The organism is Streptomyces sp. NPDC126499 (genome assembly GCF_040302485.1).
Taxonomy (GTDB): domain Bacteria; phylum Actinomycetota; class Actinomycetes; order Streptomycetales; family Streptomycetaceae; genus Streptomyces.
Genome location: NZ_JBEOUO010000021.1, coordinates 54,547 through 112,217 on the forward strand (window position 1 = coordinate 54,547; position 57,671 = coordinate 112,217).

Genomic DNA, 57,671 nt, shown 5'->3' on the forward strand with positions numbered 1-57,671 from the left:
CGGACTCCAGGAAGGTCGCGTTGCCGTAGCGGTGCGCGGTCTGGACGCCGACCATGCCGGCGGCGAGCTCGTGGTCGTCCGGGATGGTGCCCCAGCCCATGAGGGTGGAGATGACCGGGATGCTGGTCAGCTCGGCGAACTCGACCAGCAGGTCGGAGGCGTCGGCGTTGATGATGCCGCCGCCGGCGACGATCAGCGGGCGCTCGGACTCCAGGAGGAACTTCAGCGCCTTCTCGGCCTGGGCGCGGGTGGCCTGCGGCTTGTAGACCGGCAGCGGCTCGTACGTCTCCGGGTCGAACTCGATCTCGGTCAGCTGGACGTCGATCGGCAGGTCGATGAGGACCGGGCCGGGACGGCCGGAGCGCATCAGGTGGAAGGCCTGCTGGAAGACGCCGGGGACCTGCGCGGCCTCCAGGACGGTCGTCGCGGCCTTGGTGACCGGCTTGGCGATCGTGGCGATGTCGACGGCCTGGAAGTCCTCCTTGTGGAGCTTCGAGACCGGGGCCTGGCCCGTGATGCAGAGGATCGGGATCGAGTCGGCGATCGCGGAGTACAGGCCGGTGATCATGTCGGTGCCGGCGGGGCCGGAGGTGCCGATGCAGACACCGATGTTGCCCGCCTTGGCCCGGGTGTAGCCCTCGGCCATGTGGGACGCGCCCTCGACGTGGCGGGCGAGGGTGTGGCTGATGCCGCCGACGTTCTTGAGCTCACGGTAGAAGGGGTTGATCGCCGCGCCGGGCACACCGAACGCGTTGGTGACGCCTTCGCGCTTGAGGATCTCAACGGCCGCTGCGGCGGCGGTCATACGAGGCATGGGAGTGCTCCTGCTTCGGGGCCTTGACGGCTTGTTTCCATAATGCGGAAGTACTGTTCTGCTATACGGAAGCAATGTAGGTGGGGTGAGGGAGAGGCGTCAAGAGACGCTTTGGCCGAAGTCGCCCCCTCGCGCGCCCGGATTGGTGGACGATGGGGACGCACGACGCAGAGGGGGTTCGGTGTGGGTGAGTCGGTACAGGTGCGCTGCCCGGAGTGCTTCCGCTCGCTGCGGTACGCGGCGCCCGCCTTCCCCTGTTCCTGCGGCACCCCGGTCGCGCCCCCGGTGATCGCGGGCGCCACCGCCGCTCCCATCACCCACCGCAACTGGTCGGACGAATGGGTCACCGTCCACTGCCCCGCCTGCTCCCGCGCCTCCGACTGGCCCCACCCGGAGGTGGGCTGCCCGTGCGGAGCGGTGCTGCGGGTGCCGGTACGGGAGGCGGGCGGGACGGCGCCCGAGGCAGCGCAACGGGCGGGCGGCGGATCCGGGGGCGGTACGGGGCCAGGGCCCGGGCCGACGGCTGACGTGGGTACGGGACCGGCGGGGCGGGAATCGGCCGGGGCGGGGCCCGCGGGGGCGGGCACGGTCGTCGGGCTCGACTCCGGCGCGGAGCGGGACGACCGGGCACCGGGCCAGGCCGGGGCCCGGGCGGACGGCCGCCCGCCGCACGGACCGGACGGCCCGGTCGGCCCGGAGAACGCCGAGCGCCGGGAGAGCGGGGAAGCCGCCGCGGCCACCGGCGGCGACAGGGACAGGGGCAGGGACAGGGACAGGGACAGGGACAGGGACGAGGAGGCGGCCACGGTCCCCGCGCCCGCGCCCGACGCGCTCTCCTCCTTCACGCGCCGGCACCCCTCGCCCGTGCCGCCGCCCCGCCCCACGGCCGCCCGTCCCGGGCCCGAGGCCGCCCGGTCCGCGTTCCGGCCGGTCACGATCCGCACCACCCGGGACGCCGTCGCCGCGTCCGCCGGATATCTGCGGTGGCTGGGATTCCGGGACGTCATCCAGCCCGAGGAGCGGTCGGCCTCGACCGTGGACCTGCGCGGGCCGGGACTGGTCGCACAGGTGGACCCCAGCACCCGGCCCACCGGACTGCGGGCGGTGGAGTGCCTGTGGCTCAACGGGCTCAGCAACGCGGCGGTGAGCGTCTACTTCTCGCTCGCCGGATACACCCCCGACGCCCACGAGCGCGCCGAGCGCCTCGGCATCCCGCTCTTCGTCCTCGACCTCACCGGCACCCCGCAGCCGGTCAACGCGCCGGCGCACGACCTCCTCGCCACCGGAGCGCCGTGACCGCGGCGGCATGACCGGAGCGCGAGGACCGGACCTCGCGCGCGACCGGCGGAAGGAATTCGGCCAACCGGCACGTGACGATCGCCCCTCCCCCGGGCACAACACCTTCGGGGGGGTGAACACCATGACGATGGGGATGTGGTGGTTCCTGGGGGTGGCGCTCGGTCAACTGGCCCTGGCAGGGCTGCTGTTGCATACCCGCAGCCAGGAGGGGCCCGAGCCGCCGCCGGAGGCGCTCGCGCTGCTGCGGGGCGGCCCGCGGGCCGCCGTCACCGTGGCCGTGGTCGCGCTGCACCAGCGCGGCGCCGTGGCGGCGGGCCGCCGGGGCACGATTCGCGCCAACGGAGGGGCCGGCCGGACCCGTGACCCGCTCCAGCTCGGCGTCCACCGCTCGCTCCAGCGGGCCCTGGCCCTGCGGGTCCTGGCCTCGCGGCCGAAGGCCCGCCAGGCCCTCGCCGCGCTGGCCGCGGAGCTCGGCAGCCGGGGTCTGCTGCGCCCGCCGGGGCGGCTCCTCGCGGCCAGGGTGCTCCTGCTCGGCGTGCCCGTCACGGTCGGTACGGGCCTCTGGACCACCGGCGCGTCCGCCCCTGCGCTCGCCGCCGGCGCCGTGCCGGTGCTCGCCGCCGCGGCCCTGCTCTGCGTCCCGCCCACCACCCGCGCGGCCCACCGCCTCCTCGCGGACCTCCGCGCCCGCCACCCGCTGCCCGCCCACCGGCGCGCGGTGACCGACGGCCGGGAGGTGCTGCTGTACGTCGCGCTCTACGGCGACCCGGCCCTCTCCCTCTTCCTGCCGCACTTCTCCCGCGACGGCGGCCTCCTCGGCCACCGCCGCACCGCCGACGACGGCTTCCCCACCGGCCGCGGCTGGACCCCGGACGGCCCGGCCTGCCCGGGCGGCATGCCGGAGTGAGGGCGCGGGTTTCGCGGAGGGCGGGGGACGCGGGTCGGCGAGGGCGCGGGTACGGGGAGGGAGCGGGTCGGGGAGGGCGGGGGTGCCGCCCCTCCGACTCCCTCCCCACCCCCGCGCCGCGCCATACTGGCGTATGCGCATCCGAGTGGCCGCCCGGGCCGAACTCCCCCTGCTCCAGGACATCGAACGCGCCGCCGGCGAGGCCTTCCGGCTCCTCGGCATGGGAGAGATCGCCGACGACGAACCCCTTCCGCTGGACGTCCTCGACTCCTACCGCCGCGCGGGCCGGGCCTGGGTGGCGGTGGACGCGGCGGACCGTCCGGTGGCGTACCTGCTGATGGACGCCGTCGACGGCGCCGCCCACATCGAGCAGGTCTCGGTGCACCCGGACGCCGCCCGCCGGGGCGTCGGCCGGGCGCTGATCGAGCACCTCGCGGCGACGGCCCGGGAGCGGGGACTGACGGCGCTGACCCTGACGACCTTCGCCGAGGTCCCGTGGAACGCGCCGTACTACGCCCGGCTCGGGTTCCGGCACGTCGGCGAGGGCGACCCCGCGCTCACCGAGGGACTGCGGGCGATCAGCCGGGCGGAGGCGGCGCACGGCCTGGCAGCCTGGCCCCGCGTCTGCATGCGCCGCGAGGTGCCCGCACCGGCCCCGGCCGCCGACCCGGCCCGGGCCGCCGACCCGGCCCCGGCCGTCGCCCCGGTCCCGGCCGCCGATCCGACCCCGGCCGCCGACCCCGTCGCGTGACGGCACGGCGAAGGCCCCTCACCCCGCGGCGAAGGCCCGTCACGCCGCGGCAGTCCCGGGCGCGCCGAGGGCCCGCCCTCGCTACCGCGCCCCCGCCGCCCCGTACCGCTCCCGCAGCTCCACCTTCCGCACCTTCCCGCTCACCGTCATCGGGAACTCGGCCAGGATCTCCATCCGCCGCGGGATCTTGTAGTGCGCGAGGCGGTCGCGGCAGAAGGCCGTGAGCTCCTCCAGGGTCGGCGGGTCGGCCGGGTCGCGGGGGATGACGCAGGCCAGGATCTCCTCGCCGTACCGCTCGTCGGGCACGCCGACGACCTGCACGTCGGCGATCTTGGCGTGCCCGTACAGGAACTCCTCGATCTCGCGCGGGTACACGTTCTCCCCGCCGCGGATGATCATGTCCTTGATGCGGCCGACGATCTGGACGTACCCGTCCTCGCGCATCACGGCCAGGTCCCCGGTGTGCATCCAGCGGCCCGCGTCGATCGACTCGGCGGTCTTGTCGGGCTGGTCCCAGTAGCCGAGCATCACGCCGTAGCCTCGGGTGCACAGTTCACCGGCCGTGCCGCGCGGGACGGTGAGGCCGGTCGCCGGGTCGACGATCTTCACCTCGACGTGCGGCATGACCCGGCCGACGGTGCCGGTGCGCCGCTCCAGGTCGTCGTCGCGCCGGGTCTGCGTGGAGACCGGCGAGGTCTCCGTCATGCCGTAACAGATGGACACCTCGGCCATGTTCATCTCGGCGACCACCCGCTTCATCACCTCCACCGGGCACGGCGAGCCCGCCATGATGCCGGTGCGCAGGCTGGACAGGTCGTACGAGGCGAAGTCGGGCAGGTTCAGCTCGGCGATGAACATCGTCGGCACCCCGTAGAGGGAGGTGCAGCGTTCCTCCTGCACGGCCCTGAGGGTGGCGGCCGGGTCGAAGGACGGGGCCGGGATCACGATGCAGGCGCCGTGCGAGGTGGCGGCGAGATTGCCCATCACCATGCCGAAGCAGTGGTAGAAGGGAACGGGGACGCAGATCCGGTCCTGCTCGGTGTAGGCGATCATCTCCCCGACGAAATAACCGTTGTTGAGGATGTTGTGGTGGGAGAGGGTGGCACCCTTCGGGAAGCCGGTGGTCCCTGAGGTGTACTGGATGTTGACCGGCTCGTCGCAGGACAGCGGAGCGGGCCGTACCCCCTCCGGCGCGCGGCGCGCGAGGAGTTCGTCCCAGCTCGGGTCGCCGAAGTAGACGGTCTCGCGCAGCCGGGGACAGTCGGCGCGCACCTGGTCGACCATCGCCCGGTAGTCGCTGGTCTTGTGCGTGCGGGAGGCGAAGAGCAGCGAGACCCCGGCCTGGTTCAGGACGTACTTCAACTCGTGGGCGCGATAGGCCGGGTTGATGTTGACCATGATCGCGCCGATGCGTGCGGTGGCGTACTGGACGAGCACCCACTCGGCGCGGTTGACCGCCCAGATGCCGACCCGGTCGCCCTTGGCGACGCCGCTGCCGAGCAGCGCGTCCGCGAGCCGGTCGACGTCGGCGCCGAACCGCGCGTACGTCCAGCGGCGGCCGGTGGGGACGTCGACGAGGGCCTCGCGGTCCGGCCAGGTGGCCACGGCCCGGTCGAGGTTGGCGCCGATGGTGTCGCCGAGGAGCGGGACGTCGGACACCCCGTGCGCGTACGAGAGGACGGCGAGGTCGCTCATGCGAGGTCCCCCTCGGTGTACTCGGTGCCGGTGTCGCCTTCCGCCGTGAGCTTGCGCAACTCGACGCGGCGGATCTTGCCGGAGACCGTCTTCGGCAGCTCGGCGAACTCGATCCGGCGGATCCGCTTGTACGGGGCGAGGACCGCGCGCGAGTGCGCGAAGAGCGCCTTCGCGGTGTCGGCGTCCGGCTCCCAGCCGGCCGCCAGGACGACGTACGCCTTCGGGACGGCGAGCCGCAGCGGGTCGGGGGCGGGGACGACGGCGGCCTCGGCGACGGCCTCGTGTTCGAGCAGGGCGCTTTCCAGCTCGAAGGGGCTGATCTTGTAGTCACTGGCCTTGAAGACGTCGTCGGCGCGCCCGACGTAGGTGATGTAGCCGTCGGCGTCGCGGGCGCCGATGTCGCCGGTGCGGTAGTAGCCGCCGGCCATCGCCTCGGCCGTACGCTCCGGGTCGCCGTGGTAGCCGGCCATCAGGCCCACCGGGCGGGCGGAGAGGTCGAGGCAGATCTCGCCCTCCTCGACGTCCGGGGTGCCGCTGACCGGGTCGACGAGGGTGACCCGGAAGCCGGGGCTCGGGCGGCCCATGGAGCCCTCCTTGAGCCGCTGGCCGGGGCTGTTGGAGACCTGCACGGCGGTCTCGGTCTGGCCGAAGCCGTCCCGGATGGTGACGCCCCAGGCGCGCCGGACGGTCTCGATGACCTCGGGGTTGAGGGGTTCGCCGGCGGCGACGACCTCGCGGGGCGGGGTGGTCAGCTGCCCGAGGTCGGCCTGGATCAGCATGCGCCAGACCGTGGGCGGGGCGCAGAAGCTGGTGACGCCGTGCTTGGCCATCTCGGTCATCAGCCGGGCCGGGTCGAAGCGGGTGTAGTTGTGGATGAAGACGGTCGCCTCGGCGTTCCACGGGGCGAAGAGGTTGGACCAGGCGTGCTTGGCCCAGCCGGGCGAGGAGATGTTGAGGTGGACGTCGCCCGGCTGGAGGCCGATCCAGTACATCGTCGCGAGGTGGCCGATCGGGTACGAGGTGTGGGTGTGCTCGACGAGCTTGGGCCGGGCGGTGGTGCCGGAGGTGAAGTAGAGCATGAGGGTGTCGTCGGCGAGGGTGACACCGTCCGGCTCGAAGGCGGTGGACTCGGCGTACGCGTCCGCGTAGCGGAGCCAGCTTCTCCCGGCGCCGCCCACCCGGTCACCGCCTGCCCCGTCGCCGGCCGCTCCTTCGCCGCCCGGCCCGTCACCGCCCTGCCCGTCACCGCCGCCCCCGTCGCCGCCGACCGCGATCCGGGTGTAGTCGCCGGGCACGTCGCCGAACTTGGCGCGGTCCTCGGCGCGTACGAGGACGTGGCGGGCCCGGCCGCGGTCCACCCGGTCGCGCAGGTCGGCGGGGCCGAGGAGGGGCGTGGCGGGGATGACGACGGCACGCAGCTTCATCGCGGCGAGCATGGTCTCCCACAGCTCGACCTGGTTGCCGAGCATGACGATCATCCGGTCGCCGGCGCGGACGCCCTGGGCGCGCAGCCAGTTGGCGACCTGGTGGGAGCGGGCGGACATCTCCGCGAAGCTGAACCTCGCCTCGGTGCCGTCCTCCTCGACGATGTGCAGGGCGGTGCGGTCGTTGCCGGCGGCGATGACGTCGAACCATTCGAGCGCCCAGTTGAACCGCTCGGGCCGGGGCCAGGTAAAGCCCTCGTACGCCGTCTCGTAGTCCTCCCGGTGCCGGAGCAGGAAGTCGCGGGCGGTCCGGAACCGCTCCGTCGCCTCCGTCGGCCGCGCCGCGCTGGTTGCCGTCATGTGTCCTCCTCGTTGCGGGACCCGTCCCGCACATCGTGTAATCAGTGACCCAGGTCTCACTACCCCCGTTCGGGGGGTGGGGAGGGGCGAAGGTGGAGGAGCGCGGGGTGTCCGAGCACGAGGATGCGGTGGAGCTGCGCGGCGCGCTGCTGGGGCTGCGGCGGGCCACCGGTCTCCCGGTGGTGTTCGGCGGGTTGCTCCACGACGGCCGCGACGACCGAGAAGGCCCCCGGAGCCGGGACCACCGGGACCTCCGCGACGGCCGGGACCCGCGTGGTGGCCGTGACCGCTCCGACGGCCGCGACGTGGTGCGGATCGCGGAGCTGGACGGGGCGGTCACGCCCGCGCTGCGCGGGCTGTCGGTCTCGGCCGGCTCGGGCCTCGGCGGCAAGTGCCTGGCCCTGTCGCGGCCGTGCGCGGTGACGGACTACGCGTCGGCCCGGCACATCACGCACGAGTACGACGGCGCGGTGTCGGCGGAGGGGCTGCGCTCGGTGATCGCGGTGCCGGTCGTCGTGGGCCGCCGGGTGCGCGGGGTGCTGTACGGGGCGCTGCGCGACGCCCTGCCGATCGGCGAGCGGGTCTTCGACGCGGCGGTCGCGGCGGCCCGGGAGGTCGAGCAGGCCCTGGCCGTACGGGAGGAGGTCCGGCGGCTCGCGGCGGAGCGGGAGGAGATGCGGCTGGCGTACGGGGAGCTGCGCGAGCTCGTCCCGAAGGTGACCGATCCGGAGCTGCGGGAACGGCTGCGCGCGGTGTGCGGCCGCTTCGAGACGACGCCGGCCACCGGCGGCGGGGAGGGCGGGCGGCGCCCCGGTGTGCTGCTCACCCCGCGCGAGACGGACGTCCTCGCGGCGGTGGGGTCGGGGGCGACGAACGCGGCGGTGGCCCGGCGGCTCGGGCTGCGGCCCGAGACCGTGAAGGGCTATCTGCGGTCGGCGATGCGGAAGTTGGGGGCGCACACGCGCCTGGAGGCGGTGGTGGCGGCACGGCGGGCGGGAGCGCTGCCGTAGACGGCGCGGCGGGCGCGAGCGCTGCCGTGGGCGGCGCGGCGCGCGCATGCGCGGGTGGCACGGCGGGCGGGATCGCTTCCGTGGACAGCGCGGCGGGGCGCATGCGCGGGCGGCGGGTGCGCATGCGTGGGCGGCCCGGCGGGCGGGAGCCCTCCCGGGGGCGGCGCGGGCGGGAGCGCTTCCGTAACGCCTGCGTTCCGGATCCGGCCGGGGGCACCGTACGCGCCCTGCGCTCAGGAGCTCGCGTACGTGATCTCGTACGGGATGTCCCGTGGGCCCAGGAGGCGCAGGGTGCGCTCGGCCTCGGCGGTGAGGTCGGCGCGCTGGGCGCGGGTGAGCCGCGTGAACGGGTCGATGGTCATGGTCGTCCGCTGCCTGGTCTCCTCCAGGTGCCAGATCCCGGCGAGGAAGCCGTCGACGAGGAAGACCCGGTGGGCCTGGTTTCCGGTCCAGGTGCGGGTGCGGTGCTCGGCGGGGACGACGCGGGTGCGGTCGGCGTGGGAGAGCAGCAGGTTGTCGAACTCGGGGAGGAAGCGGGGCGGCGCCGGGGTGTCCTCGTCGGGCCGGGGCGCGTCGGGCAGGTCGAACAGCTCGGTGCCGTGCTCGTCGCGGAAGGCGAGCAGCCGGGGCCGCAGGCGCTCGAAGGCGGGCCGCAGCCGGGTGAGGCCGCACCAGGTCTGCATGTCCTTGACGGAGGCGGGGCCGAAGGCGCCGAGGTAGCGCAGGACGGTCTCGTCGAGGTCGGCGGGGTCCTGCGGGGGCTGGTCGAACCACTTCTCGGCGCGGAAGAGCGCCACCTGCCCGCTCCTCCCCCACAGGCCGCGCGGGGTGACCTGGACCATGGGCAGCAGGCAGCGGGCGGCGACGGTCAGCGCCTGCGGGTCGGCGGCGGGCCACTCCTGGAGCAGGTGCGCGCGCAACTCCTTGGGGGTGCGGGGCCGTTCGTCGACGCAGGCGGCGGTGAGGGCGACGAGCCGGTCGAGGTCGACGCCGTCGAGCCCCTTGCGGAACATCGTGAGCTCCCGGTCGATCGCCCCGGACTGGACGAGGCGGCGCAGGGGGACGGCGTCGGCGGCGGTGTGGGTGTGCACGGTGGAGCGCAGGGAGACGATGCGGGCGACCCGGCGTGACTCCATGAGGGCGGACAGGTCCTCGGGCCGGAAGCCTTCGAGGCGGGCGGCGAGCGCGTAGTACGGCGGCTTGGTGTTCTGCGCCTGGAGGCCGACGAGGTGGTGGACCGCCTGCTCGGCGGTGAGCGGGGCGGGGCGCAGCAGGAGCTGCCGGTCGAGGGTGGCGCGGTTGAGGGCGCGGGTGCTGAGGACCATGGTGTGCACGCTAGCGGCCATCGCGGACAGGTCGGGTCCGCGATCCCCTGGTCGTCGGTGGGATGCGCGCGGGACTCCGGCGGTGTCGCGGCTCCCCCGCCCGACGAGGTCTTCCGGCAGGCCGGCGGCGGGCCGGTGCCTGACGGAACTCGTCCGGGTGCCCGGCCGTTGCCCCCGGGGAGGTGTGTACATGACCAGCAGAGGCCGTTTGCTCTTCCTGTCACTGACCGTGCCGCTCGCCGTCGTCGCCACCGTCCTTCTGGCGAAGGCGTTCCAGTACCGGGCGCTCGGTACGTCCGTCGTCCTGGTCATCCTGGTGCTCGGCCTGGTCACGGCCATCACGAACCGCCTCAAGGGCGAGGCACCGCAGCGGTCCGCGCCGCTGGACGCGAAGAACACCGGCTGCCTGGTCCTGGTCTGCCTGTCGTTCGCCCTGGTGGTCGTCCTGCCCGCCGACCGGCCGTGGAACTCGCCGTGGTGGCCCGGCCGCCACGAGAGCACCTCACTGCCCGACCCCTGCGCGGTCGGCCGCACGGCCGCCACCACGCTGGTGCCGGCCGGCACCGCCACGGCCGAGGACGACGACGACGGACCGTACGGACCGACCCGCGACTGCACCTGGCGGGACCCGGAAGGAGCGTCGCTGCGGCTCTCCTACCACCTCGTGCGCTGGCAGGGCTCCTTCGGCGGCACGGCGACCGAGACGGCACGCGACGCCTTCGCGAACGACCTCTTCCTCGGCACCCCCACGGCCCTGCCCGGCATCGGCGACGAGGCGCGGCGCGCCGCGTCCAGCTCCTTCGAGAACCTGGGAGCCCGCAAGGCCAACGTGCTCGTCGAGGTGACCCTCATCAGCGCACACCACGACGCCGCCCGCGCGGCGGCGGCGGAGCGGCTGCTGCGCACCGCGGTGGACCACGTCCGCACCGGCTGAACGGCAGGCCGCCTTCGTCTCGCCGGCTCGCCAGGTGCGCTCCCGGTCAGCGGTAGTCGTCGGGGTGGCCCTGCATCCAGGTGTTGATCCGGTCGCGGGTCCCGACGAGGAGTGTCTGGTGCCGCTTCAGGTTCTCGAAGGACCGGTCGCCGCCGAGTTCGGCGTCGAGCTTCGCGATCAGCTCGATCGGCCGGTCGAAGTGCGCGGCGCCCTTGGGATCCGCCTTCATCGCCCGGTCCAGGCGGTGCAGTTCGTCGTGGACCCGGCCGAGGAAGTAGGCGCAGTTGCCCGGGGTGCAGGCGTCGTCCAGGGTGGCCTGGAGGCCCGCGAACGCGTCGCGGACGCGCTCGGGCGGCACCACGTCCGGGGTGGTGGGTGCCGGGGTGACGCCGGCCGACGCTTCGTCCTCGGCGGCGGCCTCGGCGGCGTCCGCGGCGGAGGTGGGCACCGTGGCGACGCCGCCGGTGGCGGCCTGCTGCCGGTCGACCGGCGGAGCGGCGTCCGGGTCCGTCCCGCAGGAGACCGACAGCGCGGCCAGGGCGACGACGGCGACGACGGTGCTCCGCACCGAGGATGTGAACATGGCTTCCCCCCGTGATCGTGAAATCAGGGGAGCCTACCGCGACGGGCGGGGCCAGGTGAGGGGCGGGGGCCGCACGCCAGGAGAGGGGCCGTGCCGGACCGGGAGCGGGAGTCCGCGCCCCCGGCCCGGGACGGGAGTCCCCGCGTCACCGGGCCGGGTGGATGCTCAGAGTGTGCGCAGCTTCGTGGTGAAGACGTGGTGGGCGATCTTGTCGCCGAGCGTCAGGCCGTCCTCGGCGTCCCACGGGAAGTGGACGCCGAGCCAGACCCTGCTGTAGGCGTCCTCCCGCGCGGCGGCGCTGAAGCTGGTGAAGTGGCGGGACTTCACCGGGGACCGCGGCTCGTCGGTGGTGATGTCGAAGGCGATGGCGTCCGAGCCGAAGTACCTCTTCATGGTCCCCGCCCACGCCGCGCCGAAGGTGGCGTGCCCGGACGTCCACGCCGGGAAGCAGGGGGTGACGTTGACCCCGGCGGGGTTCTTCAGCAGGGGCTTCCACTCGGGGTCGAGACCGCCCTCGCGGATCGCGGAGACCGGGCGCCACAGGTCGATGGGGGTCAGGAACTTCACGTCCCGGACGGCGATCCCGGCGTCGGCCATCGCGATCGACACGAGCGCGAACAGCCGTGCGTTCTGGTAGGTGGTGAGGCCGCGTGCCGTCGCGATCTCGCGGGTGGCCTGGAGCAGCTGGCCCGGCGGCTTGTACGTGCCGTCGTTGTCGTTGGCCCAGAACCAGGCGGCGGCCTCCTGGTCGGCGGTGCGCTCGATCACGGGCGTCTTCGCGGTCGGCCGGTCGGCGCCGGCCCTGCGGACCGCCTCCACCTGCGCCTTGTAGGCGTCGCTCGCCAGGAGCTTGTCGTACGTGCCGTAGAGGCCGGGCGTCGGCGGCCGGAACTGCGAGCCGGAGGTGAGCGCGAACGGCTTGACCAGCCCCCAGTACGGGGTGACGGCCTGGCTGTGCCGGGCGCAGCCGGGGTCCTGCATGTCGGGGTAGCTGGTGGGCCGCCAGGCGCCGGGGGCGGGGTCACCGGCGTACACCCGGTCGTCGTCCGACCCGTCGCCGTTCCGGGCGGCCGTCATCTGCGTCACCATCTTGTCGACGACGGTGGCGTCGAGGAGGTCGAAGTCGGTCGGCTCGGTGCCGAACCGCTCCCGGAAGCGCGCGTCGAGGAACGCGGTCTGGTTCTTCCCGTACAGCCTCAGCAGGATGTTGTACGCGGTGCGCCCGACGACCCGCTCCTCCTCGTCGGGGCCCTCGAACCAGCCGGCGTACTTCTCGGCGTGGAGGTACGGCTCCGAGGTGATCCGGCCCTTCCACTTGAGCTGGTACGAGCTCTCGGCGTCGTACATCGCGGCGTTGAGCATCGCCGCGGCGCGCGCCATCGGGCCGGGGCCGCCTCCCTCGCGCCGGACGATCTGGAGCAGCACGTCGTTCCAGTAGTGGACCGGGTCCTTGATGGTCTGCGGCGGCAGGGCCGCCGGGGCGGCCTGGGCGGCCTGCGGCGCCCCGGTGAGCAGCGTCCCGGCGGTCGCCAGGACGGCGCCCGCCGCGAGGACGGCCCTGAGGCGGCGCGGGATCCGCCGCCGTGCGGAGGGGGAGGTGGGGGTCATGGTGCTGCTCCTCGTGGTCGCGGACTGCCGTTCGCCACGCGTCCGGTGGCGGGCCAGATGCTGTCCGCTCGCCGCGGCCGGAGGGGAGCGGGTGAAGAAGGCCCCGGGCGGAATGGCGGGCCCCGGGCGGGCACATGACCGAAAAGGTTCGGACCAGAGGATCCGTGCGCGCGGGAGCGGGGGTCTGGGAGGGACAGCCGGGCCCGGCCGCGTCCGCGACGAGCCCGTCCGCGGGGACGTCTGGCGTTTACCTCGCTCGCCCGCGGGTGCGCACTTCGCTTACCCGGCCGGGGCGCGGCCCGTGCCAGTCTTGGCGGCGGTGTTCGAACGGCTGACTGGCGCCGCGTCGGCGGCGCCCGGCATGGGAGGGACAACCCGATGAGCCTGGTGGATGTGTACACCGAGTGGGATCCGCTCGAAGAGATCGTCGTGGGGACCATCGCAGGGGCGCGGGTGCCGATGACCGACCGGAGTCTGCTCGCCGCGGAGTACGGGGACATCGACGACCCGCAGGAGATCGTCCCCGGCCCGTACCCCGCCCACGTGGTCGAGGAGACCGAGGCCGAGCTCGAAGAGCTGGTGGACATCCTCACCGGTCTCGGCGTGAAGGTGCGGCGGCCCGGCGGGCGCGACCACAAGGCGGTCGTGTCCACCCCGGACTGGAGCACGGACGGCTTCCACGACTACTGCCCCCGAGACGGCTTCCTCGCGGTCGGCAACACGCTCATCGAGTCGCCGATGGTGCTGCGGTCGCGGTGGCTCGAAGGCTTCGCGTACAAGGACCTGTTCGTGGAGTACCTGGAGAGCGGGACGCGGTGGATCTCCGCGCCCAAGCCCCAGCTGACCGACGACATGTACGAGCCGTCGGCGCCGCCCGGGGAGCGGCTGAAGAACCTGGAGCCGGTCTTCGACGCGGCCAATGTGCTCAAGTTCGGTACGGACGTGCTCTACCAGGTCTCGGACAGCGGCAACATGCTCGGTGCGCGCTGGCTGCAGGCGGCGCTCGGCAGCGAGTACACCGTGCACGCCTGCCCGGGCATCTACACCTCCACGCACATCGACTCCACCATCGCGCCGCTGCGGCCCGGCCTGGTCCTGGTGAACCCGTCCCGGGTCAACGACTCCAACATGCCCGACTTCCTGCGCGGCTGGGACCGGATCGAGTGCCCGGAGCTGGTGGACCAGGGCTTCGTCGGCCCGCACCCGCGCGGCTCGGTCTGGATCGGGATGAACTTCCTGACCGTCGGCCCCAGCAAGGTCATCGTGGACAAGCGGCAGGTCGACCTCATCCGGGTGCTGGAGAGCCATGGCGTCGAGTGCATCCCGGCGCAGCTCACCCACGCCCGCTCGCTCGGCGGCGGTTTCCACTGCGTGACGCTCGACGTGCGCCGCACCGGCGAGCTCGCCACCTACCGGTAGCGCCGAGCGCCCCCTCCCGGCCTCTCCGCCGGTGCCCCGCGCATCGGCGGACGGCCGGCCGCCCGTGCCCGCGCCGCGCGCCGGCGGACGCCCGGCCGTCCGTGTCCGCGCCGCGCGGCGGCGGCGGTGTTTCCGACTCAGATCCGACTCACAAGGGAAGTGGCTGACGATGGTGACCGGCTCCCGCGCGGGTACGACACGAGTGGCGATCGTGGACTGCCGCTCGACAGGGCGCTTCCTGCCGGCCGCGCTGCTCCGGCACGGCATCGAGTGCGTCCACGTCCACTCGCAGCACCCCGACGTGCACATGCCCTTCGAGGCCGACGGCTTCGTGGACGACATCCGGCACGACGGCGACCTCGCGGCCACCGCGTCGGTGCTGCGCAAGCACGGCGTCGGCCATGTGATCCCCGGTACGGAGTCGGGCGTGGAGCTGGCCGACCGGCTCTCCGCCGAACTGGGCACGCCCGGCAACGGGATGAGCCGGCCGGCGGCCCGCCGCAACAAGCACGACATGGTGCTCGCCCTGCGTGACGCCGGGCTCGCGCACGCGGCCACCATCGTCTCGTCCGACGCGGACGAGATCGTCGCGTGGGCCGAGTCGGCCACGGGCTATCCGGTGGTCGTGAAGCCGGTGTCCAGCTCCAGCACGGACAACGTGACGGCCTGCGCGTCCCCGGAGCAGATCCGGGCCGCGCACGCGAAGATCATGGCGAGCACCGACCGGCACGGCATGGCCAACACCGTCGTCCTCGCGCAGGAGTTCCTCGCCGGCGACGAGTACTACGTCAACACGGTCAGCCGCGCAGGCCGGCACCACACGGTCGAGATCTGGCGCTACCACAAACGCCGGGTCCCCGGCGGCGACTTCATCTACGACTACGACGAGCCGCTGGCGCCGGACGACCCGGTCGCCCGGCGCCTCGAGGCCTACGCCCACCAGGTGCTCGACGCCCTGGAGATCCACAACGGGGCCGCCCACACGGAGATCATGCTCACGGCCAGGGGGCCGGTGCTCGTCGAGTGCGGGGCCCGCACCGGCGGCGGCCAGATCCCGGAGATCGTCACCGACTGCTTCGGCGTCAACCAGGTGGACCTCCTCGCCCTGTCCGTGGCGCGACCCGAGGTATTCGACCGCCTGCCCACCACGGCGTACCGGCTGCTGCGGCACCCCCGTTTCGTGGCGCTCATCAACCCGAGGGACGACGGCGTGGTCCCGTCCCACGAGGCGATGGCCCCGGTGCGGGCGCTGCCGTCCTACGCGCACACCGTGCTGGCGCATCCGGCGGGGCAGCCGATGCCGCGGACGGTCGATGTCGCGACCTGGCCGGGCTATGTGTATCTGATCTCCGACGATCCGGATCAGGTCCGCGCCGACTACGAGCGGCTGCGCGCGTTCGAACGTGACTTTCTCTACGACAACGGCTCCCGCTGAGGGACCCCGCCCAAGGAGTGTCGCTATGACTACGGACGTCACCTCCACCGCGTCCACCGCGTCCACCAGCTCCACCGAGGACTACATCGCCCTCGCCGAGCGCTGGGGCGCCGACGACTACGTCCCGCTGCCCGTGGTGCTCAGCCACGGGGAGGGCGCCTGGGTGACCGACCTGAACGGCCGGCGCTACCTCGACTTCCTCGCCGGGTACTCCGCGCTCAACTTCGGCCACCGGCACCCCGACATCGTCGCCGCGGCCAAGGCGCAGCTCGACCGGCTGACGCTGACCAGCCGGATGTTCCACCACGACCAGTTCGCGCTGTTCTGCCGCGAACTGGCCGAGCTGACCGGCACCGAGCGGGTGCTGCCCTCCAACTCCGGCGGCGAGGCGGTCGATTCGGCCGTGAAGATCGCCCGGAAGTGGGCCTACCGGGTCAAGGGCGTGCCGGACGGTGCCGCCGAGATCGTGGTCGCCGGATCGAACTTCCACGGACGGACGACGACGATCGTCTCGTTCTCCACCGACGCGACCGTCCACGACGGCTTCGGCCCGTACACCCCGGGCTTCCGCGTGGTGCCGTACGGCGACATCGACGCGCTGCGCGAGGCGGTCGGCCCGAACACGGCGGCGGTCCTGCTCGAACCGATCCAGGCCGAGGCCGGCGTGGTCGTCCCGCCGAAGGGCTACTTCGCGGAGGTCCGCCGGCTCTGCGACGACACGGGCACCTTGCTGGTCGCCGACGAGGTCCAGTCCGGCCTGGCCCGTACCGGCGCGACCCTCGCGCTGGACCACGAGGGCGTCCGCGCGGACCTGTACACCCTCGGCAAGGCGCTGAGCGGCGGTCTGATGCCGGTGTCCGCGGTGGCCGGGCGGGCCGACGTCATCGGGGTGCTGAAGCCCGGCGAGCACGGCTCGACCTTCGGCGGCAACCCGCTGGCCTGCGCCGTGGGCAGGGCGGCGGTGCGGCTGCTCGCGACCGGTGAGTTCCAGGAGCGGTCGCGCGAGCTCGGCGCGTATCTGCACGCCCGGCTGGACGAGCTGGACAGCGTCGCGGAGGTCCGCGGCCGCGGTCTGTGGGCCAACGTGCGGATCGCCGAGGGCCGGCCGAAGGGACGCGCGGTGTCCGAGGCACTGCTGGAGCGCGGGCTGCTGTGCAAGGTGGCCGACGAGAACCTGCGGGTGTCGCCGCCGCTGGTGATCACGCGTGACGAGCTCGACTCCGGCATCGACGCGATCGCCGACGTGCTGGGATGACGGATCTCGCCCGCGTGAGACAAGGAGCCACGGTGACCGACCCCGTCGCACCCTCCGGCCGGCCGCGCGTGCTGGTCGTCGGCGGCCGGCTGAAGCAGGTCCGCAAGGCCCGCGAGCTCGGCCTGGACGTGGTGTACGTCCAGCATCCCGACGCGTACGACCGCGAGCACTGGCCCTACGTCGACCAGGCGCTGCTCGTCGACTACTGCGACATCGACCGGCTGCTGCCGATGGTACGGGCGCTGCACGAGGTGTACCCGTTCGCGAAGGCGGTGACGCTGACCGAGTTCGCGCTGCTGCCGACGGCGCGGATCAACGAGGAGCTCGGCCTGGCCGGCGAGTCCCTCGACACGGTGGAACTGCTGCTCGACAAGGCGCGGATGCGCGGGCACCTGGCCGCGAAGGGCATCAGCCCGGTGGCCTCCGCGGTCGGCCGTTCCACCGAGGACGTACGGGACTTCGTCGCCGCCCACGGGCTCCCGATCATCGTCAAGCCGGTCCGCGAGTCGGGCAGCCTGGCGGTGTTCTGCGTCCGCGACGAGAGCGAGGTGGACGCCGTCGCCGAGCGGTACCGGACCCTGAGCGACAAGGAGTGGGCCCCGGGCGACGTGGCCTTCGCCGACTCCTTCGACGAGTTCCTGATGGAGGAGTATCTGGAGGGCCCGGAGTTCAGCGTGGAGACGCTGAGCTTCGACGGCCGGCACGTGGTCGTCGCGACGACCGACCGCGAACTCGGCGGCACCGGCTTCGCCGACTTCGGCCGCACCGGTTTCGCGGAGATCGGGCTGTGGCAGCCCAGCGCCCACCCGCCGGAGCAGGTGCGCGAGGCCATCGGCCTGGTACGGGAGTTCCTCGACGCGGTCGGACTGCGCGACGGACCGGCCCACACCGAGGTCAAGCTGACCCCGCGCGGCCCGCGGATCATCGAGTCGCACAACCGCGTCGGCGGTTACGCGCTCAACGAGATCGCCGAGCTCGTCTACGGCGTCGACATGGAGCGCCACGCGCTGGCGGCCGGGCTCGGCCTGCTGGAGCCGCTGGCCGAGTCGCCCGAGCCGCGCGGCGCCGCGGCCCTCCAGGCGCTGATCCCCGAGCCCGGCCGGGTGGTGGAGGTGACCGGTGTCGACGCCGTGCGCGCGGACCCGGCGTTCGTGGACCTCCGGCTGATGGTGGAGCCGGGCGACATGGTGTCACCGCTGACCTGGAACGAGGACATCGGCGGTTACGTGGTGGCGCGCGGCGCCGACACCGCCGAGGCGATCGCGCACAGCAAGCGGCTGGCCGCGGCCGTCCGGATCCGCACCGAGCCCGTCGCGTAACCCGGCCTGTCCGCCTCCGTCCTGAGGGACACTCAGGACGGGAGGTGGGCGAGGCTGCGGTTCAGGGCGCTGTCGGGGCGGGCGGTGAGCTCCTCCCAGGTGCCCTCCTCGGCGATGCGCCCGGCTTCGAGGACCGCGATGCGGTCCGCCCGGCGGATGGTGGCGCGGCGGTGGGCGATGACGATCGTGGTGCGGCCTTCCTGCCGGAGTGCGGCGGCGAGCCGGGCGTCGCTCGTGTTGTCCAGGTGCGCGGTGGACTCGTCCAGGATCAGCACCCTCGGCCGGGCGAGCAGCGCGCGGGCGAGGGCGATGCGGGCCCGCTGGCCGCCGGAGAGGGTGGCGCCGCGCTCACCGACCGGGGTGTCCAGCGGCGCGATCCGGTCGACGTCGCACCGGCGGGCCGTCTCGGCGAGGAGGTCGTCGTCGGCGGCGGGGGCGGCGAGCCGCAGGTTCTCGGCGAGGGTGCCGTGGAAGAGGGGCGTCTCCTGCCCCACCAGGGCGACGGCGCCCCGCAGTTCGGCGTCGTCGAGCTCCCGCAGGTCGACGGGGTCCCCGTCGGCGGGCAGCAGCTGGACCCGGCCCCCGGACGGGTCCCAGAAGCGGGCGAGCAGATGGGCACAGGTCGACTTGCCGGCGCCCGAGGCGCCGACCAGGGCGAGCGTCTGCCCGGCGGGGACGGTCAGCTCGACTCCGTCGAGCACGGGCCCTGCGCCGTAGTCGAAGCTCACCCGGTCCAGGCGGACGCCCAGCGGGCCGGGCGGAAGGGAGCGGGGCACGGCGGGCGGCGGGGCGAGTGCGGGCGCGTCGACGGCCGCTTTGACGCGGGAGGCGGCGGCCCGCAGGGACACCGCCTGGCTGAGGGACCGGGCGGACTCCGCGACGGGGCCGAGGACGGCCAGGGCGAGCGCCATCGCCGCGGGAACCCACGCGCCGTGCAGCCGCCCCGCGGTCAGCGACTGGGCCGCCGCGACGACCACGCCGAGCAGCGCCGCCACGATGAGCAGGTCGCGGAGCGCGGCGGCCCCGGCCTCCCAGGTGGCCTCGGCGCGCTGGGCCTCGCCCACCTGCCGGCCGCGCTCCGCGAGGCGGCGCCGGCGCCCGGCGAGGGCGCCGAACGCGAGCAGCTCCCGCAGCCCGTCCACGGTCTCCACGGTGTCGGCCGACAGCGTCGCGACGGCCGCCCGGGTGCGGGCGCCGCGCCCGGCGCGCCCGCGCGCCTCGGCGAAGGGCGCCGCGGCGAGCAGCGCCGCCACCGGCAGGACGGCCGCGAGGAGCCAGGGCTCCACGGCGGCGAGCACCGCCGTCCCGCCGGCCAGGACCGTTCCCGAGGCCAGCAGCTGGGCGGTGGTGTGGGCGTAGAAGAACTCCAGTGCCTCCACGTCGGCCATGGCGGTGGCGGCAAGGTCCCCGCTGCGCCGGCCCGCGACCCGGGCGGGCGCGCTGCGGGCGAGCCCGTCGAAGACCCGTACGCGCAACGCGGCGAGGACCCGGTAGGCCAGGTCGTGCGAGAGGTCCATCTCGCGCCAGGTCGTCAGCGCCCGTACGAGGACCAGGGCGACGAGCGCGGTGACGGTGCCGGCCGAGGGGGCGCCGCCCTCGATGACGGCCGTTCCCACGGTGTGCGCCGCCAGGGTCACGAGGGCGACGAGGGAGCCCTGTTCGAGGAGCGCGGCGACGCAGGTGCGGGCCGTCATGGCGCGGTGCCCGGCGAGTGCGGGAAGCAGGGCGCGCAGGGCACCCCGCTCGGGCGGGAGGGCTTCGGCGGGCGGGGCGTCGGTGGCCCGGGTGGCGGTGGCGCCGGCGGGCGGGGCGTCCGTGGCCCGGGTGGCGGTGGTGCGCGGGGCCTGCGTGCCCCGGGTGGCGTTGGTGTCGCTCATGCGGCGAGTTCTCCTGGGTGGGTGCGGCCGGCCTCGACGAGTCGCGCGTAGACGCCTCCGGCGTCGACCAGGCCGGAGTGGTCGCCGACGGCGTCCACCCGTCCTCCGTCGATGACGACGATGCGGTCGGCGTGCCGGACGGCGGCGAGCCGGTGCGCGATCACCAGGACGGTGCGGTGGCCGGCGGCGTTCAGCAGTTCGCGGACGATGTCCGCCTCGCGGCGTTCGTCGACCGCGCTCGTCGCCTCGTCGAGGACGAGCACCGGGGCGTCCGCGAGGAGGGCACGGGCGAGCGCGAGCCGCTGCCGCTGACCGCCGGACAGGGTGTCGCCGCGCTCGCCGAGGACGGTGGCGTAGCCCTCGGGAAGGGCGGCGATCTCGTCGTGGACGCCGGCGGCGCGGGCCGCCGCCGTCAGCTCGTCGTCCGTGGCGTCCGGCCGGGCCATCCGCAGGTTGTCGGCGACGGTGGCGTGGAAAAGGTAGGTGTCCTGCGAGACCACGGCGACGCCCTGGCGCAGCGCGTCGAGGGAGTGCTCGGTGGTGCCGCGCCCGTCGAGGGTGATCCGGCCGGCCTCCGGGTCGTGGTGGCGCAGCAGCAGGGCGAGGAGGGTGGACTTGCCCGCGCCGGACGGGCCGACGATCGCGGTGGTGCGGCCCGCCGGTGCGGTGAAGGAGACACCACGGAGGGTCGGCTCCGTGGCGCCGTCGTAGGTGAACCGGACGTTCTCGAAGCGGAGTTCGGGCGGGGCCGGCCAGTGCGCGGGGGCGTCGGGGGCCTCTTCGGTCTCGCGGACGGCCGGCTCGGCGGTGCGCAGGGCCGCGATCCCGTCGGCGGCCGACACGCCCAGGTAGCCGGCGTGCCACTCGCGCGCGAGGTCGCGGACCGGCCGGAAGCACTCGGAGGCCAGGAGCAGCACCAGGTAGGTGCCGGTGGCGGTGGTCGATCCGGTCACGGCCGACCAGCAGGCCAGGAGCGCGGCGGCGGCGGTGCCGCCCTGGATGGCGAGGTCGGTGATGCCGGTGTCGACCAGGGAGACGCGCAGTTTCGCCACGGTCGCCCGGTGCAGGGCCGCCGAGCGCTCCTCCAGGCGTTGCCGGGTGCGGCCGACCGCGCCGGCGGCCCGCAGCGCGGCCATGCCCTGCAGGGCTTCCAGGTAGTCCGCGCCCAGTCCTTCGTACGTGTCCCAGTGCTCCTTGCCGCGCGCGGCGAGCAGCCGGTCCCAGGCACGCGGGCCGAACAGGGCGAGCAGCAGGGCGGGGACGAGGCCGAGCAGCGCCGCCGGTTCGACCACGGCCAGGGCGGTGAGTACGAGGGGCGGCACGGTCAGGGTGATGAGGAGCTGGGGCAGATAGCGGGACACGTAGGCGTCGACGCCTTCTACCCCGTCGACGAGGGTGGTACGGACGGCTCCGGCGCGCGCGGTCGTCAGATGCGCGGGCCCCAACCGTCCCAGATGCGCGAGGAGTTCGTCCCGCAGGCCGACCCTGACCTCGGCCCCGGCCCGGGTCGCGGTGCGCCGCTGCCAGGTGCCGAGGCCGGTGCGGGCGGCGACGACGGCGAGCACGGCGGCGAGCAGCCACGGCAGCTGTGCCGTGTGCCCGGCGGCGAGCCGGGCGAGGGCGAGGGCGAGCAGGGCCGCCTGCGTCAGGTGGGTGAGGGTGACGGCGCCTTGCAGGACGGTGGCGGTGAGCAGGGGACGCCGGGCACGGCGGGCGGCGCGGCGGAGCTCGGGGTGGACGATCACGTGGTGTTCTCCTCGTCGGCGTGGAGGGTGCCGGTGCGGCTGCCGGTGGCGGTCCGGGTGCCAGCGCGGCTGCCGGTGCCAATGCCGCTGCGGCTGCCCCTGTTGGCGCGGGTGCCGGTGCCGGTGCGGCTGTCGGTGGCGGTCCGGGTGCCAGTGCCAGTGCCGCTGCGGCTGCCGGCGTCGGCGCGGGTGCCGGTGCCGGACCGGGTGCCAGTGCCAGTGCCGCTGCGGCTGCCGGCGTCGGCGCGGGTGCCGGTGCCGGTCCGGGAGCCGGTGCCAGTGCCGCTGCGGCTGCCCGTGCCCGTGCGGGTGCCGGTGCCCGTGCCGGTGCGGGGGCCAGCGTGGCTGCCGGTGCCGGTGCCGAGGGCCAGTCCGTGGACGATCCACTCCTGGCCCGGTGCGGCGCCGAGCGCGGCGCCGAGGTCCGCCTGCTGCCAGGACCCCACGGGCCGGGCGGCGAGCCCGAGGCGCCGGGCGGTGACGTGGGCGAGGTGCACGGCGAACCCGGCCCGCAGGTGGGCGCGGCGGATGTGCGGGCCGTCGGCGTCGGAGGGACACCCGCGAGCGAGCAGGACGGCGCCCGCGTCCGCGATCCACCCCTGCCCCGCGGCCCAGGCCGCCAGCGCGGGCCGCGCCTCCCCTGCGGCCCAGCGCCGCAGGCCGGCCCCCTCGGCGTCCGCCTCCAGCAGCCCCGGCCGCTCTCCCCCGACGGCGACGCACCAGCGCAGCTCGTCCCCTCCCGCGCGTTCGGCCGCGACGAGGACGGCGTGAAGCACCTCGGGTGCCGGCGCGCCATGGAGCGGCGGCGGGTCACTGCGCCGGGCGAGCAGTTCCTCGGCCGTGGGCGTGAAGGCGAGGAGGGAAGGGGACGCGGAAGAGGGGCCGTCGGCGGACGTCCGAGCGCGGGCGGGGCCGCCGGGCCGGTGGCCGGGCGTGCCCGAGGGGCCGCCGGACCGGCCGCCCGGGCCGGGCGGAAAGCCGTCGTCCCGCCGGTGCAGACCGGGCGAAGCGCCGTCGTGCGGCCGCTCCGGGCCGCCCGGACGGCCCGAGGACCGGGCGTCCGGGCCGGACACCGGACCGCCCCACCGCGGACCCGTGCCCGCCGGAGCACCGGCGGATCGGTGGTCCGGGACCGGCCGAGGCCCGCCCGGCCTGCGGTCCGAGCCGTCCACAGGACCGCCGGACCGCCCGCCCCCGCCCGCCGGCGGGCCACCCCACGGCTCGCTGCCGCCACCGCCCGGCGGCGGGATGTGGACCGTCGCCAGGGGCCGCTCCGTACGGCCGTCGAGGCGGGCCTCGGGCGTCCCCGTGCCCACCGCACCGGCCGCCAGGAAGAGGGCGGCGGCGGCGTGGCCGGTGTCGAGGAGGAGCAGGGGCCAGGCGCGGTGGCCGTAGTGGGAGGTGGTGCGGCGGGGGGTGACGGACAGTTCGGCGGTCAGGCCCGGGGGTGTGCCGGCGGGCTGGGGGCCGAGGTGGTGGACGCGGTGGCGCAGGGGGTCGTAGCCGTAGCGGCCGGGGGGCAGGGAGCAGCCGGCGCCGACGACGAGGGTGGTGTCCACGGGGTGCAGCGCGCCGGCGGACGGGGTGGGCCGCAGGCGGCCGGAGGCGTCCGTGGCGGCCAGGGACAGGCGCAGCAGGGCCCCCAGGTCGAGGTCGGCGGGGCCGGGCCCGGGGAGCGGGCGCGGTGGTCCGGGCCAGGCCGGGACGGGCCGGCCGGCGGGTGTGTCCGGGCCGGGGCGCCGGGCGGAGCGGGCGAGGGCGAGGGCGGCGGTCGGGTCCGCCGGGTGGTCCTCGGCGAGGTGTTCCACGGTCGTCCTCACATGTGCGGCGGGGGCGCCAGGGTGAAGTCCTCCGGCGCGACCGGCAGTTCCGTGCGCCAGCCCCGCCGGACGGCCGCCTCGCCGAGCCGGGGGCAGCCGAAGTAGCCGAAGGCGGCGGGCGCGTTGGGGAGGAGTCCGGAGACGAGGACCCGGGCGACCCGCAGGGAGGTTTCGGCGACGTCCTCGGTGGTGAGGTCGAAGGTCATCACGCGGTGGCCGCCGGCGTGCAGCGCGCGCTCCAGCCGTTCGCGGCTGCCGGGCTCGACCGCGTCGATGGACACCATGCCGTGGGCGGGTTCGGTGAACCTGCGCGCCTCGGCGGCCATCCGTTCGTCCAGCCACACCTGGACGTGCGCGCCCAGGTCCCGTACGTGCTCGAACCGCTCCCCGCACGCGTCGAGGTAGCGGCCGTCGGGGCGGTGGTCCAGGTAGAGCCCGCGGGCGAGCAGACCGGCCTCGACGGCCTGGAAGACCCAGCCGTCGGGGTCGGTCAGGCCCTGGGTGAAGACCCAGGTGTGGACCGCTTCGAGCACGGCCTTGCGGGCGGCCTCGGCCGGGTCGTACTTGCAGGCGAACCCGGCCGCGTACAGGCCGAGCCGCGGGTCGTGGACGAGCGCGGCCATGCAGGGGGCGAACTCCGACGGCATCTCGACGAGGTGGACGTCGAGGGCCGATCCGGCCAGGTCGTCGAGGAGGCCGGGCACGCCGGCCGGGTCGATGCCGCGGGTGGGTCCGTCGAGGTGCCACCACAGTTCCAGGGCGTCGCGCTCGACGATCTCGAGCAGGCCACGTTCGACGGCGTCGTCGAGTCCCTGCCCGGTGGCGATGCCCGCGTAGTTGAGATGGTGGGTGCGGGGCAGCTCCCGCAGCTCGCCCTGGCGCCAGTTGAGGTGGGTGAGGGCGACGGGCGCCCAGACCTCCGCCGTCCCGCCGCCGGGCAGCCGCTCGGTGCCGCGCGTCCACAGGGACGGGGTGTCGGCGGTGAGACGGCGGTAGGGGAACTTCTCCCGCTCGTACTGCCAGGTCGCGTACGCGGGCAGGTCGCCCGGCCCGTACAGCCGCAGGCCCTTCTCGGCGAGTTCGGCGGCGGTGGCGCGCAGGGGGGCGTCGGGGTGGCCGGGCGGCGGCACCCGGTTGCCGCAGTAGCGCTCTATCCCCTCGGCTATGGCGGCGATCCTGGCCTGTTCGGGGTCGCCGAAGGTGGTGCCGAGGGAGACCCGGTCGGCGGGCCACAGACCGAGTCTGCGGGCGTCGGATATCTCGGCGGTGAGCGCGGTGTAGCGGGGCGGGGCGCCCGCGGGGTGCTCGACGGGCTTGACCTTGCGGACGATGCCGCAGACGGGGTCGACGAGTGCTTCCAGCGGCAGCGCCGTCATCGCAGGATCTCCTTGGCGGGATCGGTGGGCGTGGGTCGGGAGGGGAGGACGGGCAGGGTCAGCGTCACGCTCGTCGGGTCGACCTCCCGCCGGGAGGCGAGCAGCCGTCCGGCCGTGACGGGGTCCTCGCCGGTGTGGGGGTTGCGGGCGTGCGCCGGGAAGTGGTGTCCGGCGATCTCGATCCGGAGGCGGGTGCCGGCCCGCAACCGGCGTGCGAGCCGCCCGAGTTCGACGGTGAACCCGCCCTCGGTCTCCTGCGGGTCCGCCGGGCCCGCAGGTGCCCCGCTGCGCCGCAGGACGCCGACGGCGAGCCGTTCGGCGCGCCCCTGCGGGGTGAGGGCGACGAGTCGTACGGCCCAGTCGGCGTACGGGGTGTCGGCGGTGGCCCGCATCCGGACCCGTACGGTCCCGACGACGTCGAGCGGGCGCGGCAGCGGTGCGGTGACGAGCAGACAGCGGTCGGCGGGTTCGCCGGTGGGCACGGTGAGGTCGTCGGAGCGTACGGGACGGTCGGGGTCGGCGGTGAAGACGGCGCCGTGCAGGGGCCGCAGCGGCAGCGGGCGCGGTTCGCCCTCGGTGGCCGCGGGCAGCCACAGGTCGGCGCCGCCCAGCGCCAGCGCGCCGTGGCGGCCGGGCGTGAGGTCGCCGGCCAGGGCGCGGCGCGCCCACCGGGCGTACAGCTCGCCGAGGACGACCCGGTGCGCGGGGCCGGCGTCGGGTCCGGGCGCGGCGGCGAGGCCGTGTCCCCAGGGGCCGAGGAGGAGTCGGGCCGAGGGGCCGCCCCAGGTGTGCCAGAGCGCGAGGGTGTCCTCGGTGAAGTGGTCGTGGTGGCCGCCGACGGCGAGCAGGGGCAGGCCGGCGTGGGCGGCGCGCGCGGGGAGCCGGCCGCGCTCGCGGTGCCGCCACAGCCCGGCCCAGGAGGGCAGGTGCCGGCCGAGCCGCTCGGGCAGGCCGGTGAGCGGGAGGTGGGCGAGCAGGCCGGGGTCGGCGGCGAGGGCCTTCGCGAGGGCGTCCTCGTCGGAGTCGGGGCGGTCGCCGTGGGCGGCCCACCAGCCGGCGCGGGCCAGGAGCCGTTCGGGGCCGGAGGGTTCGCGGGCCGTCTCGGCGGGGCCGAGGGCGGGTACGGCGGCGATGACGGCGTCCGGCCGGGCGTCCGTGTCCGCCTCGGGGCCGAGGGCGAGGACGAGGGCGCAGTGGGCGGCGTAGGAGGCGCCGGCGGCGACGATCCGTCCGTCGCTCCAGGGCTGCCGCCGGATCCAGCGGGCGGTCGCCGCCCCGTCGGCGGTCTCGTTCTCGTACGGGCGCCACTCCCCCGGCGAGGCGTGGCGGCCCCGCACGTCCTGCACGACGGCGGCGAATCCCCGGCGGGCCCAGCCGCGCGCCTCGGCCAGGTGCCGGGTGCGGTCGTAGGGGGTGCGGACGAGGATGGCGGGGTAGGGCCCGGTGCCGTCGGGCAGGCAGACGTCCGTGGCCAGGCCCTCGACCGTCGTGGCGGCGTGCGGGGAGGTCATCCGGTCTTCCTCGGCATCGGCGCGACGTCGGGGACCGGCAGGACGGGGTGTTCGGTGACGGTCAGCGTGCGCAGGTCGACGCGTCGGAGCCGGCGCCGTGCGGGCAGGCCGGCCGGGTCGGGGGCGCCGGTGGCCCACCGGGTGAGGTCGTCGGCGAGGAGGGCCGCGAGGAGCGCGGCGGCGGGCAGGGTGAGCGGGACGGGTGCGCCGGAGGTCCGGGGCCCGCTCCAGTAGGCGGCCAGTTCGCGGTGGGCGGGGGTGGCGGCCAGGCGGCGGGCGCGGACGTGGGCCGAGGTGACGTCGCCGGGGGCGGCGGCGAGGGGTTCGACGTACGCCTGCCAGCCCTCGCGGTGGCAGCGCAGCCAGGCGACGCCGTGGCCGGGCAGCCGGTCGGCGGCGTCCCACAGTCCGTCGGGTACGGGGCCGTCGAGGCACCAGACCACGGCGGCGGGGTCCTCGTCGAGGAGGTCGCGGATGCCGGGGGCGACTCCGGTGGCGGTCACGGCGGGGGTCGTACGCGGCTCGGCGCCCAGGGCCGTCAGGTGGGCGGCCAGCGGCCGGGTCAGGGCCGGGGCGCCGAGGAGCCTGATGTCCCGGCGGGCGGCGGGCCACTGCCGAGTCGGGGGCTCCTCCGCCAGGTAGCCGGCGTCCTCGAAGGCCCGTACGACACGGAGCAGTTCCTCGTCGGGCGGGGCCGGGGCGGCATCGGCGCCGGCACCGGGCTCGCTGTCGGCTCCGGCGCCGGAGAGCAGGGAGAGCAGGGCGCGCTCGTCCGCGTCTCGGGTCCTGACGCCGAGGAACTCCCCTTCGGCGGTGCGGAGGGCGAGGCCTCGCCCGGGCACGGCGACGACTTCGACACCGGGTACGAGCCGGCTGCGGGACACGGCGTTCTCCTGACGAGAGGGCTGATCGGAGGGCTGGCGAGAGAGGGGCGGGATGGGCGTGGGCCCGCCCGGAAGGCAACGGGCGGGCCCACGGTCGAGGGTGTGAGCCCTCGCTTACTCCTCGGTGTCCTCGAAGGGGTTCTCGACGAGGGCGTTGGAGTGGGAGGCCGAGTCGTGGGCCAGCTGGCCGGGGTCGGCGATCGGGGCGAAGACCTGCTCGTTGTCCATGAACTCTCCTTGTTCGTAAGGGAGATGCGGTGCTCGGGTGAGCGCCGCGACCGACACTAATTGAAATGATTTTCATTTTCCAGTGAGGAGAGGGGGTGATCTGGGTAACACACCGGCCATCCGCCCTCGGGATCCCGGCCGACCCGGCCGGCCACCTTCAGGACGTCCGCGAGCAGTCCGGGCGTGACGACCTCCCCCGGCGCCCCGTCGGCGACCACCCGGCCCTCGCGCAGCGCAACGATCCGTTCGGCGAAGCGGGCGGCGTGGGCCAGGTCGTGCAGCACCATCACCACGGTCAGCCCGCGTTCCTCGCGCAGGCGGACCACCGTCCGCAGCACGTCGAGCTGGTGGTGCAGGTCCAGGTACGTGGTCGGCTCGTCGAGCAGCAGGACGCGGGTGTCCTGGGCGAGCGCCATCGCGAGCCGCACCCGCTGCCGCTCGCCCCCGGACAGCGCGTCCACGTCCCGGTCGGCCCACCCCTCCACCCCGACGTCCCGCAGGGCCCGGCGCACGACGGGGTCGTCGCCCTCGCGCAGCATGCCGAGCGGCCCCCTGGCCGCGTACCGCCCCTGCCGCACCAGGTGACGTACCGTCATTCCCGGTACGGCAGGGGCTGATTGCTGCAGGAGTGCCACGCGGGCGGCCGTGGCGCGCCGGGACATCCCGGCGAGGTCGTCGCCGCCGAGCAGCACCCGCCCCCGGTCCGGCCGGAGCAGTCCGGCGGCCAGTCTCAGCAGGGTCGACTTGCCGCAGCCGTTGAGACCGATGAGGGCGGTCAGCTCGCCCGGCCGTACGGTCAGGTCGACACCCCGCAGCACCGGCCGCGCGGGGTAGCCGAAGTGGACCCCCTCGACGTGTATTCCCATGGACGCCCCCAGGGACGTGCCCATGGACTCGGTCATCTCAGTCCTCCGTCGGCTTTCAGAACGTACGGTTCGGGGCGCGGCGCACCACGAGCAGCAACAGGGCGGTGCCCAGGCAGGCGGTCAGCGCCCCGACCGGCAGCGTGAGCCGTCCGGATCCCAGTGCCTCGGCCGCCAGCCGCGAGGACGACTGCGCCGCCGCGTCCGCCCCGCACACCACGACCGCACCCACCAGGGCGGCCCCCGGAAGGCTCACCCGCAGGTCGGCGCCGAAGACGGCCAGGGCCAGGTGCGGCACGAGCAGCCCCACGAAGCCCAGCGCTCCGACGGCCGCCACCGCGCCCGCCGTCAGCGCCACCGCGCACAGCAGGGCGAGGGTGCGGGCCCGCCGGGCCGGGAGGCCGGCGGCAAGCGCGATCTCGTCACCGCAGCGCAGCAGGGTCAGCGGACCGGCCATCAGCCAGGCCGCGGCCCCCCACACCAGCGCCCAGGGCCACAGCAGATGCCAGTGCGCCCACACCCGGCCCTCGGTGGTGCCGACCAGCCACTGCACGACGCTGCCGAGTTCGCCCGGCTTCACGAGCAGCACCATCGCGGTGAGCCCGCCGAGCACCGCCGACACCAGCACCCCGTGCACGGCGGTCCGGGCGGGATCGCCGCCCGAGCGGCCGACGAGCAGCCACAGCAGCAGCGCTCCGGCGCATCCGCCCGCGCACGCGGCGAGGACGACGGCCAGGGGCGAGTCCCATCCGGCGAGGCCCAGCGCCGTCGCGGTGACGGCCCCGAGGACCGCTCCCGGTGTCACGCCCGTCACCTCGGGGCCGGCGAGGGGATTGCGCAGCGCGGACTGCAGGACGAGGCCGGCCACGGCGAGGCAGGCGCCCGCGCCGAGGGCCACCAGCGTTCTGGGCAGCCGCAGTTGGAGGAGGATGTGCCGTTCCGTCGCGTCACCGCCGCCGCCCAGGACCTCCCAGACCGCACTCGGCGACATGCCGCGTCCGGCCACCAGTTCCCACCCGGCGCACACGGCGGCCAGGACCGCGAGCACCGCGAAACGCCGGCTCACCGCGTCTCCTCCTTCTCCGTCGTGGCGCCCCGGGGCCCGGGCACCGGCACGTGCCCTCCACCCGGACCATCCGCACCGCCGGCACCGTACGGACCGGCCGAACCACCCGCACCGCCCGGACCACCCGCACCGCCCGGACCACCCGGGCCGTCCGCACTGCCCGCACCGCCCGAACCGCCCGAACCGTACGGGCTCGCCGGTGCGGCCGAACCGGCCGGGGCGGCGCCCGCGTTCGTACGGCGCTTCCGGCCGCCCGACCGCATCAGGGCGACCCCGGCCGGCACGCCGAGCAGGGCCGTCCAGGCGCCGGCCGGTGTCTCCACCGGCGCGAGGGCCAGCCGGGCCGGGACGTCGGCGACCGTCACGACGACGGCGCCCCACGCGGCGGACCACGGCAGCCAACGCACCGCACCCGCGCCGGGGTTGAACCACCGGGCCAGGTGCGGGGCGAGGAATCCGACCCACGCGACCGGCCCGCACACGGCCGTGACGGGCGCGATCAGCACGACGGCGACGGCCAGCGCGGCAAGCCGTGCGCGCTGGGCCCGGACGCCCAGCGCCTCGGCGTCCTCGTCGCCCAGCCGCATCACCGACAGCACCGGCGCGCACAGCACGAGGGCCGGCAGCGCGACGAGCAGCCACGGCCAGAGGCCGGTCACGTCGTCCCAGGTGCGGGCGGAGAGGGAGCCCAGCAGGTAGCGGTAGATGAGCTGGAGGTCGAGCTGGTCGGCCATCACCATCAGGACGAGCAGTGCGGCCTGGAGCGCGGCCGCGACCGCGGCACCGGTGAGCAGCACGGCGGACGGGCTGCGGCCGAGTCCGGCGGCGAGCAGGGTCAGTCCGCCGCCGAGCACGGCGCCGCCGAGGGCGAGCAGGGGCTGCGCCACGGCCGGCAGCGACAGGGCGAGGACCAGCGGGGCGGCGACGCCGAGCGCCGCCCCCGAGGAGACGCCCAGCATCTCGGGCACCGCCAGGGGGTTGCGCAGCGCCTCCTGGAGCACGAGCCCCGCCGCGCCCAGGCAGGCGCCGGCGGTCAGCGCCAGCACGAGGCGCGGGACGCGGAGTTCGGTGACGACGATCCCGGCCAGTGTGGTGTCCCCGTCCAGGACCGCGCCGGCGAGCCGGTGCGGCGGGACGTGGGGCGTGCCGAGACACAGCGCGCAGACCGACGCGGCGAGCAGCACCCCGAGCGTCAGGAGCGGCTGCCAGAAGGGCCTGCTCACCGCAGCGCGGCCGTGGCCTCGTCGAGGACGATGCCCAGCGAACGGGTGCCGCGGCCCTTGGCCCACACCTCCGGGTTCACTTCGTGGACGTCGCCGTTCCTCACGGCCGGGATCTTGCTCCACAGCGGGTTCTTCGCCAGCTTCTCGGAGAGCTTGCCGTCGGCGTCGCCGAAGCTCATCGTCTCCACGAACAGCACGTCGACGTCCTTGGCGAGGATCTCCTCCAGGCTGTAACTGCCGTCGACGCCGCGCGACTTCCACGGGTAGTCGGCGATCTTGGGGAAGAGGCTGGCGGTCACGTCGCCCTCGGGCGTGGCGACGCCGAAGTTCTCGTCGCTGCCGTAGATGACGAGGGCGGTCTTGTCGCTGGGGGTCTTCTCGGCCGCGGCGAGCTTGGTGCGGAAGGTCTTCTCGGCCTTCTCGCCCTCGGCGGTACGACCGGTGAGGGCGGCGGTGTTCCGCAGATAGCCGACGCTGTCCTCCCAGGTCTCGGGCTGCATGGCCCAGAAGGTGGTGGCGCCCTTCAGGGCGGGGGCGAGCTTGCCGTGGGTGTCGCCGAGGCCGATCACGAGGTCCGGCTTGTGGGAGAGGATCGCCTCCACCTCCGGGGCGATGAATCCGCCGGGGACGACGGGGACCTTCGCCGCCTTGTCCTTGCCGAGGAAGCCGGGGTGGGCGAGCAGGGTGTTGTTGGTGGCCGTCGGGACGATGCCGAGCTCGGTCAGGATGTCGTCGCAGAGCGCGAAGAGGCAGACGATCCGCTGCGGCTTGCCGTCCAGGGAGATTCGGACGCCGTTGACGTCGGTCAGCCGGGTCGTGGCCTTGATGGGCTGGACGGTGACCTCGGTCTTCGCGGTGGGCCCGCCCTTGTCCCCGGCGGGCTCGGCGGCGGGCGAGCCGCAGCCGACCAGGACGGAGCCCACCACCGCCGCGGTGAGCCACTGGCGGACGGATCTCGACGGTGCGCGCATGGATGTCCTCGCTCTTTTTCTCGGGAAACCGGAACGACGCACCGAAGATACATGATAATCATTTTCACCAGACCGCCCTCCGGAGGACTCCCATGGCCCCTGCCGCCGCTCCCGCGTTGCTCGTCTCCGATCACGTCGCCGGAGCGGTGTACGTCGTGGCCGTGCCCGACGGCACCGTCACCGCACGCCTGACCGGCCGCCATCTCTCCGAGCACGCCGGGTTCCTGGCGCTGCCGCGCGGCCGGGTGGCCTGTGTCGACGACCGCCGGGGCGAGCTCCTGGTGCTCGACCCCTTCGGCGACCGGCTCGTGGAACGCGCGGTCCCGGTCGCCGTACCGGCCGAGCATCTGGCCTGCGATCCGACCGGCCGTCTGCTGGCCGTCACCACCGGCCTGGGAAAGAACACCGAGCCGTGGTCGGACCTGTTGACGGTCGTCGACCTCGCCGACGGGGACGCGGCACGGGTGCGCACCCGCGTCGGCGAACCGGGCGTGACGGTGCTGGGCGGCGACGACCCGCTCGTCGTGCTGCGCCACCGCGAACCCGGGGCGCTGGCCGTCCACCGTTTCGCGGATCTCCTCGCGGCACCGGCCGGCTGCCCCGCCGTCACCCCGCACGCGCTCCTGCCGCTGTCCGACGACGGGCACGGCGACGCCCACGACCCGGCCTCGGGACGGGTGTTCGCGGCGACGGGCGAGGGCGTGCACACGGCCCGCCGGAAGGACGGCGCGCTCGTCGCCGAGACGGTGATCCCGTGGGGATCGCCCGCCCGGGGCTGGTACCTGCGCCTCGACACCCGCCGGCGGGCACTTTGGAGCGCCCTGCGCGGTGGCGCTCCGGACCCGCTGGCATGGCCGGACTGGACCAACCAGGCGTGGCGCCACGACCTGGAGACGGGCCGCACCTCCCGCGTCGACCTCGGCCCCGGACTGGTCTTCCGGCTCGCCCTCGCCCGGAGCCACACCGCCTTCACGCGCGTACACCCCGACGGCGACGAGCTGGTGCTCCTCGGCCCCGGCGACACCGCGCGCCGCGTCCCCCTCCCCGCCATGGACGGCGCGCCGCGCCGCGGCGGCACCCCCTGGGAGGGCGTTCAGCGCCGTGCGGTCGCCGCCTCACCGGGCTCCGACTGGGTGGCCGTCACCCGCGGCGGCCACGGCGAAGTGCACCTGGTCGACGCCCGGACGGGCCGGGAGAAGACCCGCGTGCGCCTGGACACGCCACTGGACCACGGCGGTCACCTGACGATGGTCGCCCCCGGCGACGGCGCCGACGGCGATCCCGTGGGCCGGTGACGTCACGGGCCAATGGCCTTGCCGTCCCCGGTGGTCACCGGCCGAGCAGCCGCACGGCCTCCACGATGAGGTCCCAGAACCCGTCCGCGTCCAGCTCCACGCCCACCTCCGTGTCGGCGGGCAGTCCCGTCACCCCGTCCAGGTCCACCACCGTCGCGCCCCGGGTGTACGTGCCCCTGAGCTCCACCCGCACCGCCGCCCGCACCAGGCGGACCAGCGACGGGTCGATCAGGTGGGCGACGGTGAGCGGATCGTGCAGCGGCGGCGCGTCGAAGCCGTACACCTCGCGGTAAGTGGAGGCGAAGTAGGTGAGCAAGTCGACGCAGAGCCGGCTCAGCGGGGTGCCGAGCGCGGCGATCCGGGCGACGACCTCGGGCGTGGCCCGCGCCTGGTGGGTGACGTCGAGGCCGAACATCGTCACCGGCAGCCCGCTGCCGAGGACGATGTCGGCGGCCTCCGGGTCACAGAGGACGTTGAACTCGGCGGCGGGCGTGGTGTTGCCGCGGCCCGTCGAGCCGCCCATGAGCACGATCCGCTCGATCCGCGCGGCGAGTCCGGGATGGGCGAGCAGGAAGGCCGCGATGTTGGTGAGCGGCCCGGTCGGCACGAGCGTGACCGGCGACGGGTGCGCGAGCAGGGTGTCCCGGATGAGGGTGAGCGCGTCGCGCGGGTCCTCGGGGACGTCCGGCTCGCCCTCACCGAAACCGGGGCCGTCCAGACCGGAGCCGCCGTGGATGTTCTCGGCGATCCGGCGCGGTCCGTGCAGCGGCCGGTCCCGGCCCGCCGCGATCGGTACGCCCCGGATCCCGGCCACCGCACAGACCCGGCGGGCGTTGAGCGTGGTCTTCTCCACCGTCTGGTTGCCCGCGACGGTGGTGATCGCGAGCAGTTCGACGGCGGGGTGCGCGGCGGCCAGCAGGATGTTGAAGGCGTCGTCGTGTCCGGGGTCGCAGTCGAGGATCACAGGGACCGGCATGTCCTCACCGTCCCACACCCGGCCCGCCTCGCGAAGCACGCCGCCGCCCCGGAACGTCCGTCGCGCCGCTCACGGCGCCCAGTACCGTGCCAGCGCCCCTTCCTGGTACGGGGCCGGGCTGACGCTCAGTTCGCCGGCGAAGGGGCGGTCGAGGACGAAGACGAGGAGCAGGCTGAAGCCGATGAGGGCGGCGACCGAGGAGACGAAGAGGAGCTGGATGCGCAGCTTGCGCATGCCGTACAGGAAGGTGAGCGGGATGAGGACGAGCGCGCCGCCGAAGGCCAGGGCCTGGAGCAGCGGGGGCAGTTCCTGCTCGGCCATGGTCAGCCGGGCGCGGCGCTGGGAGGCGACGTCGTCGAGGTGGCCGACGGCCTCCTCGTAGAAGACCTTCTCACGCGCCGTCTTCGGCTCGTAGGTCTGCAGCACGTCGTAGACGGCCTGGAGCTTGCCGGCGGTGGCGGCGTGGCTCGGCCGGCCTGCCCGCATCTGGGGCCACTGGTCCTCGACGACGGCGTGGACGTAGCCGCTCAGCGCGGCGTCGAGCCGGGCGCGGACCGGCGGCGGGAAGGCGGCGGCGTCGCGAGCGATGAGGGCCGTGTCGGTGGCCTCGGTGGCCACGATGGTCTGGGTGCTCTCCAACTGGGTCCAGAGGGTGACGATGACGAACGCCAGGATGATCCCGTAGATCGCGCCGAACATCCCGAGCGTCACCCCGACCATGTCGTTGTGCTCCCCCCGCGCGAGTGACGGGTGTCTGCGGCGGAGCAGCACGCTGCCGGTGACCGCGAGGACGACGGTGCCGCCGACGGTGAGCACGGCCAGGGTGAAGGTGCTGAAGTGGTTGAGCAGCCAGAGCGACATGTGCGCGGAGTCTAGGCAGGGGCGCGCCCGACGGCGCGCGCCTCGCACACGCCCCGGACGGCGGCGCGGGGGCACGAAAAGGGGCGCACGGCGCGGCGGTGACGGCCGCGGGCGCCGCGCGGTGCCCAGGTCGTGGCGCGGGGAATCCACACCATCGGGTGACCGGTGTCCCGGTCGGACGACGACGCAGGTACGGGCCCGGTCCGTCGGCACGGCCATTCCCGGGGGTCCGCTGTCAGACCTGACTGGCACGATGCCCGCATGGAACTCGTACACCCGCTCGATGGTTTGGACGCGCGTCCCTGGTCCTCTCTCCGGCATGCCTACGGTTCGGCCGACGATCTGCCGGATCTGCTGCGCGCGCTGGCCGGCCCCGCGCAGGAGGCGGCGGGCGCGGCGCTGTCGGAGCTGTACGGGAGCGTGTTGCACCAGGGGACGGTGTACGCCGCCAGTGCGGAGGTGGTGCCGTTCCTGGCGAGGATCGCGGCGGCGGGGCACCGGGTCGTGGACGTCCTCGCGCTCCTGGGCGGCCTGGCCGAGAGCGAGGACGAGCACGGTGTGGCCCCGGGCACAGTCCGGGATGCCGTGGCGCGCCAACTCCCGCTGCTGCTGCCCCTGTTGACGGACGGGGACCCGGAGGTCCGCCGGACCGCCGCGTGGGCGGTGTCCCACACGCGTGCGGCGGAGCTCGTGCTTCCGGCTCTGCGGCGGTGCTGGGAGGAGGAGACCGAGGCCCCGGTGCGCGCCGAGGTCCTGGCCGGGATCTCACGGCTCGACCGGGCGGCCGGCGCGGTGGCTGCGGCCACGGTACTGGCCCCGTCCGCGGCGCCCGAGCTGCGCCTGGCCGCGGTCTTCGCCTGTCTCGACGCGGACGTGCCGTGGACGCGGGCGCATCACACGGCGATGCTGTCCGTCCTGCCCGCCGATCCGCTGGCGGGCGGCCTCGACCTGGACCGCACGGAGCCGCTTTCCGCCGTCGTGGGGGCGCTGCTGCTCCGGGACCGCGCGCCGGACCGGGAGGCGGCGTCGGCACTGGTCGACGCGGCGCTGCGGGACGACCGGGCCGACGTGCGGGCCGAGGCCCGGTGGGCGGCCGAGCGCGCCTGCGTGCTCTCCCGGAGCGCTCCGGCGCGCCTGCTGGACGCGCTGCGGGCCGCGGCCGTCGACGAGGAGTCCGTCCTCGCGACGGCCTCGCTGTTCGGGCGTCTCGGCCCTGCGGCCGCTCCGGCCGCCGACGTCCTGGCCGGCCCGGCCGCGAGGAACCCGGGCCGGGAGGACGACGGCGCGGACCGCGCACTGGCCGCGCTCGTCCTCGTCGCACCCGGCCGGGCGGCCGGACCGCTGGCCGAGGGGCTCGGCCGGCGGCCGCGGGCGCTGGCCGCCGCGGCCGGGTTCCCGACCGACGACTCGCACGTCGGCTTCCCGTACGACGGCGGCCTGCTCACCGCCGTCCGGCGCCGCCTCGGCCGCCCCGAGGCGCTGAGCGGCAACGAGTCATGGCAGTTGACGGCCCTGCTGCGCGGCTGGGGCGCCCGGGCCGTACCGGCGCTGCCCGAGTTGTACGGGGCGCTCGCGCACGTCCCGGCACACGCCGCCCCGGCGATCGCCGCGATCGCCCGGTCCGCCGGTCCCGCCAAACGGGCGGAAGCGGCCCGGTGCCTGCGCGCGGCCGCCGGGAAGGGATCGCTTCCGGCGGCGCGGGCCCTCTACGACGTCACCGGCGAGCACACGCCCCTGGTGGACCTCCTCGCGGCGGAGCTCCGGCAGGGCCGGCACCGGGTCAGAGAGGCCGCGGTGACGGCGGCGGACCTCGGAGCACGGGCACGCGACCTGACGCCCGAGCTGCGCGCCGCACTCGGCGGGCCGGACGGCGGAGCGACCACGCCCGACCTGGACGCGGACACCGCTCTCGCCGACGCCCTGTGGCGGATCACCGGGGACGCCGCCACGACGGTCGCCGCCCTCGACTCCGTCTTCGCACGGGCGGAGTCCGGGCCCTGGACCCGGTGGGCCGTGGTGCGGGCCGCCCGCGCGACCGCTCTCCTCGGCCCGGCCGGGCGGCCGCTCACCGGCCGCCTGGAAGCCCTGCTCGACGATCCGGTGCGGGTGCCGGCGGCGGCCCTGGCGCTCGTGTCCGTGGCGGACCCGGCCGCGCTGGACCGTACGGCACTCGCCGAGGCCGTGCTGCGCTCCGCCGAGCGGGCGGCGGACCCGGACGGTGCCTGCGACGCCCTGCACGCCCTGGGCCGAGCCGCGCTGTCGGCCGAGCAGCTGCGCCGGCTCGCCGCGCTCGCCGACGGCGACCTGCGGACGATCCGCTGGGGTGTGGAGGACCGCGTCATCCGCCAGGACGAGGCCTTCCGCGGCCGCGTCCGGGACCTCCTCACGGCCTTCACCACGGGGGCCCCGGCCACGGCCACACCGTGAGCCGAGGCCGGGGGCTTGCCTTCGTGTGCACTCCAACGCCTAGCGTGCGGTGCTGCCGGACACGACACCGCACACGAGGGGGACGGACATGAAGCACGTCGAACTGGGCCGCACCGGGGAGCGGGTGAGCCAGGTGGGGCTCGGCTGCATGCTGATGGGGACGACGACGGACGAGAAGACGTCGGTCGAGATGCTCGACCGGTTCGTCGAGGCGGGCGGGACCTTCCTGGACACCGCCAACTGCTACTGCTGGTGGGAACGCCCGGGGAGCAACGGGGGCGAGAGCGAGGCGCTGCTCGGGCGGTGGATGGCCCGGGGCCGGAGGCGGGACCGGGTGTTCCTGGCCACCAAGGGGGCGGGCCTCGTCGTGAACGCGGAGGAGGCCCGGGTCGAAGGGGGCGGGGCGGACTGGAGCCGGGCACGGTTCGACGGGGCCGGGGCGGCGACCCTGCGGGCGTCGATCGACGACAGCCTGCGGCGGCTCGGCACCGACCATGTCGACCTCTACTACGTCCACGTCGACGACCGGGAGACGCCGCTGGAGGAGACCCTGGAGGCACTGGCCGGGATCGTGCGGTCGGGGAAGGCCCGGTACATCGGCTGGTCCAACGTCCGCACCTGGCGCATGGAGCGCATCCGCGCGCTGTGCGAGCGGTACGGCTGGCCCGCGCCCGTCGCCCTCCAGCAGCAGCACTCCTACCTGCGGCCCCGCACGGGCCTCGACGCGGCATCGGTGGTGGACCACGAACAGCTCGACTACCTGCGCGCCCACGAGGACCTGACCCTCGTCGCGTACTCGCCGATCCTGCGCGGCATCTACGACGACGCGGCCAAGCGGCGGGACCACTGGATGATGGAGCGGTACGCGGGACCGGACGCCGAGGCGCGGCTCCGGGTGCTCGGGGAGGTGGCGGCGGAGGCCGGAGTGACCCCCAACCAGCTGGTGCTGGCGTGGCTGCTGCACCAGACCTCGCCCCGGGCCGTCCCGCTGATCGGCCCGCGCACCCTGGAACAGTACGAGGCCGCCCTGCCCGCCCTCGGCCTCGCGCTGTCGCCGGAGCAGCTGGACCGCCTGGACGCGGCGGGCGCCTGACGGGGAACGACAAAGGCGAGGAAGGTGAACCCTCTCCTCGCCACTCTTAACTTATAGCGCACCGGGGGGCTTGCGGCAAGGCCCCCGTGATGACTCACAATCGCTCATCTATGAATCTCACCACCAGCGCTTTCGCCCTTTCCGGCCACCTCTCCGCCAAGGCCGACCCGGCCCTGATCTCCGCCGACGACCGGCACTTCGCGGCCGTCGCGGAGACCCTCCGGGAGTCGATCACCGACCTGTCCGAGCGCCTCGCCGTGCTGCGCCGGGCGCCGGGCGGCGCCGGCCGTGAGGCGATGGACCGGGACGCCGAGATCCACCGGCTGTCCGGGCGCCTGCGCACCCTGCGCCGCTTCGGGCTCGACCTGTGCCTCGGTCGCGTCGTCGCCGCGGACGGCTCCGAGCCCCTCTACATCGGCCGGCTCGGCCTCACCGACAGCGAGGGGAACCGGCTGCTGATCGACTGGCGCTCCCCCGCCGCCGAGCCCTTCTTCGCCGCCACCCACGCCGACCCGATGGGCCTGGCCAGCCGGCGCAGGTACCGCTGGACGAACGGCCGGGTCAGCGACTACTGGGACGAGGTGTTCACGGCCGAGGGTCTCGAAGGGCACGCCGCCCTCGACGACCAGTCCGCCTTCATCGCGAGCCTGGGCGGCAACCGGTCGGCTCGGATGCGGGACGTGCTCGCCACCATCCAGGCCGACCAGGACGCGATCATCCGCGCCGGGTCCCGCGGCGCGCTCGTCGTCGACGGCGGTCCCGGTACGGGCAAGACCGTCGTCGCCCTGCACCGCACGGCCCACCTGCTCTACGCCGACCCGCGGCTCGGGCACCGCCGCGGCGGCGTGCTGTTCGTCGGCCCGCACCAGCCGTACCTGGCGTACGTCTCCGACGTCCTGCCCAGTCTCGGCGAGGAGGGCGTGCAGACCTGCACCGTGCGGGACCTCGTACCCGAGGGTGCGACGGCCGGGGAGGAGACCGACCCGGAGGTGGCCCGCCTGAAGTCGTCCGCGGACATGGTCCGGTCGATCGAGCCGGCGGTCCGGTTCTACGAGGAACCGCCCACCGCGACCGTACGGGTCTCGACCCCCTGGACGGAGGTACGGATCGGTGCCGACGACTGGGCGGAGGCGTTCGAGGCCGCGGAGGGCATCCCGCACAACGAGGCGCGCGACCGGATCCGGGAGGAGCTGGGCACGATCGTCCTCGACCGGCTGGACGGCGTCCTCGACGAGGAGGTGTCGGAGGAGGAGTTCCGGCAGGCGCTGCTGCGCGACAAGGAGCTGGGCGCCACCCTCGACGGCGCCTGGCCGCTGATCGAGCCGACCGACCTCGTCGGCGACCTGTGGTCCGTACCCGCGTATCTGCGGCTGTGCGCGCCGTGGCTCGGCCCGGACCAGGTCCGCAGGCTGCAGCGGGCGGACGCGCAGGCGTGGACGGTGTCCGACCTGCCGCTCCTGGACGCGGCGCGGCAGCGCCTCGGCGACCCGCAGGCCTCGCGGCGCAAGCGCCGGCGCGACGCCGCCGTCGCCGCCGAACGGGCCCGCATGGCCACCGTCATCGCCGACGTGCTCGCGTCCGACCACGACGGCGAGGGCGCGGTGACGATGCTGCACGGCCGGGACCTTCAGGACACTCTGGTCGACGAGGCGGCGCTGCCCGGGACGGAGGCGGATCCGCTGGCCGGCCCGTTCGCGCACATCGTGGTGGACGAGGCACAGGAACTGACCGACGCGGAATGGCAGATGCTGCTGCTGCGCTGTCCGTCCCGCAGCTTCACCATCGTCGGTGACCGCGCCCAGGCCCGCCACGGCTTCACGGAGTCGTGGCGCGAGCGCCTGGAGCGGATCGGCCTCGACCGGATCGAGGTGGCCTCGCTGAGCATCAACTACCGCACGCCGGAAGAGGTGATGGCGGAGGCGGAGCCGGCCATCCGAGCCGCACTGCCGGACGCCAACGTGCCGACGTCGGTGCGCAGCAGCGGCGTTCCCGTCGTGCACGGTTCGGTCGCGGACCGGGACGCGATCCTCGGCGCGTGGCTCGCCGAGCACGCGGAGGGCATCGCCTGTGTCATCGGCGATCCCGCCTTCCGGAGCGGCACCGACCGCGTGCGGTCGCTGACGCCGGGGCTCTCGAAGGGACTGGAGTTCGACCTGGTCGTGCTCGTCGACCCGGAGAACTTCGGCGAGGGGGTCGAGGGTGCGGTGGACCGCTACGTCGCGATGACCCGCGCGACGCGGCAGCTCGTCGTGCTCAGGAGCGCGTGACGGGCCCCGCAGCCCGTGCGGCAGGGGTGACCAGGCCCGACTCGTAGGCGTGGATGACGAGTTGGGCGCGGTCGCGGGCGTGCAGCTTGGTCATGGCCCGGTTGACGTGGGTCTTCGCCGTGGTCGGGCTGATCACCATGCGGGCCGCGATCTCGTCGTTGGACAGGCCCTGGGCGACCAGGGCCACGGCCTCCCGCTCGCGGTTGGTCAGGTCGTCGAGTCCCGGGGCGGTGCCGAGATCCGCGCCGGGGGGCTGGGTGACGTAACGGTGGATCAGCTTGCGTGTGATGGAGGGCGCGAGCAGCGCGTCGCCGCGCGCCGCGACGCGTACCGCGTGCAGGAAGTCCTCCGGCACGATGTCCTTGACGAGGAACCCGGCCGCTCCGGCGCGCAGCGCCTCGAAGACGTACTCGTCGAAGCCGTAGTTGGTGAGGATGACGACGTGCACACCGGCGAGCGCCGGGTCGGCGGCGATGCGCCGGGTCGCCTCGATGCCGTCGACGAGCGGCATGCGGATGTCGACCAGCGCGACGTCGGGGAGGTGCCGGGCGGCCAGGGCCAGGCCCTCCTGCCCGTCGGAGGCCTCGGCCACCACCTCGATGTCGTCCTCGAGATCGAGGAGCGCGCGGAATCCGCTGCGGATGAGGGGCTGGTCGTCGACGAGGAGGACACGGATCACGGGGTTCACGGGGTTCACGGGGTTCACGGGATTCACGGGATTCACGGGGTCTGCTCCACGGGGAGTTCGGCCTGGACGGTGAAGCCGCCTTCGGGGCGCGGTGCGGCGGTCACCCGGCCGCCGAGGGCGGTGACGCGTTCCCGCATGCCGAGCAGCCCGAGGCCGGGGACGGGGGCGGGAGCCGTGCCCGGCGTGTTCCTGCCGTCGTCGTCGACGCGGATCACCACGGCGTCCGGGCGGCAGGCGACGCGGACCGACACCGTGGTGGCGTCGGCGTGCCGGGCGACGTTGGTGAGCGATTCCTGGACGATCCGGTAGACGGTACGGTCGACCGCGGCCGGCAGGTCGTGCCGCGGGCCGTCGGTCGTCAGGGTCGCGTCCAGGCCCATCCCCCGCGCCCGTGCCACCAGTCCGGGCACGTCGCCGAGACCCCGCGGCGGTGCCGTGTCGTCGTCGCGCAGCGCCTCCAGGGTCGCGCGCAGCTCGCGGCTCGCCTCGCGGCCCGCCGTCTGGATCGCCAGCAGGGCCTCCGGCACCTCCTCGCCGCGCCGCCGTGCCACGTGGACGGCGACCTCGGCCTGCACCTTGATCACGGAGATCTGGTGGGTGAGCGCGTCGTGCAGTTCGCGCGCGATGTGCAGCCGCTCCTCGTCGGCGCGGCGGCGGGCGGTCTCCTCCCGGGTGCGTTCGGCCTCGTCGGCCCGCCGCTCGGCCTGCCTCAGGGCCTCTCCCGCGGCACCGGCCGCGACCAGCCAGGCGATCTCGAGGGCGCCCCTGGCCTGGGCGAACGCCTCTCCCGTGTCGTGCAGTCCGGAGACCAGGGCCGCGAGCGGGAGCAGGGCGAGGACGACCACGCTGGTGGCGACCGTGACGGCGCGGTGGCCGGCTCGTACGGCCGCGTACACCGCGAACAGGAAGGCCACGGCGGCCACGTCGAAACCGGCCGCCTGATAGCCCACCGCCGACAGGGCGGTGACGGTCAGCACGGCGACGGGTGCCCGCCGGCGCGCCACGAGCGCCAGTCCGCCGACGGTGAGCAGCGCGTACCCGAGCGCGTCGAGGTCCGGTGCGGAGGCCGGGCGCTGCCCGGCCAGACCGGTGACCAGCAGGGCCGCGGCGACGCCGACGGCGATGCCCCCGTCCAGGGCCAGGGCGCGGAGGTCGGGCCGGCCGGCGGACGGCCACGGTGCCGAACGGTCCGCCCAGCGGCGCGCCGAACGGTCCGCCCACCGGGTGGCCGGCCGATCTTCCCGCCGCGAGGCCGGACGATCCGCCCACCGGGAGGCTGGGCGGCGGTCGGTGGACCGGTCGCCGGTCCCGGCCGGCGCGCCCGCAGTCGTCCCGCTCGTCCCGACCGTCGAGCCCGCTGTCGACCCCCTCGCCACCCCGGCCGTCTCGCCCCCTGTCGTCCCGACCGTCACCCCGGCCGGCGACCGCCGATCCCCCGGCCGCTCCGTCGGCTCATCCGTACGCATGCGCGCACCCTAGCCGGAGGCACCGCCCGGGCGGATCACCGTCCAGGAGGAGCGGGCGACTACCACGTACGCGGTAGTCCCACGGCTCCTGCCGCGGGCGCGGTAGCGCGAAGTGTCCGCGGACGACGGACGACCGGCGGGGGTGCGCGGCGACATGCTCGGTGGCACATCCCGTCACCGGAAGAAGGAGCACCCCATGTCGCTGTCGTCCGTCCTCGCCCCCGTGCACTCGGCGGCCCCGGCGCAGCTGCTCGCCGCCGACGTCACCGCGATGTCCCCCGGGCGCCTGGCCGCCTCCACCTCCGCCCTCGTCGCCCTGGTGGGGGTCGTCGCCGGTGCGCTGGCCCTGGCGCGGGCCGTCGGCCGCCTCCGCTCCGGGAACGCGCGGACCGGGGCGGTGATCGCCCTGGTGGCGAGCCCGCTCGGCGCGGCCGTCGGCCTGGTGGTCGTGCTCACCGCTAAGGGCGGCCTCGGCACGGGCAACGGCCTGGGCGGCGGCGTGGTCGCGGCACTCCTCGGCGTCGTCGGTCTGGTCCTCGGCGGCCTGGCGCTGTCCCGGTCGCGCGGGTCCGGGTCGCGCGGGTCCCGCTCGGCCCGCTCCCGCACCGCCTGAGTCCCCGGCGCGACCGGTGCGAGGCCGGCAAACCGACTGCGCGAAGGGGCAGTTCGTCCTGCCCCCGCCGCCCAGGGGCCGGCCTGGACGGGGCACGGGCGGGTCGCGACGCTGGAGGCGGGGCTCGGCCGCCCCCTTCCGCGGACGTCTTCGGGGAGTTGACGATGAGCGCGTACGACCACGACCACGACCACGAGACCGGGCACGAGCACGAGCACCGGCAGGAGCACGAGGCCGACCACGGGCGGGGCGACCTCCTCGGCGCCCCCGACGCGAGGGCCCAGGACGGCGGCCCCGGTGCGGCGCGGCTCTTCGAGGCCGCGGCGGCCGGCCGTACGGATGTGGTGGGCGCGTCGGGTCTCGGCGTCCTCCAGCGGGCCGTGGGCAACGGGGCCGTCGGCGCGATGGTGCAGCGCAGCCGGAGCGCGGAGCCCGAGGCGGAGGACCTGACCGGGGGCGGGGAGCGGGCCGGGGCGCGTTCGCCGGTGCACGACGTGCTCGCCTCGGGCGGCGGGCAGCCGCTGGACGCCGAGACCCGCGGCGACATGGAGGCCCGGATGGGCGCCGACTTCTCGGATGTACGGATCCACACCGACGCCGCGGCCGACGCCTCCGCGAAGGGCATCGGGGCGCACGCGTACACCGTCGGGAACAACGTGGTCTTCCAGCGGGAGGCGTACGACCCGGCGTCGCCGCAGGGCCGGACGACACTGGCGCACGAGCTGACCCATGTGATCCAGCAGCGCAGCGGGCCGGTCGAGGGCACGGAGGCGCCGGGCGGGATCCGGGTCAGCGACCCCTCGGACCGCTTCGAGCGGGAGGCCGTCGCCAACGCGGAACGGGTCCTCGCCGAACCGGCCCGCGCCCCCGCATCCACACCCACAGACGCGTCCGCCCCCGCGCCCGCCGCCTCCGCCGCGCCCGCCGTCCAGCGAGCGGCGGAGGAGGACGAGGACGAGCAACCCGCCGATGTGGAGGGGTCGTTCGTACAGCGGGCGGCGGAGACGGGAACCGAGGAGGAGGAAGAGGCCCCGCCCGCGTAAGGGACGCACGAGCGGGGCCCCGGGCCCTGTGCGGACGGGACCGCCCGGCCCTACGGCGGCCGGACCCCCCGGCCCTACGGCTTCGTGCTCTGCATCGTGCCGCCGAGGAACAGGGACTCGGCGCAGCGGCTGGGGGTCGGGGCGTTGACCGGCCGGCCGATCTTGCGGCAGTCGACGGTCATGGTCACCCGGCCGCCGGCGGGCACCGTGATCGGCGTGACGAAGTGGTAGTCGGAGTCGCGGAAGTTCTCCAGGGCGAGGGTGAGGACCCGCGCGCCGCGGTTGACCGTGACGACCACCGTGCCCGCGTCGCCCTGCGGGTTCTGGACCACGATGTCGGTGAGCCGGAAGGTCTTGCCGGCCGGGACGGTCAGCGCGGTGCCGCTGCTCGAACCGCCGCCGACCCCGTCCCTGACCTGCACCTGGGCGCTGGTCGGCACGGGCGGCGGGAGGGGCTTGGCACTGGGGCCGGTGCTCGCCGTGGGGGTGGGGGCGGGGGTGGGAGAGGCGGTGCTGCCGGAGCCGCCTCCGGTCGCCCCGCCGGTCTGGCCTGCCGTCTGCCCGCCCGTCTGGCCACCGGTCTGGCCGCCCGTGCGGCCCCCGCTCCTGTCGGGATCGGTGGTCGCGGAGGCGATGACCTCCGGGGTGATCGCCTCGCGGGCCGCGGACTTCACGGCCGGCCGCAGCAGCCCGTACCAGAAGCCGGTGAGGAGCAGGGCGAGGACGCAGGCGACGATCAGGGCGCGCGGCAGCCAGCGCGGCAGGATGGGTTCCTGCTGGTAGGAGCCGTCGAGGACGACCGGGGCGGGCGGTTCCTCGCCCTCGGGGGCGGGCGGCGCGACCACGGCCTGGAAGGTGTGGACGAGCGGGGTGCCGCGCCAGAGGCGTCTGCCCGGCTTGACGCGCAGTTCGGCGAAGGCCGCGCGCCCCGGCTCGATGGTCAGCTCGGGACGCGTGAAGGAGATCCGGGCGCGCTCGGTGCCGGAGCGGGCGGTGAGCCCCACGGTGAGGGGGGCGTTGCCCCGGTTGTCGACGGCGACCTTGTGCGCGCCGCGCAGGATGCCGTGCGAGCCGCGGGGCACAATCTCGGCGGTGATCTCGGTGAACGGCGCGACGGTGACCCGGCCTTCGGGCACGACCGGTTCGGCCTGGCCGCTGGTGGGCACCACACGGATGCCGAAGGGAGTCTCGCCCGCGGGCACGGACGGGTCGCGGGGCGGCCGGAAAGTGACGGAGACGGTCTCCGCGCTGCCGGGGTAGAGGGAGAGCGTCGCCGGTTCCACCGTCGTCCAGGCGGCGCAGGCGCCGGCCGCCTCGAAGCGGTACTCCTCCACGGTGGAGCCGGAGTTGCGCACCTGAAGAGGGAGGGTCGTCTCTTCGCCCGGTACGGCGGTGACGGACGACGCGTCGAGGCTTGCCGTAAGACTCATGGGCGCACCGTAGGGTCCGGGCCCGTCGGCGGCATCGCCGGAGAAGGAACACTTTCGGGCAGATTCCGTGCCCAAAGCAACGACCCGGTTTTGGTGACGCTCGGTCAGGGAATTTCCTGTGCGCCGAACTACCGTTGATGCAGGCGTTGTCGACGCCGCGGAGGGCTGCCACGGGGGCGTGTGGGTCCCGGCGTCGGCCGCCGCTCGTCCGGGGGGAGCCCGACCATGGAACGTACGGCTGTCGCGTTACGCGCGCAGGACCCCATCTCGCAGGCCGGGGTGACGAGTCAGTTACGGGCCCGGCCGGAGATCACCGTGACCGAGTGGAGCGAGAGCGCCGACCCGGCGCCCGAGGTCGTCGTGCTCGTCGTGGACGGCGTCGACGAGGACGTGCTGCGGCTGCTGCGCCACATCCGGCGCACCAGCACCGCTCGCGCGGTGCTGGTCACGACGGACATCGACGAGCAGAAGCTGGTGAGCGCGGCGGAGTGCGGGGTCGCCGGGGTGATCCGGCGCTCCGAGGCGACCCCGGAGCACCTGGTGCACGTCATCGGGACGGTGGCGAAGGGCGCCGGCCATCTGCCGTCCGACCTGGTGGGCCGCCTCCTGGAGGAGGTCGGCCGGCTCCAGGGCCAGGTCCTCGGCCCACGGGGGCTGCACTTCACGGGGCTCGCGGCGCGCGAGGTGGACGTACTGCGGCTGGTGGCGGAGGGCTACGACACGGCGGACATCGCCGCGAAGCTCTCGTACTCCGAGCGCACCATCAAGAACGTGCTGCACGCGGTCATCACCCGGCTGCAGCTGCGCAACCGGTCGCACGCGGTGGCCTATGCGATGCGCCAGGGACTGATCTGATCCGCCGCGTCCGGAAGGCCCGTCCAGAAGGGCCGTCCAGCTGACCGCCGCTGCCCGTTCGGGCACAAACCCTACCCCCCGCAGGGGACTTCGCGCCGCAGACGGTACGGGCCGGATGCGGGATCCTCGGTCGGTCGGGCGCCAGGAGGACGAGGGGGTCGTGCGGTGGGCTGGTTCCAGTGGTCCCGGAGGACGGGCGGTCGGGCGCGGGGGCGTGCCGTCCTCGCCGTGCTCCTGCTCGCCGCCGGGGCCGTACCGGCGACGACGGCCGCCACCGCCGTACCGGCCCCGGTGGAGCCGGTGACGCCCGCCGCCGTGTCCCGGTCCCTGGACCCCGGGGAGTCGCTCGCCGTCGACAAGCGGGTCCTGACCCCGCCCGTACCGCCACGGCCGGAAGTGGTGCTCCTCGTGGACGGCACCGGGAGCATGGAACCGGTCATCGCGGACGTCCGGCGCGGGCTGCCGGACATCATCGACAAGGTGCGGTCCCACCAGTCGGACGCCCGGTTCGCGGTGACGACGTTCGGCGACCAGGTGGGCGACGTCGACGCCGGGTTCAGCGTGACGGCCGAACTCACGGACGACGACCGGAAGTTGCGGGACGGCGTGGACGCGCTCGACGCGGATCTCGGCTACGGCAGCAACGGGCCGTCCGAGGACTGGATCAACGGCCTGTGGCAGATAGCGAACGGTGCCGGCGGCAAGACCGTGTTCCGGGAGAACTCCAGCCCCGTCGTCGTCCTCGTCAGCGACGCGTCCAGCCACAATCCCAGCAACGGCCACACCATCGAGGACACGATCCTCGCCCTCCAGGACAAGAACGCCAGGGTCCTCGGCGTCGACGTCGACACGCCCAGGGGCGACGGACTCGACGGCAATGGAGACGCCGGCATCCCCGGCCAGAAGGAGGACCCGCCCACCACCCCGGGCCAGGCCACCCGCATCATCGAGGCCACCGGCGGCCGGAAGCTGTCCGGGATCGACCCGGACCGGGTCGCCGAGGCCATCGTGGAGGGCCTCGGCAATCTGCCCACCCGGGTCGGGCACCGGTTGAACGACTGCGACCCGGGCCTCACCGTGATCCTCGACCCGCCCGTGCGCGATGTCGTCAGCGGTGAGACCGCCGCCTTCGCCGAGACGATCACCGTCGCGCCGGACGCGCCGCAGGGCGCGACGCTCACCTGCACCGTGGAGTTCCTGCTCGGCACGCGCGCACCGGACAGCGCGACGGTCGGGCCGGCCGCGACCGTCGACCCGGGCTACGAACAGGAGATCTCGATCACCGTCAACGACGTGTCCGCCCCGGTCGTCACCGTCGACGACCGCACGGCACGCGCCCGGGACGACGCCGGCGCCCGCATCGACTACACGGCCACCGCCGTGGACGCCAACGACGGCGCGCTGACGCCGACGTGCGCGCCCGCGTCCGGATCGGTCTTCCCGGTGGGCACGACCACGGTCACCTGCACCGCCACCGACGGATCCGGGAACACCGGCACGGACACGGCGGTCTTCCGGGTCCTGCCGCCGCCGGTGCCGCCGTCCGCCGACGTGGCCGTCTCCGTCTCCCTCGCCCCCGCCCGTACGTACACGGGCCGGGCGGTCGTCGCCCGCTACACCCTCACCAACGCGGGCCCGGACACCGCGCGGACCGTCTTCGCCGACGCGAGCTGGCCGGCCGGGCCGGGGCGCGCCCTGTCCCGTACCGACCGCTGCACGACGGCCGCGCCCTGCGTCATCCCGCCCGGCGGCCGGGTGGTCGTCACCCAGACGGCCACGTACCCGCAGGCGGTCACGGGTACGGTCCGGGTGCGCATACGCGGCTTCCCCGCCGACCCGGAGCCGGCCGACAACACGGCCACGGCGCCGCTGCGGGTGCTCCAGCCGCGCCTGGAGGTCACGCCCCAGGTGGTCAGGCCGGGCGAGCCCGTGATCGTACGGGGCACGGACTTCCCGCCGGGCGAACGGGTGCGCCTCGTCTGGTCCGCGGGTCTCACCGCGGACAGCGCCCCGCTGACGGCGGGCCGGGACGGCCGCTTCGAGGCGCAGGTGCTCGTCCTGCGCAAGGACCGGCTGGGCCCGCGGACGCTGCGCGCGGAGGTCGCGCGCCTGGAACGCCTCGAACAGCCCGTGCTGGTGGTCCAACGCGCCCTGCAGCCGCCGGACTTCGCGGGGCGGGGGTGACGGTCCGGTGATCCACGAGGTCGACGACGTCCTGCGCACCCTCATCCGCGCCGAGGTCCTGGAGGGCGGGCAGGTGGCCGTGGTCTTCGACGCGCCGACGCGCGAGTGGGCGGCGAAGGTCAACGCGCCGATGGTGAACCTGTATCTGTACGACATTCGCGAGGACATGCGGCGCCGCGAGCGCGGGCTGCACAACGAGTACGACGAGCGCGGGGTCGTGGTGGCCCGCCGGCGGCCGCCGCGCTACTTCAAACTGTCGTATCTGATCACGGCCTGGACCAAGCGGCCGGAGGACGAACACCGGCTGCTGTCCTCGCTGTTGGCGTGTCTGCTGCGGTACGAGGCGCTGCCGCCGGCACGGCTCACCGGCAGCCTCGCCGAGATCGGCGCGGCCGTACCCATGTCGATCGCGCTGCCGCCGCCGGAGGACCGGTCGTTCGCGGACGTGTGGAGCGCGCTGGGCGGTGAGCTGAAGCCCTCGCTCGACCTGGTGGTGAGCGTGCCGGTGACGGCGTCGCCGCGCTATGTGGCGGGGCCGCCGGTCGGCGAGGAGGGCCTGGAGGTCCGGTTCGGGAACGGTCCCGCGCGGTGACGGCCGAACTCCTCGCAGCAGCACGGGAGATGGAGCTGCGGGTGCGGCGGGCGGTGGAGGCGCGGCGCGCGGTGGACCCGGATCCGGACGACGCCTTCCGGGGTCTGTATCTGACGGAGGAGGCGGTGGAGCGGCTGCTCGATGCGCCGCGTGCCTTTCCGCCGCCGGAGCCGGTGGCGCGGGCGGCACCCGACTCGCGGCTGTGGTCGCTGGCCGAGGGCTTCGGTCTCTCGGTGCTGGACGTCGACATCCTGCTGATCGCGCTGCTGCCGGATCTGGACGACCGCTTCGAGGCGTTCTACGGCTATCTCAACGACGACGTGACCCGGCGCAGGCCCTCGATCGGCCTGGCGCTCGGCCTGTGCGGGATGTCGCACGCGGACCGGGCCGCGAGGGCACGGCTGGGCGAGGGAGCGCCGCTGCGGGCGGGCGGTCTGCTGCTGGTGGAGGACCGGGAGCGGCCCTTCCTGGGCCGGGCGCTGCGGGTGCCGGACCGGGTGACCGCGTTCCTGCTGGGCGACGACACGCCGGACCCGCGGCTCGCGGACGTACGGGTGCCGTGGGAGGCGGTGCCGGGGGTGGGGGACCCGGAGCCGCTGGCGCGGTTCCTGTCGGCGGGCGGGGGCGGCGGGAGCAGAGGTGGGGGCGGGCTCGGCGGCGGTGGGCTCGGGGGCGGCAGAGGTGGGCTCGGCGCGGGCGGGATCGTCTATCTCCAGGAGGACCAGGGCGGTGCGGGTACGGCGTTGGCGGCCTCGGCGCTCGCGGCGGCGGGGCGGGCGGTCCTCGGGGTCGACCTTGCCCGGCTCGCGGAGGACCCGGCGCCCGCGGAGGCGGTACGGTGCCTGCTCCGCGAGGCCCGCCTGACGGGCGCCGGCCTGGTGTGCGCGCCGGTCGACGCGGTGGCCCGGGAGCGCGCGGGGCTGCTGCGGGCCGTCACGGACCTGCCGGTGCCGGTGTGCCTGGTGGGCCGGGTGCCGTGGGACGCGGCCTGGTCGGCGGCGCCGCCGCTGCTGCTGCGGGCGCCGAGGGTGGGGCCGGAGGCGAGGGCGGAGTTGTGGCGCCGTAGCGCGGAGGTCTCGACGCCCCTCGACATCCCTTCCCTCCTCTCTCCCTTCCTCCTCACGCCGGAGCAGATCGTGGGGGCGGCGCGGGCGGCGGTGCAGTCGGCCGCCGTGGAGTCCGGTCCGGTCACGCCGGAGCACGTACGCCAGGGGGCCCGCGCCCAGAACGCGGCCGGCCTCGACCGGCTGGCCCGCCGCATCGAGCCCACGGTGGGCTGGGACGACCTGGTCCTGCCTCCCGACACCGAGGCCCAGCTCCGCGAACTGACCGCCCGCGCCCGCCACCGCGACCATGTCCTCGGCACCTGGTCGATGCGTCCGGGAGGCGGGCGCGGCCGGGGCGTCGCGGCGCTGTTCGCCGGCGACTCCGGCACCGGCAAGACGATGTCGGCGGAGGTCATCGCGGCGGACCTGGGCCTGGACCTGTACACGGTGGATCTGGCGACGGTCATCGACAAGTACGTCGGGGAGACGGAGAAGAACCTGGAACGCATCTTCACGGAGGCGGCGGGCGTGAACGGCGTCCTCCTCTTCGACGAGGCGGACGCCGTCTTCGGCAAACGCTCGGACGTGAAGGACGCGCACGACCGCTACGCGAACGTCGAGTCCGCGTACCTGCTCCAGCGGATGGAGTCCTTCGACGGCCTGGCCATCCTGGCGACCAACCTCCGCGCCAACCTGGACGACGCCTTCACCCGCCGCCTCGACCTGGTCGTCGACTTCCCCGTCCCGGACCCCACCCACCGCCTCCTCCTCTGGGACCGCACCCTCGGCCCCCACCTCCCCCGCGCCACCGACCTGGACCTCCCCTTCTGCGCGGAGGCCTTCGAACTCTCGGGCGGCAACATCCGCTCGATCGCGGTGACGGCGGCCTACCTGGCGGCGGAGGCGGGCGGCCCGCTGACGATGGCGATGCTGATCCACGCGGTGCAGCGGGAATACCAGAAGCTGGGGCGGCTGACGCTGGCGTCGGAGTTCGGGCGGTACGCGGAGCTGTTGACGTGAACACGTATGAGCCGGGTGAGCGACTTCAGATGACAGCTCGCACCATTTCGTCCCAGTACTCTCCCGATTTCAGGGGGGCGGTCGAGTCGACTCCACGGAGGTCGTCGAGGAAATCTGCGACGAATTTCGGGTAGTCGTCCTCTGCGATCTCCACTTCCCCCTCCTCGAACTCGTTCACCTTGGCCTGGATCCGACAGATGAACTCGAGAAAACCTCCGAGGTGTTCGTTCAGCGGAGTGCAGGTTCCCTCCTTCCAGGAGAACACACTCCCCGCCGAGCCGTCGAGAACGACGATGCCCGCCTGGACCCCCGCCCCCAGGAAGAGGAAACCGTCCACTCCGGCTTGGACGACACGGTCGTCGTCCCGAATATCCTCACCCAGCGTCCGACACTCCCGGCCCAGGTCACGAAAGAACAGGTCGTCACCCAGCTGACGGGGAAGCCCATATCGGGCGAGCATTTCCCTGACGCGCCGGTCAGGCACCTTCTCCTCGAGCAGCGAAGCGCTCGGCTTCGCCACGGAAATCCCTTCGTAGGAGAAGACACTCGCGAATTCCTCAGGAGTGAACATCAACTTCCTCCAGCTCCGGCGTGCGCGGACTTGATCCTCTTGTCCACTTCCGCAATGGCTTCCTTCAGTACATCGGTCCTGGCCTTGAGCACGCTCTTCTGTTCGTCCGTCAGCTTCTCGTCGGAAAGATGCGACTCATCGAGGACGTCGACACCGATCTGAGCCTTCCTCAGGATGCCGAGCGACAGCAAGCCCTGCTCGCGCTTCCGACGGATCTTCAACCATTCCTCATCACCAGGGGAACCCGGCGCGTCTTCCGGACGACCCCAATAGCGAGCCGGATCACCCTTCAATAGCATTTTGTTACCACCGGCAGGAGCCAGCTCGCTCTCACCCAGGAACAGGTCGAACAGGTCTTTGTTCCTGTCCACGAGGGACTTTGCCACGACCGTGGGCTGGGCATTGCTGCCGCCGATGTTTCCTCCTTGGTAGAAGGTGGAGAATCGGGCACCGGCGTTCACCTGACAACCTTCCTCCCTCATCTCCCTGACGAACGAAGCCAGGTAATCGGCGCACCGTACGCAGCAGTTGTAACCGACGTGGAGGTCCAGATCGACCCGGATGTCACTGGGCTTGAGCCCCTTGGCGGGCAGCTCTTCCTTGATCTTTTCCCAGTAGCTCCTGAAGACGGCGATCACCGACTCCTCGGCGTGGGCCACCTCTGCCACCTTCGCTTCCTCGCGGGCGGCCACCTTCGGCTTGTTCTTGGAAGGACCGAACAGTCGGCCCATTGCTTCGTTGACGACGAAGCTGCCCGTGGCCCAGGCCTTTCCCTGCTGTGTGATGTTCGCGTACGACATCAGATGCCGGACGCTCTCCTCGTTCGGATCGAAGTCGAAGGAGGGGCTCGGCTCCGCGGGATTGACCCGCGCGATGATGACGAACGCGCCACCCGCGCCGGCCTCGACGTCGAGGCTTTTGACTCCCTTTCCCCTCCAGGCGGCCAACGAGGAGGCGAGGACGTGCGGGATGTCCTTCGGCTTTCCTTTGATCACCTGCCGGTAGGTGTACTCGGCGGCGTCTTTGGCGAGCTGCTGCTTCTGCCTCGGAGACAGGGAGCGCGCCGGATCCCTGCCGCCGTTGGCGGGATCCCCCGCCGTGGGCCTCTTCGGCTTCGGCTTGGGCTTGCGCTTCTGCCAGAGCGCCCGCCCCTTCTTCGCCAGGAAGTCGACGATCTTGTCGATCGCGCGGTTGACCGGGCGGGAGACCGCCTGGAAGACCGAGCGGACCTTGTTGGCCAGGTTGCCGATGCCGAGCAGGGCGGCCAGGAAGCCGATCAGGAGGGGGATGCTCGCGGCGAGGGCGGTTTCGACCATCTTCGGGACGCCGGCCGCGCCACCGTTGGCGATGGCGATGACCGCGTCGAGGACCGCGTTCACGAAGTCGGCGATCTGGGCGCCCTGGGTCACCACGAAGGTGACGATGTCGATGATGCCCTTGACCGCGCGGACGAAGGCGGACGCGGGGTTGAGGAGGGAGACGATCCAGGTGATGCCCGCGATGATGACCGTGGGGACCAGGTACTCCGTCAGTTTCGACAGGATCGTGGCCTTCAGGTCGCCCGTTTCCGCCTGGATCTCCTTCACCGCGCCCGCCGGGCCCTCGCGGGCCAGGGACTGGGCGACGGGGACGGTGGACTCGACCGCGGACATCGCCTCGTCGGGCACGCCCTTGCGGGTGACGCGGGTGCGGATGTTGTCCCAGGTGAGGCCGAGGAGCGAGGCGATCAGGGTGATGATGCCGCGCAGGTCGAAGCGGTCCGGGATCTCCAGGCCCGCCCTGACCGCGGTGCCCAGGAGCCAGGAGACCAGGCCCTTCTTCAGGTGCTCGCCGATGTTCGCCACGAAGAGCTGGAGGCCGGCGCCGACCGCGCGGACCAGGTTGCCCAGGAAGCCGATCGGGTCCTTGATGATCTTCATGACGGCCGAGGCGGCCTTGGCCAGGATCCCGAGCAGCAGGTTCTTCAGCTCGTTGATCGTCTTGATGACTCCGACGATCGCGTCCTTCGCCTTGTCGATGAGGCCCTTGTTGGCCTCCTGGAGCTTCTTGATCTCCTCGTCGACCGCGTTGAGCGCCTGCGTGTACTTCTGCGCCAGATCCTGGACCAGCTGCTCCGACTTCTCGTCGACCGTCGCTTCCAGGTCCTCGAACTTGCCCGCGAAGTCCTTCGCCGCCTCCTCCCCGAACTGCTTCAGGTCGGACGGCAGCCTGTCGACCTCCGCCTTCAACTCCGCCCGGCCCTGCGCGATACGGGACTTCGCCCGGCCCAGCTCCGCCCCGATCAGGTCCGCCACGGACGAGATCACCGTTCGCATCCGCGCCACGTACAGCTTGCGCGACTCCTGATAGAGGGCGTTCGCCTCCTCCGGCAGACCGGCGAACTTGTCCTTCACCCAGCGGGCCTTGCCCATGAGGCCCGAGTACCGCTTGTCCTTGTACTTCTTCATCCGCGCCTTGTGGTCCGCCGTGAAGGCGTCCCGCGCGGACTTCTCCCCCGCCGTGAAGGCCGTGTCCACCTTCTTGTCGAGGCCCTCCAGGGTCGCCTCGACGTCCTTCTTCGTCGCGTCGAAGACCTTCTGCAGCTTCGCCGTGACCTCGGCCCGCTTCCGCTCGTCCTTCGACTTCGTCTCGCCCTTGCCGCCGTCGACGGCCTTGCCCGCGGCCGCGCGGGTGGCGGTCAGGGTGTTCATGGCCTGCGCGCCCGCAGCCGCCGCCCCCGCCTTCGCCGCGGACAGCTGCTGCTCCTCCGCCGAGCGTGCCTGGCCCGGGGCCTTCGCCGAGTCCGTCTCCGCCGTCTTCTTCGCCTTCAGCGCCGCGTCGAACTCCGGTTCGTTGCCCTTGGCGAGCTGCTCCTCCGTGACCTCGGCGTCGGCGAGCGCCTTGTCGTTCTCCGCCGGCCCCTCGGAGAAGTCGGTGACGGCGGCCGGCTGCTTGTCCGGGACGGCGTCGGCGGCCCTCGGCGCGCCCGGGTTGCCCGGCGGACGGTCGGGGGCCATCGGGGTGACCGGCTTGTCCTTGGCCGCGGAGGTGTCCGGCGGGGCCTTGGTGGTGGTCTCGATGTCCTTGACGGAGGTGTTCTTGCCGTCGGCGACCTTGCCGTCGACCTCCTCCTTCACCTTGTCCGCCTTGCCGGACCCGGAGAACTTGTCGGCCTCGTCGAGGTTCTTCGGCGCCTGCGCCTCGATCGCCTTGTCGACGGCGGCGATGAAGGCCGCCTTGTCGAACGCGCCGGGCTCGGCCGCGTTCATCTTCTCCGCGTTGGCGGCCTTGCCCTGCGCCTCCTTGTCGTCCGGCGGCGCCACCGCCGCGTCCTGCGCGGCCTTGGATTCGGCCGCGGCGGGCGGGTGCGCGGCCATCGTCCGCTTCTTCGCGGCCACGTCCGCGCCGACCCGGCGGAAGCCCGGTGCCGCGGACGGCGGCGTCTTCACCGGGGCCGTGTAGCGCTGGGCGACCAGCCGGGCCACGGCCGCGTTGCCGGCCGCGCCCTGAAGGTGTTGCACACTGTGCGGCGACATCCCGCCCGTACGGGAAGGGCCAGCGGCCCGGGACGGTGCGGGGGTCGGGGTGGCGACCGTCCGGCCCCCGGAGCCCGTCGACGGCTTCTTCTCCGGGACCTCCTTCATCCGTCCCCTCCCGGTAGCCGGTAACCGGTGGCCCGCCGGCCGGTGGCCGGTGGCCGGTTGGCGGTGGCCGGTTGGCGGTGGCCGGTTTGCCGATGGCCCGCTCACCCGCCCCGTGCCCCGTGGCCCGTGACCCGCAGCCCGTGGGCCCATGACCCGTAGCCGGTGGGCCCGTGGGCCCGTGGGCCCGACCCGTGACCCGCCGGCCGTCGCCGTCGTCGCACGGCCAGCCTGGCCGCCGCCCCGGCCGCGCGCCGAGGGCGCCGAGGGTCCTCGGGCGCCCCGACCGCGCTGCCCCATAGGGCAGTTCACGCTGCCCAGGCGGGCGGCCGATCATCCGTTCCGGGTGATCGTCGGCCTCGCGAGAATGGCCCGGTTCCCCGGTCGAGGAGTGACGTCGAGGAGAGAGAGCACCGTATGCCGTCGTATCTGTCCCCGGGCGTCTACGTCGAAGAGGTCGAGTCCGGCTCCCGGCCGATCGAAGGAGTGGGCACCTCGGTCGCCGCCTTCGTCGGCTTCGCCCAGAAGGGGCCCTTCGACGAGCCGACCCTGATCACGAACTGGAGCCAGTTCGTGAGCCGCTTCGGCGACTTCGTCGAGGGGACCTACCTCGCCGCCTCGGTGTACGGCTTCTTCGCCAACGGCGGCGGGGTCTGCTACGTCGTACGCGTCGACGACGGAACCGGGACCGGGACCGGGACTGGAACCGGCGCCGGCACCGACGCCGGTACCGCCGACCCCGCCCAGCAGCAGACGGCACCCGCGCCCGTCGCCCTCGGCGCGTACTCCGTCGTCGCCCGCCCCGGCGTCACCGGCACGGTCACCGTCGAGGTCGCGGACGTCGAGGGCGACGACCCGCCCTCCGACGCCTTCCGGCTGATCGTCCGGCAGAACGGCAAGACGGTCGAGACCTACCCCTCCGTCACCACCAAGCGCAGCAAGGAGAACGTCGCCACCCGCGTCAACGCCACCTCCGCCCTCATCGAGATCACGGAGACCACCACCGGCGCCGCGCCCGCCCGCCCCGAGCCGCAGACCGTCACCCTCGCCCCGGCCCTCCCCGCCCCCGCCGCGGGCCCGGCCGGCGGTGCGGCGACGTTCACGCCCGAGGTGTACGTCGGAGACGCCGACCGCCGTTCGGGCCTCGGCGGCCTGGAGGCGGTCGAGGAGGTCACGACCGTGGCCGTGCCGGACCTGATGAGCGCCTACGAGCGCGGTCTGCTCGACCTCGACGGGGTGATCGCCGTGCAGCAGGGGCTGATCGCGCACTGCGAGCTGATGGGCGACCGGGTCGCGGTCCTCGACCCGCCGCCCGGGCTCAGCCCGCAGGAGGTCGGGGTGTGGCGGACCGAGCGGGCCGGTTACGACTCCAAGTACGCGACGCTCTACTACCCCTGGATCGGGGTGGCCGACCCGTCCTCCGGCCGGGTCGCCCTCGTGCCGCCCAGCGGGCACGTCGCCGGCATCTGGGCCCGCAACGACGACCAGCGCGGGGTGCACAAGGCGCCGGCCAACGAGGTCGTACGGGGCGCGGTCGCCCTCCAGACGCAGCTCACCAAGGGCGAGCACGACCGGCTGAACCCGATCGGGGTCAACTGCATCCGCGCGTTTCCGGGCCGCGGCATCCGGGTGTGGGGCGCGCGCACGCTGGCCTCCGACCCGGCGTGGCGCTATCTCAACGTACGGCGGCTGTTCAACTACCTGGAGGAGTCGATCCTCGCCGGCACCCAGTGGGTGGTGTTCGAGCCGAACGACGACGCCCTGTGGGCGCGGATCCGTCGCACCGTGGCCGCCTTCCTGGTCAACGAGTGGCGCAGGGGCGCCCTGTTCGGGCTCACACCCGACGAGGCGTTCTACGTGAAGTGCGACCGGGAGACGAACCCTCCGGAGAGCGTCGACGCGGGCCATGTGGTCTGTGAGAT

At 74.3% G+C, this 57,671-nt stretch carries 43 protein-coding genes and 1 pseudogene (2 of these 44 only partly in view); 20 read left to right on the forward strand and 24 right to left on the reverse strand.

Translation table 11 applies throughout. The annotated features are described in order from the left end of the window. Window positions 1-805, reverse strand: the start of a protein-coding gene (gcl, locus tag ABTZ91_RS26470) for a glyoxylate carboligase (RefSeq protein ID WP_352079793.1). Its footprint begins 974 nt before the window's first position; 805 of the gene's 1,779 nt are visible here — the first part of the coding sequence; its start codon is at window positions 803-805; its stop codon lies off the left edge, out of view. Window positions 806-997: 192 nt separating this feature from the next. On the opposite strand from gcl, the gene ABTZ91_RS26475 reads away from it, so the two are divergent. The 3 genes from ABTZ91_RS26475 (at window position 998) to ABTZ91_RS26485 (ending at window position 3,771) form a co-directional block, all read left to right on the forward strand. Beyond that, window positions 998-2,110 carry a hypothetical protein gene (locus ABTZ91_RS26475; RefSeq protein WP_352079738.1) on the forward strand — a complete coding sequence of 371 codons (1,113 nt, stop codon included), beginning with the start codon at window positions 998-1,000 and terminating at the stop codon, window positions 2,108-2,110. Window positions 2,111-2,234: 124 nt separating this feature from the next. Continuing rightward, window positions 2,235-3,020, forward strand: a complete 786-nt coding sequence (locus ABTZ91_RS26480; protein ID WP_352079739.1) for a TIGR04222 domain-containing membrane protein — start codon at window positions 2,235-2,237, stop codon at window positions 3,018-3,020. A gap of 133 nt (window positions 3,021-3,153) precedes the next feature. Next, a complete protein-coding gene (locus tag ABTZ91_RS26485) occupies window positions 3,154-3,771 on the forward strand; it encodes a GNAT family N-acetyltransferase (RefSeq protein ID WP_352079740.1) in 618 nt (205 codons plus the stop codon). 81 nt (window positions 3,772-3,852) lie between these two features. Here the strand turns inward: ABTZ91_RS26485 and ABTZ91_RS26490 are convergent, their stop codons facing one another. Together ABTZ91_RS26490 and ABTZ91_RS26495 are read right to left on the reverse strand one after the other, a co-directional pair. Beyond that, complete coding sequence (locus tag ABTZ91_RS26490; protein WP_352079741.1) at window positions 3,853-5,466, reverse strand: AMP-binding protein; 1,614 nt, start codon at window positions 5,464-5,466, stop codon at window positions 3,853-3,855. Continuing rightward, on the reverse strand, window positions 5,463-7,250 hold the full coding sequence (locus ABTZ91_RS26495) for an AMP-binding protein (RefSeq protein WP_352079742.1): 1,788 nt from the start codon (window positions 7,248-7,250) through the stop codon (window positions 5,463-5,465). The genes ABTZ91_RS26490 and ABTZ91_RS26495 overlap by 4 nt, the downstream gene beginning before the upstream one ends. Before the next feature lie 107 nt (window positions 7,251-7,357). Here ABTZ91_RS26495 and ABTZ91_RS26500 point away from each other — a divergent pair, with 107 nt between their 5' ends. After that, window positions 7,358-8,260: a helix-turn-helix transcriptional regulator gene (locus ABTZ91_RS26500; RefSeq protein WP_352079743.1), complete on the forward strand. Its 903-nt coding sequence runs from the start codon at window positions 7,358-7,360 to the stop codon at window positions 8,258-8,260. A 233-nt stretch (window positions 8,261-8,493) separates the two neighbouring features. On the opposite strand, the gene ABTZ91_RS26505 is transcribed toward ABTZ91_RS26500, so the two are convergent. Further along, window positions 8,494-9,585, reverse strand: coding sequence for a winged helix DNA-binding domain-containing protein (locus ABTZ91_RS26505; protein ID WP_352079744.1), 1,092 nt, complete (start codon window positions 9,583-9,585; stop codon window positions 8,494-8,496). A 190-nt stretch (window positions 9,586-9,775) separates the two neighbouring features. Here ABTZ91_RS26505 and ABTZ91_RS26510 point away from each other — a divergent pair, with 190 nt between their 5' ends. Further along, on the forward strand, window positions 9,776-10,519 hold the full coding sequence (locus ABTZ91_RS26510; RefSeq protein ID WP_352079745.1) for a hypothetical protein: 744 nt from the start codon (window positions 9,776-9,778) through the stop codon (window positions 10,517-10,519). 46 nt (window positions 10,520-10,565) lie between these two features. Here the strand turns inward: ABTZ91_RS26510 and ABTZ91_RS26515 are convergent, their stop codons facing one another. Then, window positions 10,566-11,102 carry a hypothetical protein gene (locus ABTZ91_RS26515; protein WP_352079746.1) on the reverse strand — a complete coding sequence of 179 codons (537 nt, stop codon included), beginning with the start codon at window positions 11,100-11,102 and terminating at the stop codon, window positions 10,566-10,568. A gap of 165 nt (window positions 11,103-11,267) precedes the next feature. Then, a complete protein-coding gene (locus ABTZ91_RS26520; protein WP_352079747.1) occupies window positions 11,268-12,710 on the reverse strand; it encodes a vanadium-dependent haloperoxidase in 1,443 nt (480 codons plus the stop codon). A gap of 378 nt (window positions 12,711-13,088) precedes the next feature. Here ABTZ91_RS26520 and ABTZ91_RS26525 point away from each other — a divergent pair, with 378 nt between their 5' ends. The 4 genes from ABTZ91_RS26525 to ABTZ91_RS26540 all read left to right on the forward strand — a co-directional run bounded on the left by ABTZ91_RS26525 (window position 13,089) and on the right by ABTZ91_RS26540 (window position 18,138). Continuing rightward, window positions 13,089-14,129 carry an inosamine-phosphate amidinotransferase 1 gene (locus tag ABTZ91_RS26525; protein WP_352079748.1) on the forward strand — a complete coding sequence of 347 codons (1,041 nt, stop codon included), beginning with the start codon at window positions 13,089-13,091 and terminating at the stop codon, window positions 14,127-14,129. Window positions 14,130-14,298: 169 nt separating this feature from the next. Continuing rightward, window positions 14,299-15,564: an ATP-grasp domain-containing protein gene (locus ABTZ91_RS26530; protein ID WP_352079749.1), complete on the forward strand. Its 1,266-nt coding sequence runs from the start codon at window positions 14,299-14,301 to the stop codon at window positions 15,562-15,564. A 25-nt stretch (window positions 15,565-15,589) separates the two neighbouring features. Next, window positions 15,590-16,819, forward strand: coding sequence for an ornithine--oxo-acid transaminase (rocD, locus tag ABTZ91_RS26535; protein ID WP_352079750.1), 1,230 nt, complete (start codon window positions 15,590-15,592; stop codon window positions 16,817-16,819). A 32-nt stretch (window positions 16,820-16,851) separates the two neighbouring features. Beyond that, window positions 16,852-18,138, forward strand: a complete 1,287-nt coding sequence (locus ABTZ91_RS26540) for an ATP-grasp domain-containing protein (RefSeq protein ID WP_352079751.1) — start codon at window positions 16,852-16,854, stop codon at window positions 18,136-18,138. A gap of 32 nt (window positions 18,139-18,170) precedes the next feature. On the opposite strand, the gene ABTZ91_RS26545 is transcribed toward ABTZ91_RS26540, so the two are convergent. The 11 genes from ABTZ91_RS26545 to ABTZ91_RS26595 form a co-directional block, all read right to left on the reverse strand. Further along, on the reverse strand, window positions 18,171-20,015 hold the full coding sequence (locus ABTZ91_RS26545) for an ABC transporter ATP-binding protein (RefSeq protein WP_352079752.1): 1,845 nt from the start codon (window positions 20,013-20,015) through the stop codon (window positions 18,171-18,173). After that, the gene (locus ABTZ91_RS26550; protein WP_352079753.1) at window positions 20,012-21,760 is read right to left on the reverse strand and encodes an ATP-binding cassette domain-containing protein; all 1,749 of its coding nucleotides are present in this window, start codon (window positions 21,758-21,760) and stop codon (window positions 20,012-20,014) included. The genes ABTZ91_RS26545 and ABTZ91_RS26550 overlap by 4 nt, the downstream gene beginning before the upstream one ends. Next, entirely contained in the window at window positions 21,757-23,568 is a 1,812-nt protein-coding gene (locus ABTZ91_RS26555; protein ID WP_352079754.1) for a nitroreductase, read from the reverse strand. Before ABTZ91_RS26555 ends, ABTZ91_RS26550 begins: the two co-directional genes overlap by 4 nt. 8 nt (window positions 23,569-23,576) lie before the next feature. Continuing rightward, a complete protein-coding gene (locus tag ABTZ91_RS26560) occupies window positions 23,577-24,956 on the reverse strand; it encodes a YcaO-like family protein (protein WP_352079755.1) in 1,380 nt (459 codons plus the stop codon). After that, entirely contained in the window at window positions 24,953-26,467 is a 1,515-nt protein-coding gene (locus tag ABTZ91_RS26565; protein ID WP_352079756.1) for a CocE/NonD family hydrolase, read from the reverse strand. Before ABTZ91_RS26565 ends, ABTZ91_RS26560 begins: the two co-directional genes overlap by 4 nt. After that, window positions 26,464-27,351: a hypothetical protein gene (locus ABTZ91_RS26570; protein WP_352079757.1), complete on the reverse strand. Its 888-nt coding sequence runs from the start codon at window positions 27,349-27,351 to the stop codon at window positions 26,464-26,466. Before ABTZ91_RS26570 ends, ABTZ91_RS26565 begins: the two co-directional genes overlap by 4 nt. 114 nt (window positions 27,352-27,465) lie before the next feature. After that, window positions 27,466-27,579 (reverse strand): streptamidine family RiPP, encoded by a 114-nt coding sequence (gene amiA, locus ABTZ91_RS26575; protein ID WP_241270818.1) that lies wholly within the window; start codon window positions 27,577-27,579, stop codon window positions 27,466-27,468. Between the two features lie 56 nt (window positions 27,580-27,635). Next, window positions 27,636-28,481 (reverse strand): ABC transporter ATP-binding protein, encoded by an 846-nt coding sequence (locus ABTZ91_RS26580; protein WP_352079758.1) that lies wholly within the window; start codon window positions 28,479-28,481, stop codon window positions 27,636-27,638. A 19-nt stretch (window positions 28,482-28,500) separates the two neighbouring features. Then, window positions 28,501-29,508 carry an iron ABC transporter permease gene (locus tag ABTZ91_RS26585; protein WP_352079759.1) on the reverse strand — a complete coding sequence of 336 codons (1,008 nt, stop codon included), beginning with the start codon at window positions 29,506-29,508 and terminating at the stop codon, window positions 28,501-28,503. Then, window positions 29,505-30,731 (reverse strand): FecCD family ABC transporter permease, encoded by a 1,227-nt coding sequence (locus tag ABTZ91_RS26590; protein WP_407078027.1) that lies wholly within the window; start codon window positions 30,729-30,731, stop codon window positions 29,505-29,507. Before ABTZ91_RS26590 ends, ABTZ91_RS26585 begins: the two co-directional genes overlap by 4 nt. Further along, window positions 30,728-31,702: an ABC transporter substrate-binding protein gene (locus tag ABTZ91_RS26595; RefSeq protein ID WP_352079760.1), complete on the reverse strand. Its 975-nt coding sequence runs from the start codon at window positions 31,700-31,702 to the stop codon at window positions 30,728-30,730. The genes ABTZ91_RS26590 and ABTZ91_RS26595 overlap by 4 nt, the downstream gene beginning before the upstream one ends. Before the next feature lie 92 nt (window positions 31,703-31,794). Here ABTZ91_RS26595 and ABTZ91_RS26600 point away from each other — a divergent pair, with 92 nt between their 5' ends. Then, window positions 31,795-32,997 carry a hypothetical protein gene (locus ABTZ91_RS26600; protein ID WP_352079761.1) on the forward strand — a complete coding sequence of 401 codons (1,203 nt, stop codon included), beginning with the start codon at window positions 31,795-31,797 and terminating at the stop codon, window positions 32,995-32,997. Between the two features lie 34 nt (window positions 32,998-33,031). Here ABTZ91_RS26600 and ABTZ91_RS26605 read toward each other — a convergent pair whose 3' ends face one another. Both ABTZ91_RS26605 and ABTZ91_RS26610 read right to left on the reverse strand, forming a co-directional pair. After that, a complete protein-coding gene (locus ABTZ91_RS26605) occupies window positions 33,032-33,973 on the reverse strand; it encodes a nucleoside hydrolase (protein WP_352079762.1) in 942 nt (313 codons plus the stop codon). 69 nt (window positions 33,974-34,042) lie between these two features. Beyond that, window positions 34,043-34,834 (reverse strand): DUF4239 domain-containing protein, encoded by a 792-nt coding sequence (locus tag ABTZ91_RS26610; RefSeq protein WP_352079763.1) that lies wholly within the window; start codon window positions 34,832-34,834, stop codon window positions 34,043-34,045. Window positions 34,835-35,095: 261 nt separating this feature from the next. Between ABTZ91_RS26610 and ABTZ91_RS26615 the strand changes: the two genes are divergently transcribed. The 3 genes from ABTZ91_RS26615 (at window position 35,096) to helR (ending at window position 40,621) form a co-directional block, all read left to right on the forward strand. Then, window positions 35,096-37,261, forward strand: a complete 2,166-nt coding sequence (locus tag ABTZ91_RS26615; protein ID WP_352079764.1) for a HEAT repeat domain-containing protein — start codon at window positions 35,096-35,098, stop codon at window positions 37,259-37,261. Between the two features lie 88 nt (window positions 37,262-37,349). Beyond that, the gene (locus ABTZ91_RS26620; RefSeq protein WP_352079765.1) at window positions 37,350-38,354 is read left to right on the forward strand and encodes an aldo/keto reductase; all 1,005 of its coding nucleotides are present in this window, start codon (window positions 37,350-37,352) and stop codon (window positions 38,352-38,354) included. A 110-nt stretch (window positions 38,355-38,464) separates the two neighbouring features. Continuing rightward, window positions 38,465-40,621 carry an RNA polymerase recycling motor ATPase HelR gene (gene helR / locus ABTZ91_RS26625; RefSeq protein WP_352079766.1) on the forward strand — a complete coding sequence of 719 codons (2,157 nt, stop codon included), beginning with the start codon at window positions 38,465-38,467 and terminating at the stop codon, window positions 40,619-40,621. Here the strand turns inward: helR and ABTZ91_RS26630 are convergent. Next, window positions 40,608-41,300 carry a response regulator transcription factor gene (locus ABTZ91_RS26630; RefSeq protein ID WP_352079795.1) on the reverse strand — a complete coding sequence of 231 codons (693 nt, stop codon included), beginning with the start codon at window positions 41,298-41,300 and terminating at the stop codon, window positions 40,608-40,610. The two genes, helR and ABTZ91_RS26630, sit on opposite strands and share 14 nt — an antisense overlap. Window positions 41,301-41,341: 41 nt before the next feature. After that, a complete protein-coding gene (locus tag ABTZ91_RS26635) occupies window positions 41,342-42,445 on the reverse strand; it encodes a sensor histidine kinase (protein ID WP_352079796.1) in 1,104 nt (367 codons plus the stop codon). Between the two features lie 526 nt (window positions 42,446-42,971). Between ABTZ91_RS26635 and ABTZ91_RS26640 the strand changes: the two genes are divergently transcribed. Further along, the gene (locus ABTZ91_RS26640; protein WP_352079767.1) at window positions 42,972-43,388 is read left to right on the forward strand and encodes a DUF6223 family protein; all 417 of its coding nucleotides are present in this window, start codon (window positions 42,972-42,974) and stop codon (window positions 43,386-43,388) included. 164 nt (window positions 43,389-43,552) lie between these two features. Continuing rightward, the gene (locus tag ABTZ91_RS26645; RefSeq protein WP_352079768.1) at window positions 43,553-44,431 is read left to right on the forward strand and encodes a DUF4157 domain-containing protein; all 879 of its coding nucleotides are present in this window, start codon (window positions 43,553-43,555) and stop codon (window positions 44,429-44,431) included. Between the two features lie 74 nt (window positions 44,432-44,505). Here the strand turns inward: ABTZ91_RS26645 and ABTZ91_RS26650 are convergent, their stop codons facing one another. After that, on the reverse strand, window positions 44,506-45,861 hold the full coding sequence (locus ABTZ91_RS26650; RefSeq protein ID WP_352079769.1) for a hypothetical protein: 1,356 nt from the start codon (window positions 45,859-45,861) through the stop codon (window positions 44,506-44,508). 225 nt (window positions 45,862-46,086) lie between these two features. On the opposite strand from ABTZ91_RS26650, the gene ABTZ91_RS26655 reads away from it, so the two are divergent. The 4 genes and pseudogenes from ABTZ91_RS26655 (at window position 46,087) to ABTZ91_RS26670 (ending at window position 51,558) form a co-directional block, all read left to right on the forward strand. After that, complete coding sequence (locus ABTZ91_RS26655; RefSeq protein ID WP_352079770.1) at window positions 46,087-46,716, forward strand: response regulator transcription factor; 630 nt, start codon at window positions 46,087-46,089, stop codon at window positions 46,714-46,716. 228 nt (window positions 46,717-46,944) lie between these two features. Beyond that, window positions 46,945-48,900 carry an HYR domain-containing protein gene (locus ABTZ91_RS26660; protein WP_352079771.1) on the forward strand — a complete coding sequence of 652 codons (1,956 nt, stop codon included), beginning with the start codon at window positions 46,945-46,947 and terminating at the stop codon, window positions 48,898-48,900. Between the two features lie 7 nt (window positions 48,901-48,907). Further along, window positions 48,908-49,483 (forward strand): annotated as a pseudogene (locus ABTZ91_RS26665) (DUF4255 domain-containing protein); the annotation flags it as partial. A gap of 38 nt (window positions 49,484-49,521) precedes the next feature. After that, on the forward strand, window positions 49,522-51,558 hold the full coding sequence (locus tag ABTZ91_RS26670; protein WP_352079797.1) for an AAA family ATPase: 2,037 nt from the start codon (window positions 49,522-49,524) through the stop codon (window positions 51,556-51,558). A gap of 25 nt (window positions 51,559-51,583) precedes the next feature. Here ABTZ91_RS26670 and ABTZ91_RS26675 read toward each other — a convergent pair whose 3' ends face one another. Together ABTZ91_RS26675 and ABTZ91_RS26680 are read right to left on the reverse strand one after the other, a co-directional pair. Beyond that, on the reverse strand, window positions 51,584-52,129 hold the full coding sequence (locus ABTZ91_RS26675) for an SUKH-4 family immunity protein (protein ID WP_352079772.1): 546 nt from the start codon (window positions 52,127-52,129) through the stop codon (window positions 51,584-51,586). Beyond that, window positions 52,129-55,629, reverse strand: a complete 3,501-nt coding sequence (locus ABTZ91_RS26680) for a hypothetical protein (protein WP_352079773.1) — start codon at window positions 55,627-55,629, stop codon at window positions 52,129-52,131. Before ABTZ91_RS26680 ends, ABTZ91_RS26675 begins: the two co-directional genes overlap by 1 nt. 537 nt (window positions 55,630-56,166) lie before the next feature. Here ABTZ91_RS26680 and ABTZ91_RS26685 point away from each other — a divergent pair. After that, window positions 56,167-57,671, forward strand: partial view of a phage tail sheath subtilisin-like domain-containing protein gene (locus ABTZ91_RS26685; protein ID WP_352079774.1) — the 5' portion only. It continues 85 nt past the right edge of the window; the window shows 1,505 of its 1,590 coding nt (coding positions 1-1,505); the start codon lies at window positions 56,167-56,169; the stop codon falls past the right edge of the window.

Bases quoted from the DNA above. Each gene is read 5' to 3' on its own strand.
- ABTZ91_RS26495 (WP_352079742.1), bottom strand. From the start codon at position 7,250: ATGACGGCAACCAGCGCGGCGCGGCCGACGGAGGCGACGGAGCGGTTC.
- ABTZ91_RS26605 (WP_352079762.1), bottom strand. From the start codon at position 33,973: ATGCCGGTCCCTGTGATCCTCGACTGCGACCCCGGACACGACGACGCC.
- ABTZ91_RS26615 (WP_352079764.1), top strand. From the start codon at position 35,096: ATGGAACTCGTACACCCGCTCGATGGTTTGGACGCGCGTCCCTGGTCC.
- ABTZ91_RS26645 (WP_352079768.1), top strand. From the start codon at position 43,553: ATGAGCGCGTACGACCACGACCACGACCACGAGACCGGGCACGAGCAC.
- ABTZ91_RS26515 (WP_352079746.1), bottom strand. From the start codon at position 11,102: ATGTTCACATCCTCGGTGCGGAGCACCGTCGTCGCCGTCGTCGCCCTG.
- rocD (WP_352079750.1), top strand. From the start codon at position 15,590: ATGACTACGGACGTCACCTCCACCGCGTCCACCGCGTCCACCAGCTCC.
- ABTZ91_RS26595 (WP_352079760.1), bottom strand. From the start codon at position 31,702: ATGCGCGCACCGTCGAGATCCGTCCGCCAGTGGCTCACCGCGGCGGTG.
- ABTZ91_RS26485 (WP_352079740.1), top strand. From the start codon at position 3,154: ATGCGCATCCGAGTGGCCGCCCGGGCCGAACTCCCCCTGCTCCAGGAC.
- ABTZ91_RS26520 (WP_352079747.1), bottom strand. From the start codon at position 12,710: ATGACCCCCACCTCCCCCTCCGCACGGCGGCGGATCCCGCGCCGCCTC.
- ABTZ91_RS26675 (WP_352079772.1), bottom strand. From the start codon at position 52,129: ATGTTCACTCCTGAGGAATTCGCGAGTGTCTTCTCCTACGAAGGGATT.
- ABTZ91_RS26505 (WP_352079744.1), bottom strand. From the start codon at position 9,585: ATGGTCCTCAGCACCCGCGCCCTCAACCGCGCCACCCTCGACCGGCAG.
- ABTZ91_RS26510 (WP_352079745.1), top strand. From the start codon at position 9,776: ATGACCAGCAGAGGCCGTTTGCTCTTCCTGTCACTGACCGTGCCGCTC.
- ABTZ91_RS26530 (WP_352079749.1), top strand. From the start codon at position 14,299: ATGGTGACCGGCTCCCGCGCGGGTACGACACGAGTGGCGATCGTGGAC.
- ABTZ91_RS26545 (WP_352079752.1), bottom strand. From the start codon at position 20,015: ATGAGCGACACCAACGCCACCCGGGGCACGCAGGCCCCGCGCACCACC.
- ABTZ91_RS26650 (WP_352079769.1), bottom strand. From the start codon at position 45,861: ATGAGTCTTACGGCAAGCCTCGACGCGTCGTCCGTCACCGCCGTACCG.
- ABTZ91_RS26560 (WP_352079755.1), bottom strand. From the start codon at position 24,956: ATGACGGCGCTGCCGCTGGAAGCACTCGTCGACCCCGTCTGCGGCATC.
- ABTZ91_RS26580 (WP_352079758.1), bottom strand. From the start codon at position 28,481: ATGACCGAGTCCATGGGCACGTCCCTGGGGGCGTCCATGGGAATACAC.
- ABTZ91_RS26620 (WP_352079765.1), top strand. From the start codon at position 37,350: ATGAAGCACGTCGAACTGGGCCGCACCGGGGAGCGGGTGAGCCAGGTG.
- ABTZ91_RS26565 (WP_352079756.1), bottom strand. From the start codon at position 26,467: ATGACCTCCCCGCACGCCGCCACGACGGTCGAGGGCCTGGCCACGGAC.
- ABTZ91_RS26525 (WP_352079748.1), top strand. From the start codon at position 13,089: ATGAGCCTGGTGGATGTGTACACCGAGTGGGATCCGCTCGAAGAGATC.
- ABTZ91_RS26610 (WP_352079763.1), bottom strand. From the start codon at position 34,834: ATGTCGCTCTGGCTGCTCAACCACTTCAGCACCTTCACCCTGGCCGTG.
- ABTZ91_RS26655 (WP_352079770.1), top strand. From the start codon at position 46,087: ATGGAACGTACGGCTGTCGCGTTACGCGCGCAGGACCCCATCTCGCAG.
- ABTZ91_RS26600 (WP_352079761.1), top strand. From the start codon at position 31,795: ATGGCCCCTGCCGCCGCTCCCGCGTTGCTCGTCTCCGATCACGTCGCC.
- ABTZ91_RS26640 (WP_352079767.1), top strand. From the start codon at position 42,972: ATGTCGCTGTCGTCCGTCCTCGCCCCCGTGCACTCGGCGGCCCCGGCG.
- ABTZ91_RS26490 (WP_352079741.1), bottom strand. From the start codon at position 5,466: ATGAGCGACCTCGCCGTCCTCTCGTACGCGCACGGGGTGTCCGACGTC.
- ABTZ91_RS26480 (WP_352079739.1), top strand. From the start codon at position 2,235: ATGACGATGGGGATGTGGTGGTTCCTGGGGGTGGCGCTCGGTCAACTG.
- ABTZ91_RS26670 (WP_352079797.1), top strand. From the start codon at position 49,522: ATGGAGCTGCGGGTGCGGCGGGCGGTGGAGGCGCGGCGCGCGGTGGAC.
- helR (WP_352079766.1), top strand. From the start codon at position 38,465: ATGAATCTCACCACCAGCGCTTTCGCCCTTTCCGGCCACCTCTCCGCC.
- amiA (WP_241270818.1), bottom strand. From the start codon at position 27,579: ATGGACAACGAGCAGGTCTTCGCCCCGATCGCCGACCCCGGCCAGCTG.